The 56339-nt window shown below is 73.4% G+C and carries 51 protein-coding genes and 4 pseudogenes (2 of these 55 running past the window's edge); 28 read left to right on the forward strand and 27 right to left on the reverse strand.

Annotation, left to right across the window (positions count from 1 at the left end; translation table 11 throughout):
* Together QMZ92_RS00745 and QMZ92_RS00750 are read right to left on the reverse strand one after the other, a co-directional pair.
* Positions 1–161 carry the 5' end (the start) of an alpha/beta hydrolase gene (locus tag QMZ92_RS00745; RefSeq protein WP_283295238.1) on the reverse strand. It extends 1429 nt beyond the left edge of the window, so the window shows 161 of its 1590 coding nt (coding positions 1–161); the start codon lies at positions 159–161; the stop codon falls past the left edge of the window.
* Positions 162–365: 204 nt separating this feature from the next.
* Positions 366–785: pseudogene (locus QMZ92_RS00750) on the reverse strand (radical SAM family protein); the annotation flags it as partial.
* 206 nt (positions 786–991) lie between these two features.
* Between QMZ92_RS00750 and tpg the strand changes: the two are divergent.
* Positions 992–1339: pseudogene (tpg, locus tag QMZ92_RS00755) on the forward strand (telomere-protecting terminal protein Tpg); the annotation flags it as partial.
* Positions 1340–1355: 16 nt separating this feature from the next.
* Here the strand turns inward: tpg and rbsD are convergent.
* From rbsD to QMZ92_RS00795, 8 genes and pseudogenes are all read right to left on the reverse strand, one after another.
* Entirely contained in the window at positions 1356–1751 is a 396-nt protein-coding gene (rbsD, locus tag QMZ92_RS00760; RefSeq protein ID WP_283295239.1) for a D-ribose pyranase, read from the reverse strand.
* The gene (locus QMZ92_RS00765) at positions 1709–2752 is read right to left on the reverse strand and encodes a ribokinase (protein WP_283295240.1); all 1044 of its coding nucleotides are present in this window, start codon (positions 2750–2752) and stop codon (positions 1709–1711) included. The genes rbsD and QMZ92_RS00765 overlap by 43 nt, the downstream gene beginning before the upstream one ends.
* Positions 2745–3581, reverse strand: coding sequence for an ATP-binding cassette domain-containing protein (locus QMZ92_RS00770; RefSeq protein WP_283295241.1), 837 nt, complete (start codon positions 3579–3581; stop codon positions 2745–2747). The genes QMZ92_RS00765 and QMZ92_RS00770 overlap by 8 nt, the downstream gene beginning before the upstream one ends.
* Before the next feature lie 12 nt (positions 3582–3593).
* Entirely contained in the window at positions 3594–4553 is a 960-nt protein-coding gene (locus QMZ92_RS00775) for an ABC transporter permease (RefSeq protein ID WP_283295242.1), read from the reverse strand.
* A 7-nt stretch (positions 4554–4560) separates the two neighbouring features.
* The gene (locus QMZ92_RS00780; protein ID WP_283295243.1) at positions 4561–5637 is read right to left on the reverse strand and encodes a sugar ABC transporter substrate-binding protein; all 1077 of its coding nucleotides are present in this window, start codon (positions 5635–5637) and stop codon (positions 4561–4563) included.
* Between the two features lie 306 nt (positions 5638–5943).
* Positions 5944–6987 (reverse strand): LacI family DNA-binding transcriptional regulator, encoded by a 1044-nt coding sequence (locus QMZ92_RS00785; protein WP_283295244.1) that lies wholly within the window; start codon positions 6985–6987, stop codon positions 5944–5946.
* 663 nt (positions 6988–7650) lie between these two features.
* Positions 7651–8352, reverse strand: a complete 702-nt coding sequence (locus QMZ92_RS00790) for an IS3 family transposase (RefSeq protein ID WP_283295245.1) — start codon at positions 8350–8352, stop codon at positions 7651–7653.
* 417 nt (positions 8353–8769) lie between these two features.
* Positions 8770–9021 (reverse strand): annotated as a pseudogene (locus QMZ92_RS00795) (Rv2578c family radical SAM protein); the annotation flags it as partial.
* Between the two features lie 136 nt (positions 9022–9157).
* Between QMZ92_RS00795 and QMZ92_RS00800 the strand changes: the two are divergent.
* Positions 9158–9601 (forward strand): SRPBCC family protein, encoded by a 444-nt coding sequence (locus QMZ92_RS00800; RefSeq protein ID WP_283295246.1) that lies wholly within the window; start codon positions 9158–9160, stop codon positions 9599–9601.
* Between the two features lie 377 nt (positions 9602–9978).
* Positions 9979–12399 (forward strand): MFS transporter, encoded by a 2421-nt coding sequence (locus tag QMZ92_RS00805; protein WP_283295247.1) that lies wholly within the window; start codon positions 9979–9981, stop codon positions 12397–12399.
* A gap of 118 nt (positions 12400–12517) precedes the next feature.
* Here the strand turns inward: QMZ92_RS00805 and map are convergent, their stop codons facing one another.
* The gene (map, locus tag QMZ92_RS00810; RefSeq protein ID WP_283295248.1) at positions 12518–13285 is read right to left on the reverse strand and encodes a type I methionyl aminopeptidase; all 768 of its coding nucleotides are present in this window, start codon (positions 13283–13285) and stop codon (positions 12518–12520) included.
* A 527-nt stretch (positions 13286–13812) separates the two neighbouring features.
* Here map and QMZ92_RS00815 point away from each other — a divergent pair.
* The 5 genes from QMZ92_RS00815 (at position 13813) to QMZ92_RS00835 (ending at position 19936) form a co-directional block, all read left to right on the forward strand.
* Positions 13813–14562, forward strand: coding sequence for a hypothetical protein (locus QMZ92_RS00815; protein ID WP_283295249.1), 750 nt, complete (start codon positions 13813–13815; stop codon positions 14560–14562).
* A 158-nt stretch (positions 14563–14720) separates the two neighbouring features.
* Entirely contained in the window at positions 14721–15554 is an 834-nt protein-coding gene (locus tag QMZ92_RS00820; protein WP_283295250.1) for a M55 family metallopeptidase, read from the forward strand.
* 76 nt (positions 15555–15630) lie between these two features.
* On the forward strand, positions 15631–16962 hold the full coding sequence (locus QMZ92_RS00825; RefSeq protein ID WP_283295317.1) for a M20/M25/M40 family metallo-hydrolase: 1332 nt from the start codon (positions 15631–15633) through the stop codon (positions 16960–16962).
* Between the two features lie 11 nt (positions 16963–16973).
* The gene (locus QMZ92_RS00830) at positions 16974–18974 is read left to right on the forward strand and encodes an LpqB family beta-propeller domain-containing protein (protein WP_283295251.1); all 2001 of its coding nucleotides are present in this window, start codon (positions 16974–16976) and stop codon (positions 18972–18974) included.
* A 5-nt stretch (positions 18975–18979) separates the two neighbouring features.
* On the forward strand, positions 18980–19936 hold the full coding sequence (locus tag QMZ92_RS00835) for a S66 peptidase family protein (protein ID WP_283295252.1): 957 nt from the start codon (positions 18980–18982) through the stop codon (positions 19934–19936).
* A 125-nt stretch (positions 19937–20061) separates the two neighbouring features.
* On the opposite strand, the gene QMZ92_RS00840 is transcribed toward QMZ92_RS00835, so the two are convergent.
* Together QMZ92_RS00840 and QMZ92_RS00845 are read right to left on the reverse strand one after the other, a co-directional pair.
* A complete protein-coding gene (locus tag QMZ92_RS00840; protein ID WP_283295253.1) occupies positions 20062–21180 on the reverse strand; it encodes an adenosine deaminase in 1119 nt (372 codons plus the stop codon).
* A gap of 145 nt (positions 21181–21325) precedes the next feature.
* Complete coding sequence (locus QMZ92_RS00845) at positions 21326–22078, reverse strand: GntR family transcriptional regulator (protein ID WP_283295254.1); 753 nt, start codon at positions 22076–22078, stop codon at positions 21326–21328.
* 320 nt (positions 22079–22398) lie between these two features.
* Between QMZ92_RS00845 and QMZ92_RS00850 the strand changes: the two genes are divergently transcribed.
* The 3 genes from QMZ92_RS00850 to QMZ92_RS00860 all read left to right on the forward strand — a co-directional run bounded on the left by QMZ92_RS00850 (position 22399) and on the right by QMZ92_RS00860 (position 24940).
* Complete coding sequence (locus QMZ92_RS00850; protein WP_283295255.1) at positions 22399–23874, forward strand: MFS transporter; 1476 nt, start codon at positions 22399–22401, stop codon at positions 23872–23874.
* An 84-nt stretch (positions 23875–23958) separates the two neighbouring features.
* Positions 23959–24222, forward strand: coding sequence for a LapA family protein (locus tag QMZ92_RS00855; RefSeq protein WP_283295256.1), 264 nt, complete (start codon positions 23959–23961; stop codon positions 24220–24222).
* A gap of 25 nt (positions 24223–24247) precedes the next feature.
* Entirely contained in the window at positions 24248–24940 is a 693-nt protein-coding gene (locus QMZ92_RS00860) for a GNAT family N-acetyltransferase (protein WP_283295257.1), read from the forward strand.
* Positions 24941–25584: 644 nt separating this feature from the next.
* On the opposite strand, the gene QMZ92_RS00865 is transcribed toward QMZ92_RS00860, so the two are convergent.
* The 4 genes from QMZ92_RS00865 to QMZ92_RS00880 form a co-directional block, all read right to left on the reverse strand.
* Positions 25585–26067: a DUF4232 domain-containing protein gene (locus QMZ92_RS00865; RefSeq protein ID WP_283295258.1), complete on the reverse strand. Its 483-nt coding sequence runs from the start codon at positions 26065–26067 to the stop codon at positions 25585–25587.
* A gap of 785 nt (positions 26068–26852) precedes the next feature.
* Positions 26853–27230 carry a VOC family protein gene (locus tag QMZ92_RS00870; protein WP_283295259.1) on the reverse strand — a complete coding sequence of 126 codons (378 nt, stop codon included), beginning with the start codon at positions 27228–27230 and terminating at the stop codon, positions 26853–26855.
* A 228-nt stretch (positions 27231–27458) separates the two neighbouring features.
* The gene (locus QMZ92_RS00875; protein ID WP_283295260.1) at positions 27459–28271 is read right to left on the reverse strand and encodes a class I SAM-dependent methyltransferase; all 813 of its coding nucleotides are present in this window, start codon (positions 28269–28271) and stop codon (positions 27459–27461) included.
* Between the two features lie 199 nt (positions 28272–28470).
* On the reverse strand, positions 28471–30102 hold the full coding sequence (locus QMZ92_RS00880; RefSeq protein ID WP_283295261.1) for a bifunctional phosphatase PAP2/diacylglycerol kinase family protein: 1632 nt from the start codon (positions 30100–30102) through the stop codon (positions 28471–28473).
* Positions 30103–30311: 209 nt separating this feature from the next.
* Here QMZ92_RS00880 and QMZ92_RS00885 point away from each other — a divergent pair, with 209 nt between their 5' ends.
* The 3 genes from QMZ92_RS00885 to QMZ92_RS00895 all read left to right on the forward strand — a co-directional run bounded on the left by QMZ92_RS00885 (position 30312) and on the right by QMZ92_RS00895 (position 33959).
* The gene (locus QMZ92_RS00885; protein ID WP_283295262.1) at positions 30312–30884 is read left to right on the forward strand and encodes a TIGR03086 family metal-binding protein; all 573 of its coding nucleotides are present in this window, start codon (positions 30312–30314) and stop codon (positions 30882–30884) included.
* 453 nt (positions 30885–31337) lie between these two features.
* Positions 31338–32555 (forward strand): aminotransferase class I/II-fold pyridoxal phosphate-dependent enzyme, encoded by a 1218-nt coding sequence (locus QMZ92_RS00890; RefSeq protein ID WP_283295263.1) that lies wholly within the window; start codon positions 31338–31340, stop codon positions 32553–32555.
* Between the two features lie 420 nt (positions 32556–32975).
* On the forward strand, positions 32976–33959 hold the full coding sequence (locus QMZ92_RS00895; RefSeq protein ID WP_349307697.1) for an MBL fold metallo-hydrolase: 984 nt from the start codon (positions 32976–32978) through the stop codon (positions 33957–33959).
* Here the strand turns inward: QMZ92_RS00895 and QMZ92_RS00900 are convergent.
* A complete protein-coding gene (locus tag QMZ92_RS00900; protein ID WP_283295265.1) occupies positions 33939–34583 on the reverse strand; it encodes a DedA family protein in 645 nt (214 codons plus the stop codon). The genes QMZ92_RS00895 and QMZ92_RS00900 overlap by 21 nt on opposite strands.
* Positions 34580–35353: an MBL fold metallo-hydrolase gene (locus QMZ92_RS00905; protein WP_283295266.1), complete on the reverse strand. Its 774-nt coding sequence runs from the start codon at positions 35351–35353 to the stop codon at positions 34580–34582. The genes QMZ92_RS00900 and QMZ92_RS00905 overlap by 4 nt, the downstream gene beginning before the upstream one ends.
* A gap of 181 nt (positions 35354–35534) precedes the next feature.
* Here QMZ92_RS00905 and QMZ92_RS00910 point away from each other — a divergent pair, with 181 nt between their 5' ends.
* The 6 genes from QMZ92_RS00910 to QMZ92_RS00935 all read left to right on the forward strand — a co-directional run bounded on the left by QMZ92_RS00910 (position 35535) and on the right by QMZ92_RS00935 (position 40873).
* Entirely contained in the window at positions 35535–35951 is a 417-nt protein-coding gene (locus QMZ92_RS00910; protein WP_283295267.1) for a recombinase family protein, read from the forward strand.
* 413 nt (positions 35952–36364) lie between these two features.
* Positions 36365–38593, forward strand: a complete 2229-nt coding sequence (locus QMZ92_RS00915; RefSeq protein ID WP_283295318.1) for a phage holin family protein — start codon at positions 36365–36367, stop codon at positions 38591–38593.
* A 389-nt stretch (positions 38594–38982) separates the two neighbouring features.
* Entirely contained in the window at positions 38983–39327 is a 345-nt protein-coding gene (locus tag QMZ92_RS00920) for a hypothetical protein (protein WP_283295268.1), read from the forward strand.
* Between the two features lie 98 nt (positions 39328–39425).
* On the forward strand, positions 39426–39590 hold the full coding sequence (locus QMZ92_RS00925) for a hypothetical protein (protein WP_283295269.1): 165 nt from the start codon (positions 39426–39428) through the stop codon (positions 39588–39590).
* Between the two features lie 139 nt (positions 39591–39729).
* Complete coding sequence (locus QMZ92_RS00930) at positions 39730–40188, forward strand: DUF3093 family protein (RefSeq protein WP_283295270.1); 459 nt, start codon at positions 39730–39732, stop codon at positions 40186–40188.
* 256 nt (positions 40189–40444) lie between these two features.
* The gene (locus QMZ92_RS00935) at positions 40445–40873 is read left to right on the forward strand and encodes a hypothetical protein (RefSeq protein WP_349307695.1); all 429 of its coding nucleotides are present in this window, start codon (positions 40445–40447) and stop codon (positions 40871–40873) included.
* Between the two features lie 66 nt (positions 40874–40939).
* Here the strand turns inward: QMZ92_RS00935 and QMZ92_RS00940 are convergent, their stop codons facing one another.
* Positions 40940–41785, reverse strand: coding sequence for a helix-turn-helix domain-containing protein (locus tag QMZ92_RS00940; protein WP_283295271.1), 846 nt, complete (start codon positions 41783–41785; stop codon positions 40940–40942).
* A gap of 48 nt (positions 41786–41833) precedes the next feature.
* Here QMZ92_RS00940 and QMZ92_RS00945 point away from each other — a divergent pair, with 48 nt between their 5' ends.
* The 3 genes from QMZ92_RS00945 to QMZ92_RS00955 all read left to right on the forward strand — a co-directional run bounded on the left by QMZ92_RS00945 (position 41834) and on the right by QMZ92_RS00955 (position 44321).
* Positions 41834–42139 carry a 4a-hydroxytetrahydrobiopterin dehydratase gene (locus QMZ92_RS00945; RefSeq protein ID WP_283295272.1) on the forward strand — a complete coding sequence of 102 codons (306 nt, stop codon included), beginning with the start codon at positions 41834–41836 and terminating at the stop codon, positions 42137–42139.
* A gap of 62 nt (positions 42140–42201) precedes the next feature.
* Entirely contained in the window at positions 42202–42936 is a 735-nt protein-coding gene (locus QMZ92_RS00950; RefSeq protein WP_283295319.1) for a class I SAM-dependent methyltransferase, read from the forward strand.
* A 443-nt stretch (positions 42937–43379) separates the two neighbouring features.
* Entirely contained in the window at positions 43380–44321 is a 942-nt protein-coding gene (locus QMZ92_RS00955) for a class I SAM-dependent methyltransferase (RefSeq protein ID WP_283295273.1), read from the forward strand.
* Between the two features lie 165 nt (positions 44322–44486).
* On the opposite strand, the gene QMZ92_RS00960 is transcribed toward QMZ92_RS00955, so the two are convergent.
* The 6 genes from QMZ92_RS00960 to QMZ92_RS00985 form a co-directional block, all read right to left on the reverse strand.
* Positions 44487–45524 (reverse strand): YeiH family protein, encoded by a 1038-nt coding sequence (locus QMZ92_RS00960; protein ID WP_283295274.1) that lies wholly within the window; start codon positions 45522–45524, stop codon positions 44487–44489.
* Positions 45521–46087 carry a cysteine dioxygenase family protein gene (locus QMZ92_RS00965; RefSeq protein ID WP_283295275.1) on the reverse strand — a complete coding sequence of 189 codons (567 nt, stop codon included), beginning with the start codon at positions 46085–46087 and terminating at the stop codon, positions 45521–45523. The genes QMZ92_RS00960 and QMZ92_RS00965 overlap by 4 nt, the downstream gene beginning before the upstream one ends.
* Before the next feature lie 128 nt (positions 46088–46215).
* On the reverse strand, positions 46216–47121 hold the full coding sequence (locus QMZ92_RS00970; RefSeq protein WP_283295276.1) for a LysR family transcriptional regulator: 906 nt from the start codon (positions 47119–47121) through the stop codon (positions 46216–46218).
* Between the two features lie 269 nt (positions 47122–47390).
* Entirely contained in the window at positions 47391–48227 is an 837-nt protein-coding gene (locus QMZ92_RS00975; RefSeq protein WP_283295277.1) for an aldo/keto reductase, read from the reverse strand.
* A 305-nt stretch (positions 48228–48532) separates the two neighbouring features.
* Positions 48533–50356 (reverse strand): AMP-dependent synthetase/ligase, encoded by a 1824-nt coding sequence (locus QMZ92_RS00980; protein ID WP_283295278.1) that lies wholly within the window; start codon positions 50354–50356, stop codon positions 48533–48535.
* Between the two features lie 376 nt (positions 50357–50732).
* Positions 50733–51629, reverse strand: a complete 897-nt coding sequence (locus tag QMZ92_RS00985) for a LysR substrate-binding domain-containing protein (protein ID WP_283295279.1) — start codon at positions 51627–51629, stop codon at positions 50733–50735.
* 116 nt (positions 51630–51745) lie between these two features.
* Here QMZ92_RS00985 and QMZ92_RS00990 point away from each other — a divergent pair, with 116 nt between their 5' ends.
* Positions 51746–52774 carry a bile acid:sodium symporter family protein gene (locus QMZ92_RS00990; protein WP_283295280.1) on the forward strand — a complete coding sequence of 343 codons (1029 nt, stop codon included), beginning with the start codon at positions 51746–51748 and terminating at the stop codon, positions 52772–52774.
* Between the two features lie 59 nt (positions 52775–52833).
* On the opposite strand, the gene fdhD is transcribed toward QMZ92_RS00990, so the two are convergent.
* Complete coding sequence (fdhD, locus tag QMZ92_RS00995; protein ID WP_283295281.1) at positions 52834–53673, reverse strand: formate dehydrogenase accessory sulfurtransferase FdhD; 840 nt, start codon at positions 53671–53673, stop codon at positions 52834–52836.
* A 306-nt stretch (positions 53674–53979) separates the two neighbouring features.
* On the opposite strand from fdhD, the gene QMZ92_RS01000 reads away from it, so the two are divergent.
* The 4 genes and pseudogenes from QMZ92_RS01000 to QMZ92_RS01015 all read left to right on the forward strand — a co-directional run.
* Positions 53980–54408: a VOC family protein gene (locus tag QMZ92_RS01000; protein WP_283295282.1), complete on the forward strand. Its 429-nt coding sequence runs from the start codon at positions 53980–53982 to the stop codon at positions 54406–54408.
* A gap of 88 nt (positions 54409–54496) precedes the next feature.
* Positions 54497–55441, forward strand: a complete 945-nt coding sequence (locus QMZ92_RS01005; protein ID WP_283295283.1) for a beta-ketoacyl-ACP synthase III — start codon at positions 54497–54499, stop codon at positions 55439–55441.
* 71 nt (positions 55442–55512) lie between these two features.
* A pseudogene (locus tag QMZ92_RS01010) lies at positions 55513–56178 on the forward strand (GntR family transcriptional regulator); the annotation flags it as partial.
* A gap of 137 nt (positions 56179–56315) precedes the next feature.
* A protein-coding gene (locus QMZ92_RS01015) for a SpoIIE family protein phosphatase (protein WP_283295284.1) crosses the window boundary here: on the forward strand, positions 56316–56339 show its 5' portion. Its footprint extends 2565 nt past the window's final position; only the first 24 of its 2589 coding nucleotides appear in the window; it begins with the start codon at positions 56316–56318; its stop codon lies beyond the right edge, outside the window.

Below are 56339 nucleotides of genomic sequence, written 5' to 3' on the forward strand. Positions count from 1 at the left end.
GCGCATTCGAGCCTCGGGTGCTCCTCGGTCGCGCAGCCGGCCCATTTCAGCGCCGCGGCGTGCGGGGCCACGGGGCCCGCGGTCGCGGCGGACGGCGCACCGGTCACCAGTCCGGCCACCGTCGCCCCCATGGCGACCAGCACTCCTGCCCGTCTCTTCACATGTCCTCCCGGGATGGCGGGGCGCGCCCGGGCGGCAGAGCCCCGGGGCAGATTTCCCCGATATCAACCGGTGAGGCATTATTCGCTGGGAAACGACCCGTTTGGTGAGTATCTGCTCGGCTCTGGGTGGACCGGACGGGCGTCGGGTCGGGCACGCTGCGGGCGTCGGGTGTGTCCCGGGCGGTGTTCAGAGCAGGGTGAGCTGGGTGGCGCGGGCTCGGCGAGGGAGGGCTCCGCCGGGGGCGGGATGCGCCTCGGCCCGCCCCGCCGTGCCGGTCCGATGCCGAACTCCGCCGCCGGCTCGTGCACATGACGGGTGATGCGCCGCTGGTACCACTTGGGGGCGTAGGCGCCCTCCGCGTAGAGCCGTTCGCAGCGGCGCACCAGGTGCGGGTGGTCCCGTGCCAGCCAGGCCGTGAACCACTCGCGCGCGCCGGGCCGCAGATGCAGCACCAGCGGGGTCACGGACGTCGCCCCCGCCGCGGCGACCGCCCGTACGGTCGCGCGCAGCTGGTCCGGGTGGTCGCCGAGGAAGGGGATCACCGGTGCCATCAGCACCGCGCAGTCGACGCCGTGGTCCGCGAGCGTCCGGACCGCATCGAGCCGCCGCTCCGGTGCCGGTGTTGTCGTTCCTGCAGGGGGAGACCTGGGCGCGGCTGGAGTGTCGCTCGTCATCTGCGGCACCTACGGCTACCCACGCATCCACCAGGTGATCCCGGCGGCTCCGTGGACCTCGATTCCCTGGACGAGCTGACCGACACTGAGGAACCAGAGCCGTGGGACGCACCACGGGCGCCGATGCGCTGGCCGCCCGCACTTCGTGGCTGTGAGGCAGCGCGAAGGCCGTCGCGCAGGAACTCGGCGTCACCGCCGATTCCGTGAACCGCTACTGGCGCGGCGCCCGCAAGCACGCCCGCGCCGACATCGCCGCGGGGATCGACGAAGCGGTGCGGGCCCGCTGGCAGCCGCAGGTGCGCAGGCGCCGACAGCGCCAGGCCGCAACCACCGGCGGGATCACGGTGGAGACGAGGGCCCGTTTCGGGTACACCGGGCCGGTCGGCACGACCGACGACGGACGCTTCCGGCGGCTCGCCGGGCACCTTCCCTCTGCGTACGCGCAACGCCTGTTCGACGCCCGCAACACAGGCGCCAGCGACCAGGAGACGCGGGGGCTCATCGTCACGCAGGCGGCAGTCACGGGGTGAAGGGGACCCCCGCGCGGCAGATCACGTTGGCGTAGAAGGTGTCCTCACCCGTCCGTACGGCGAACTTGACGTCCCGGACCCTGGCCTTGAACTCGTCGTGGTCGACGAGTTCGGGGTCGAGCCCGAAGGAGCGCAGGCCGGTGTGGACGGTGAGGTTGACCTCGCGGACCTTGTCGGTCACCCAACTGTGCTCGACAACGATCTCGTGGAGCACGGTCTGGACGACGTCCAGGAACGGGGAGCGGCCGTACCGGTAGCCGAGATCCACGACGGGGGTGTCGGGTGCCAGGGGGAGCCCGGCGTCGCTGATCACGAAGGTGTCGGTGTGGCGGAGACCGGCGATCAGCCCGGCCAGCTCGCGGTGGATGATGCCGCTGCGTTGCACGGGTTCAGTCCTCTTCGGTAGGGGGAGTGGTGGGGGTGAGGGCGCGCAGCGTGGCCAGGTCGGCGTGCTGTTGGGGCGCGCCGGAGACGTACGGCCAGGGAGCCCGCGGCGATGCCCAGGCGGGCGGCGTCCAGGAGCGAGTCACCGGCGGCGAGCCGGGCGGCGAGCACCCCGGCGAAGGCGTCACCGGCGCCCGTGGTGTCCACGACGGTCGCGGGGACGGCCGGGAGCGCGGTGGAGAGGCCGTCGGCGTCGGTGACGACCGCGCCCGCCTCGCCCAGGGTGGTGACCACGGCCTTGGCACCACGGGCGCGCAGCGCGTCGTGAGCCTTCCGCGCGGCCGCGGCCTCCGGCGTACCCTCCGCCCCCTCCGTCTCCAACTGCCCTGACACCACCGCCTGTTCGTGCTCGTTCACGATGAGCACGTCACAGCGGGCGATCAGGTCGTCGGGGAGTTCGGCGGCAGGCGCGGCGTTGAGGAGGAACCGGCCCCGGCAGGTGTCCGCCGCGCGTCGTACGATGTCCAGCGGGATCTCCAACTGGGCCAGTACGACGGCCGCTTGAGCCCCGAGGCCCTCGGTGGGGTCGCCCTCGGACGGCCACTGGTGGTTGGCTCCGGCGACCACCACGATGGTGTTGTCCCCGGCCGCCGTGGTGATCCACGCGGTACCGGTCTCGGCGCCGGGCACCGTGGTCACCGCCTCGACGTCCACTCCGCCGGCGACCAGCCGGGCACGGGCCCGGTCCGCCTCGGCGTCCTCGCCCACCCGGGCGATCATCGCCGTACGAACGCCTCCGGAGGCCGCCGCAGCCGCCTGGTTGGCGCCCTTGCCGCCGAGGGTGACGTACGCGGTACGGCCGAGGAGGGTCTCGCCGGGGGAGGGGAAGGCGTCGGCGACGACGACGTGGTCGATGTTCACCGAGCCGATCACCACGACGAGGGGTGACGTACCCGTCAGGGGCTCGGGTGCGGGGGCGGATGAGGGACCGGCCTCAGGCATGCGCGTCCCCATGCACGGCCCCGGTGATCAGCCCGACCAGCTCGTCACCCGTGGTGGCAGAGACGGCCCGCCGCGCGGCAGTCTGGCCTCGGCGCAGTACGTACGCGGTGTCGGCGACCCGGAGCACCTGCGCCATGTCGTGGCTGATCAGCAGCACGGTCACCGACGCCTCGCGGAGCCGGTCGATGAGCTCCTCCACGGCCGCCGTCTCCCGGACGCCCAGCGCAGCGGTCGGCTCGTCCATGATGACCAGGGTGCGGCCCCAGTTGGCCGCGCGGGCGATGGCGATGCACTGCCGCTGACCGCCCGACATCCGCCGTACGGTGGCCCGTACGTTCGGGACGTTCACGTCCAGCCGGGACAGGATGGCGCGGCTCTGGGCGATCATGGACTTCTTGTCCAGCACCCGGAACGGGCCGAAGCCTCTGGTCAGCTCGTGGTTGAGGTAGAGGTTCTGCCAGACCGGGAGGTCCTCGATGAGGCCGAGGGTCTGGTACACCGTCTCGATGCCCAACTGCCGGGCGTCGTCGGGGGAGTGGAACCGGATATGCTCGCCCCGGAAGCGGATCTCGCCGGCGTCCGGCGGGTGCACACCGGTCAGACAGCGCACCAGCGTGGACTTGCCCGCGCCGTTGTCGCCGAGCAGCGCGGTGACCTCGCCGGGAGCCAGCTTCAGGTTCACGCCCTGGAGCGCGTGGACCGCGCCGAAGGACTTGCGCAGCCCGGTGATCTCCACGAGCGGGGAGATGACTTGACTGGCCGAGGCGGCGTTCTGGCTGGCCGGGGCGGCGGCGGATGTGCCCGTCGCACGGGCCGGAGTGTCCGTCATGGCTGGCTTCTCCTACTTCTGGAACCGGGAGATGAAGGCCGCGCCGAGTACGACGGAGCCGACCGCGACGGGCTGGTAGTACTGCGAGATGCCGACCAGGGTGAAACCGTTGATGAGGCTCTGGAGCAGCAACGCGCCGGTCACCGTGCCGAGCACGGAGGCCTTCCCGCCGAACAGGCTGGACCCGCCGAGGACCACCGCCGCGATGGAGCTGAGCAGCAGGTCGGTCTGGAGGCTGGGGTCGGCGCCGCCCGTGCGGGCCACGAACAGCACGGCCGCGACCCCGCAGGCCAGCCCGGAACTCGCGTACGCGATCAGCCGGATACGGTCGACGTGGATGCCCACACCCCGCGCGGCCTCGATGTTGCCGCCGGTCGACAGCAGATAGGTGCCGGTACGGGTGCGGTAGAGAAGGAAGCCCACCAGCGCGGCCACCGCGAAGGCCAGTACCCAGAACCAGCGCAGCGGGCCGATGCCGTTGATCGCCAGACCGCGCAGGAAGTCCGAGTTCACGGGGACGGTGTTGCCGCTGGTCAACAGCAGGGTGAGACCGCTGACCACGGAGAGCGAGCCGAGGGTGACGATGAAGTCGGTCATGTTCAGCCGGGCCACCAGCAGACCGTTCACCACGCCTGCCGCCAGCCCGGCCAGCAGGGCCAGGCCGACGGAGACGGTCAGTCCCCAGCCACTGGTGTAGGCGTACCCGAGGACCGCCGCCGACCAGGGCAGGTTGGAGCCCACCGAGAGGTCGATACCGGCGACGGTGACCACCAGCTGCTGGCCCATGGCGAGGACCAGCAGGATCGAGGCGGACACCAGCAGGTCGCTGATGTTGGACGTGGTGAGGAAGTCGGGCGTGGCGATGAAGAAGACGAGGAACACCACGCCCAGCCCGATCGGGGCGGCGAACCGTGCCGCCGCCGCGAACGAGAAGTCCAGGCCGAGCCGTCCCGGCGCCAGGGTGTCAGCCATGATCAGCTCACTTCCCGGCCGAGGTGAGCGGGTTGTCGAACGGGACGAACGGCTGAGGGAAGGAGCTGATCGCCTTGTCCACGTTGCTGGAGTCGATCAGGGCGATCGGGGCGACGATCCGGGTGGGCACCTTCTTCTTGGCGACCAGGTTGATGCAGGCCTGCACGGCCAACTGGCCCTCGGCGTAAGGGTACTGGGAGATCGTGCCGCTGAGGGTGCCCGCCTTGACCGCCTTCAGTGCGGCGGTGATGCCGTCCACCGAGATGATGGAGACCTTGCCGGTCAGACCGGCGTTGCGGACCGCCTGCGCGGCGCCCAGACCCATGGTGTCGTTGGCGGCGAATATACCGGTGATCTTCGGGTGGGCCTTGAGGATGGCCTCGGTGACCGTCTGCGCCTTGGCCTGGTCGTAGTCGGCGGGTTGGGTGGCGACGATGTCCAGCTTGCCCGCGACCTTCTCCGAGAAGCCCTTCTGACGGTTGATGCCGTTCTGCTCACCGGCGATGCCCTGGAGGAGGGCCACCTCGCCCTTGCCGCCCATGAGCTTCAGCAGGGCCTCGCCCGCCTGCTCACCCGCCGCCAGGTTGTCCGAGCCGATGAACGAGGCGTACGACACCCCGGCCTGCTTGGAGGCCTTCGCGTCGATCTGGGTGTCCAGGTTGAGGATCGGGATCTTCTTCTGGGCGACCGGGACGAGCGGGGTGATCACGTTGGTGGCGTTGACCGGTACGACGCCGAAGCAATTGTAGTCCTGGCCCGCGAGGGTGGAGATCTTGGCGTTCTCACCCGTGCTGTCGGTCTCCGACGCGCCCGCCTGGACCTCCACCTTGACGCCCTGCTTCTTGCCCTCGGCTATCGCGCCGTCGCGCAGCGCCGCCCAGTAGGGGTTGGTGAAGTTCCGGGTGACGATGGCGATCTTCGCCTCGCCCGACTTGCTTTCGCTGCCGGAGCTGTCCCCGCCCCGGCCGCAACCGGCCACCACCAGCAGCATCGTCGCGGCGGCGGCGACAGCGGTGGCGGAACGGACTCTGCGTGCGGTGCGGTTGGCGGTGGCGCCGGAGTTGGCGGTGACGTTGGTGCTCATGGGTGTGCCTTTCGTCGCGTCATTGCGTAAAAACGGGGTGGGGGCGGCGCGGGGGGGTGGCCCGGACTCCGAGGCCGGGGGAGGCTGGGTCGGAGTCCGGGAGTCCGGGAGTCCGGGAGTCCGTAAGTCTGGGACCGGGGGCCGAGTTTGGGGTCGGGGCCAGGTGAGCCGGGGCCCACGGTGAGTTCGTAGTCCGTCGTACGGGTCAGGCGGTCGTACGAGTCGTACGCGGCGTACTTGTCGGGCATTTCGCCCCGAGCCGGGCGCCATGACCGGTCGCCCGCTCTAACCGCTCGCCCGCCGTCGCTATAAGCGCTTACCGATCATCGAATCGCCCCCGGCGGGGTCCGGGCAGCCGCAGGAGCCGCGGGCGATCAGGGTGGTGGGGTGGGTGATGCGCTGTACCGGGAGGGCCGGGTCGGCGATCTTGGCCAGGAGCCACTCGACGGCCGAGCGGCCCAGCTCGTCGAAGGGCTGCCGCATGGTGGTGAGCGCGGGCACCGTGTACTCGCTGCCGTCGATACCGTCGAAGGCGCAGACCGCCACGTCGTCGGGGACACGCAGCCCCAGTTCGGCGGCGGCGCGCAGGACGCCGATGGCCTGCTCGTCACTCGCCACGAAGAGCGCGTCCGGATGTGCCGCGTCCGCGAGCATCCGCCGGCCGGCCCGGTACCCGTCGGCCCGTCCGAACGGCACATGCGTCAGCGGCGCGTTCCCTGGATCCCGCCCGGCCTCGACGAGGGCCCGGCGCCAGCCCGCGACCCGGTCGACCGTCGGGTGCACGCCCTCCAGCCCGGCGATGCACCCGATCCGCTCCCGGCCGTGACCGAGCAGATGGGAGGTGGCCTGGTACGCGCCGCCCTCGTTGTCGGTGAGCACCCGGGTCGCCCCCGGCAGCTCCAACTCGCGGTCGAGCACCAGCCGGGGCACGGTCGTCTGGTCGGACAGCCCCGCGACCCAGCTGTGCGGGCCGTGGATCGGGACCACGATGAGCCCGTCCACCCGCCGGTCGAGCAGGGTCCGGATGTACGTCGCCTCACGGGCGTCGTCACCCATCGCGTTGCCCAGCAGCATCGTGTAGCCGGAGGCGAAGCCGACATCCTCGATGACGCGGGCCAGCTCGGCGAAGAAGGGGTTGGAATTGTCGGGCACGACCAGCCCGAAGGTCATGGTCCGCGAGGTCTTCAGGGACCGGGCCACCGCGTTGGGGCGGTAGCCGAGCTCGTCTATCGCCGCGAGGATCCGCTCACGGGTGGCGGGGGCGACCTTGCGGGGGCCGTTGTTGAGGACGTAGCTGACCAGGGCCTCGGAGGTGCCTGCCAGGCGCGCCACGTCGCGGCGAGTTGCCATCAGACCCTCCTTGGGCTCGGGCTGCGCTTTGTAAGTATCAACTCGTGTTGTCAACACGAGTTGATCCGGTTGCGTTGGATGAATATCGACCCCTGGCCCGCCGATGCGCAAGAGGTTGTTCGAAATCCTTTGGTAACGAGTTCGAAACCTTCCTTTGCAGGTGAAACCCGGGCGGGACCTTGATCATCACCTCGGTGATCACCTGATCATCGCGGCGGGATGAAATCCGCCGCCCCCGCGTTGGTGGCTTCCTGAGGACCACAACCAGGAGGTCACCGGCGTAGCAGCGCAACAAGGGGAGGCGCCCATAGCGGGCGGGACGGGCTGGGCGCGCAGGCTCGGCGGTGGACGTCCGCGTCGAGCACGAGATCCACGAGGCGTTGAGGCAGGTCATGGAGGGCCGCACCACCCTCCGCATCGCCCACCGCCGCTCCGCCCTGTACCGGCGCGGACTCCGGGGCCCGGGCCACCGGCTCGCGCGCCTTGGGTCCTTGAAGGCGGCCTTCTTCACCAGCACGTACGGTGGAGGGCTTCGTGCAGCGGGACGACCCACTCCCGCATCAGCTCCCGCCTCTCACGGGTCAGCCACCCGTAGGCGAGCCGGCTGGAAGGGGTTCGCCGCTCATCTGACGGAGACGTGTGCTGCCGACGGCCTCGACATGATCACGGATGAGGTTGGCGAGGAGGTTCCTCGAGGGCTGGGTGGCCCAGGCTGCGGTCGGGTGGGCGGTGACGCCGAGGATGTGCACGGTGCGGGGTGCCGACCTCCATGACCACGAAGGCGTACAGCCTGGTCAGCGTGGCGGTGCCCGCGTGGAAGAAGTCGGCGGCGAGCAGGCCGGAGGCCTGGGTGCGTACGAACTCGCGCCAGGTCGGGGCGCCGCGGCTTCGTCTGGGTGCGGGGCCGAGGCCCGCGCTGCGCAGGATGCGTCGGATGGTGGAGGCGCCGACGCGGTGGCCCAGGCGTCGCAGCTCGCCCTGGATACGGGTTGAGCCCCAGGTCGGGTTCTCGCGGGCCAGGCGCAGGATCAGGGTGGTGAGTTTCTCGGAGGTCGGCGGGCGGCCGGTCCGTGCTGGTTCCTGCTTCCACTTCCAGCGCAGTAGTCGCCGGTGCCAGGTGAGCAGGGTGGCGGGTGTGAACAGGCGGTGTCGGCGCAGCCGGGAGGGTAGGTGTCGGGCGAGGGCGGCGAGCACTGCGCGGTCCGGCCAGGTGAGGTGTGGCCGGGCGCCGAGCCGGCGGCGCAGCAGCGCGTTCTCGTGGCGCAGCGCGAGCAGCTCGGCGTCCTTGGTCTGCTGCGAGCGGGAGAGCAGCAGGAGCAGTCCGACGAGTCGGAGGAAGACCAGGTAGAGCATGCGCAATGCCATGGGGTCCGGGCTTGCCGTGATCGCCCGGGTTTCAGGCTACCGGTGGGGTGTGGAGTTCGTACTCCGCCGCGCTGAGCATGCCCAGCGCGGTCTGTACGGGCCGGTGCAGGACTACCTCGACGGCGTCCTGGGCGACTGACGCGTTCCTGAAGTGTGGCTGCTGCTGGTGCGTCGGTTACAGGCGCTTCGCTGTGCGGTCGCGCAGTAGCAGCCACTGACTCGCGTCGGCGCCGCCTGAGCGCGCGGACGGTGCATGCAGCAGCACGGCGTAAGCCGTCCTCTCCGCCTTGTTCGGCGCTGCATACCGGCCTGGCGCCTCCGGGGTCGGGAAGGACCTCGTCATGCCTTTCCAGGCCTTGTCCGCGTTCGGAGTGCTGAGCATCGGCCCTCCCGGGCTCAATAGGATCATGCAGTGAAGTACACGCATGCGTGTGTGCACCCGCGGTAGGGGTTCACCGTCCACTCGAACGGCATTCGGGAGGCTCCGGGCACCCGGTTCAGGACGGAGCGGGCCCGCACCTCGTGGAAGGTCATCCCCCGGAACTCCGGTGTGTCGAAGGTCCGGGTGGTCACGGCGTCCGTACCGAAAAGCGCGCTGCTCCCGGGCAGGGCGGGACCGTCAGGGTCCGTGGCGTTCAGGGCGTTCTCGGCGAGATTGTCCCAGCGCATGGGCGCCTCCTCGGTAGCGCTGACCATAGAATAGAACACGCGTTCCCTTAATTGCCGCAACCCCGAATTTGGGCGGCCGGGGCGGAGGTGGTTGGCTTGGTGCCACTGCAAGGGAACGAGCGCTGAAGGAGAAGCGATGGCGCAGGTCGAGGCCACGACGGAACGGATCGTCGCGGGGGGCGCGGAGGCCGTGTTCGACGCCCTGGCCGACTACAAGGACACCCGTGCGAAGCTCCTGCCCGGGCACTTCAGCGAGTACCAGGTGCGCGAGGGAGGTGACGGCGAGGGCACCCTCGTCCACTGGAAGCTCCAGGCCACCAGCAAGCGCGTCCGTGACTGCCTCCTCGAGGTGACCGAACCGACCGACGGCCAGCTCGTCGAGAAGGACCGCAACTCCTCGATGGTCACCACCTGGACCGTGACGCCGGCCGGGGAGGGCCGCTCGCGGGTCGTGGTCACCACCGTTTGGAACGGCGCGGGTGGCATCGGCGGATTCTTCGAGCGCACCTTCGCGCCCAAGGGTCTGGCCCGGATCTACGACGAGGTGCTCGCGAACCTCGCCGCCGAAGTCGGGAAGTGAGCATCTGGATCGCCGCTCGACTTGAGCGCTGATCCTCTCGGGCGGTGATCCTCTCGGGCGGAGGGCGGCGTCGCGCTCGGGGCGGAGCCTCTCCCCCGAAGAGGTGGATCCGGACGGCCCTTCACCCGGTCCGGAGGTGAACTCCCTTCCGCCGCGCCCCCGTAAGGGTCACCGTTTCGAGTGGTTTTCCCCGTGGTTCCGTGAGGCCCCCGGCGTACCAGGTGCACAGAGAAGCGCCTGATGGGCGACTGCTGTGCGCCCCCGGTTCCCCGTCCGCCCGCCCTGCGCCCCCTCCTCGTTGCAAGCGCCCCGCTTGATCCGTCTTGGCGTGCAATGCGAAGAATGACGCCGCGCAGCCGCGACGAGGGGAGCAGTACGTGGGCGGGACCACTCTGGTGAAGGACGGGCAGACCACCGGGACGACCGGTCGTCCCGGACCCCCCGCCGCCGGAGCCGGGGACGCTGCCGCGCTCAGCCCCCGGCGGGTCCGGCTCGTGTTCTTCGGTCTGCTGCTCGCCCTGCTGCTCGCCGCTCTGGAGCAGATGATCGTCGCCACGGCACTGCCGAAGATCGTGGGTGAACTCCAGGGTCTGGAGCGCATGTCCTGGGCGATCACCGCCTACCTGCTCACGGCCACCATCGGACTGCCGGTCTACGGAAAACTCGGTGACCTCTACGGCCGCAAGGGCGTCTTCCAGTTCGCCATCGTCGTGTTCGTCGCCGGCTCCGCCCTCGCGGGCTGGTCCCGGACGATGGACGAACTCATCGCCTTCCGGGCCGTCCAGGGCGCCGGCGCCGGCGGGCTGATCATCGGCGTCCAGGCGATCATCGCCGACATCGTCCCCGCCAGGGAACGCGGCCGGTTCATGGGCCTCATCGGCGCCGCCTTCGGGCTCGCCTCGGTCGCCGGGCCGCTGCTCGGCGGCTTCTTCACCGATCACGTGTCCTGGCGCTGGTGCTTCTACTTCAACGTTCCGTTCGGCCTCGTCACCCTCGTCGTGGTGGCCGTCGTGCTGAAGCTCCCCAAGCCGCAGGCGAGGGGCCGTTTCGATGTCCTCGGCGCCGTGTGCCTGGCCGCGGCGTCCACCTGCCTCGTCCTGCTGACCAGTTGGGGAGGGACCGAGTACGCCTGGGACTCGCGCGTCATCCTCGCCCTGGCCGCGGGCGCCGCCGGAACGACCCTGCTCTTCCTCGCCGTCGAGCACCATGCTCCCGAACCCGTGATCCCTCTGCGGCTGTTCCGCGACCCGGTCTTCAACGTCACCGGTCTCGTGGGGGCCGTGGTCGGCGTCGCCCTCTTCGGCGCGGCCGGATATCTGCCCACGTTCCTGCAGATGGTCGACGGTGCCAGCGCCACCGAGTCCGGCCTGCTGATGCTGCCCATGATGGGCGGCATCGTCGTCGCCTCGATCGTGTCGGGCCACCTCATCAGCCGCACCGGTCACTACAAGTCCCATCCCGTGGCCGGTACCGCCCTCGCGGCCGTCGGCATGTGGCTGCTGTCCGGACTGGGGACCGAAACCTCCCGGTTCACGTACTCGGTGTGGCAGGCGGTCCTCGGCGTCGGTGTGGGACTGGTGCTGCCGGTGCTGGTCCTGGCGGTGCAGAACTCCGTGCCGCCCGCCGACCTCGGTACCGCCACCAGCGCCAGCAACTACTTCCGCCAGATCGGCGGCAGCGTCGGCGCGGCCGTCTTCGGCACCCTCTTCGCCGACCGGCTCGCCGCCGCCCTCGCCGGCCGCATCCCCACGCCCCCCGAGGGCATGCCCGAGGTACAGGTCATCACCCCGCAGCTCGTGCACGCGATGCCGCCCGCCCTGAGGGACGGCTACGTCCAGGCGTACGCCGACGCGATGCCGCGGATCTTCCTCTACCTCGTGCCGGTGCTCGTCCTCGGTCTGATCCTCGCCTTCTTCCTCAAGGAGAAACCGTTGGTGACCCACAACGCCCCCACGGCCGCCGAACCCATGTCCGTGCCCCACGCCCGCACGGCGCCCGCCGCCCCGGCACCCGCGCCGGCGGCCCCCAGCGCGGGAGTTCCCGTCTGCGGCACGGTCCAGCACCTCGACGGCAGCACCGTGCCCCGCGCCGCGCTCACCCTCATCGACGTCCGGGGGCAGCAGATCGGACGCGGGGCGAGCGGCGAGGACGGACGGTACGCCCTCAGCGTCCCCGGACCCGGCTCGTACGTCCTCATCGCCGCGGCCGGCGGGCATCAGCCGCAGGCCGTGTCCGTCACCGTCGGCGAGCGGCCGGTCGACCTGGACGTCGTCCTCGGCGGTGCCGGACGGCTCGCCGGAAGTGTGGTCACCGCCGACGGAAGCCCCGTGCGCGACGCGGCGGTGACGCTGACCGATGTGCGCGGCGAGGTCGTCGCGTCCACCCGCAGCGGCCGGGAGGGCGGCTATGTGATCGGCGACCTGGTGGCGGGGGAGTACACCCTCGCGGCGAGCGCACCGGCCTTCCGCCCGGCCGCACTGCCCGTGAGCGTCCAGGCGTCCCGGGAGACCCGCCAGGACATCGAACTCGCCGGCGGCGCGGTCCTGCGCGGCACGGTGCGCGCGGGCGGCGGGCGGCCCGTGGAGGACGCGCGGGTGACCCTGCTCGACGCGGCGGGGAACGTCGTCGACACGCTCACCACGGGTCCCGAGGGGAGCTTCCGCTTCGTCGATCTGTCGTCCGGCGAGTACACCGTCATCGCCGCGGGCTATCCGCCCGTGGCGACGGTGCTGCAGGTCGCGGCCGGGGGACGCACGGAGCGCGAACTCCAGCTGGGGCACGAGGACCCGCACTCCTGACCGGAGGTCGCCGGTCCACTCCTGACCGGAGCCGGCGGAGGGGAACGGCCGTGCCGTGGCGTTGTGGCGCTCGTCGAGTGTCGGGAGCCGTTCCCGAGGAGTGTCGGCGGATCGGAGGTCACGGCAGGGTGAGGATGCGCGGGCCGTCCTCGGTGATGGCGATGGTGTGCTCGATGTGGGCGGCCCGGCTGCCGTCGATCGTGCGCAGGGTCCATCCGTCGGGGTCGGTGCAGTAGGCGTTGTGTCCTCCGGCCATGAGCATGGGTTCGACGGCGAGGGTGAGGCCGTGGCGCAGGGGGAAGCCGCGGCCGGGTCGTCCGTGGTTGGGGACGTGGGGGTCTTCGTGCATCCGGCGGCCGATGCCGTGGCCGCCGAAGTCGGCCGGCATGCCGCAGCCTGCCTTGCGGGCGACCGTGCTGATGGCATGGGAGATGTCTCCGATCCGGTGGCCGACGGTGGCGGCGGCGATGCCGGCGTCCAGGGCCTGCCGGGTGGCGGCGATGAGTTCGAGGTCGGAGGGGCGGGGGGTGCCGACGGTGAAGCTGATCGCGGCGTCGCCGGTCCAGCCGTCGAGTTCGGCTCCGCAGTCGATGCCGACCAGGTCGCCGTCGCGCAGGCGGTAGCCGCCGGGGATGCCGTGCGAGACGGCGTCGTTGACGGACGCGCAGATCACGGCGGGGAAGGGGGTCGGGGCGAAGGAGGGCTGGTAGCCCAGGAACGGAGAACGTGCACCGGCCTCGCCGAGGACGGTGCGGGCGGCTTCGTCGAGCTCGCACAGGCGGACCCCCACGGCTGCCGCGCCGCGGGCGGCCGCAAGCGCGTGGGCCACGACGCGTCCGGCTTCTCTCATCGCCTCCAGCGCCGTGTCCGTCTTGATCTCCACCATGTGTGCGTCTCCCTGCCGTCCGAGCTGTCCAATACTTATACCGGTATTAGTATCATGGCATGGTGGGAGTCCTTCCGGTCCGCGGGAGCGGTGGGCGCGGAGAGCGCTTCGGGGTCCTGCTTCGACAGGCCACGGATGGCCGCCGCAGCACGGTCGACGTGGCGGCCAACGCCGGGGCGTCCCCCGGAACGCCGGGAACCGGATGTTCCCGACGCGGCCCGATGCGGACTCCTGCGTCAACCCTCGAAGGGCTTCGCATGCCGACCGCTCGGGTCCGGGGCCGGAAGCGGCGGACGGCCGGGGTCGTTGGGGGCCCGGAACCGCCCGGGCGCCCGGAAACGGCGGAGTTCCGGGCCCCGTGCGGACGCGGCGGAACCGGTTCGGGCGGAGGTGTGGATCGCGCTGTCCCGGCTCGCGGCGCGCGGGTGCCCGGCCGATTCGCGCGATGACCGGCGGGCCGCACTCGCGGGGGCCTACTGTTGAGTCACTTGTCGTGGATCCCGCGTCCGGGAAGGAGCCTGTCAGCCATGGACGGTGGCGTTCCGCCGGCCCTGGGGCGGCGGTCGGCGGCGGTCGGCCCGGCCGGCCTGGCCGTGGTCCTCGTCGACGGCGCCGGCCGTGTCTCGCACTGGTCCGAGGGCGCGCGGGCGCTGTTCGGCCACGACGAGGGGACGGCCGTCGGCCGGTCCGCCGCGGACCTGCTGCCCGTCAGCGGCGCCCTGACGGCGGCCGACGCCGCGCCGTCCTCGTTGTCCCCGGGGGCTTCGGCGTTCGCGCCCTCCCTGCCGTCCCTTTCATCCCCTTCGCCCCTGCCGTGGGGCCGCGGCGGTCGCCGCGCCGAACCGGGCGCCCCGTCCGGGACGCACGTCTTCTGTCCGGTGGCGGGGCGTGCCCGGCTCGGCGCGGGCGGAGCCCGGCCTCGGGAGGAGCGGATCGACGTGCTGTGGTGGGCCTACCCCCTCCCGGACCCGGGACCGGAGCGGCTCCTCGTCCTGGCGGCGGACGCCGGGCGGTTCGGCTCCGGCGACGCGCCCGGCGGGGGACGCGTCGCGCCCGGGTTCGCCCCGCACGCCGAACTTCCCGGCTCCGGCGAACTGGTCCGCCGGCTCGCCGCGGTCCTGCCCGGCGCGGGCGTCCGGGATCCCGGTGGGATCGTCGGCCGGGTACGGGAACTGGGCTGCCCCGTCATCGAGTTCGACCGCCCCGACCGGATGCCGGCGACGCCCGAACGGGGCGTGCCCAGGTGCCGGTCCTTCGTACCCGGCGGCGCCGGGTGAATGCCCTCCCGGGAAGGCGCGACGAGGCGGCCCGAGCCGGCCGTGCAGACGGTGAAGAGGCTGGTCGGAGGCCGGAACGAGGGACTTCATCGGCCTGAACCGCCGGGAGTTATCCACAGGGGTGGTCGACGCGGCGGGCGGCGCGTACGGTTCCTGGCATGAAGATCCTCATCAGTGCCGACATGGAGGGCGCCACTGGTGTCACCTGGCCGGCCGACGTGCTGCCGGGCACGCCCCAGTGGGAGCGCTGCCGGTCCCTCTTCACCTCGGACGTGAACGCGGCGGTGCTCGGCTTCCTCGACGGCGGCGCCGATGAGGTGCTCATCAACGAAGCGCACTGGAGCATGCGGAACCTTCTGCTGGAGCGCCTGGACGACCGTGCCGAGATGCTGACAGGGCGGCACAAGTCGCTGTCCATGGTGGAAGGCGTTCAGCACGGCGACGTGGACGGTGTCGCCTTCGTCGGTTATCACACGGGCGCCGGTGCCGAGGGCGTCCTCGCGCACACCTATCTGGCGAACTCGATCACAGGCGTGTGGCTGAACGGCACCCGGGCGAGCGAGGGCCTGCTCAACGCGCACGTGGTCGCGGAGTACGGGGTCCCGGTGATCCTCGTCACCGGCGACGACCTCACCTGTGAGGACGCCCTGGGATATGCGCCGGAGGCCCGGAAGGTCGCGGTCAAGGACCATGTCTCGCGGTACGCCGCGGTGTGCCGCACGCCCACCCGCACGGCCGCGGACATCCGCGCCGCCGCCAAGGAGGCCACGGCCCTCGCCGTCCGCCACGAGCCGGTCCGGGGCGGACCGTTCACCGTGGAGCTGGAGTTCGACGCGGAGCACCTCGCCGCGGCCGCCACCGTCGTGCCGGGGACGGCCCGCAGTGGCGAGCGCCGCACCGTCTACACCAGCGAGACCATGTATGAGGCCATTCGCACGTTCAAGGCCGTCACGACGATCGTCTCCGCCGCGGTGGAGGAGCAGTATGGCTGACGTGACCCGCTGCCCCACCCGGACCACCGAGCCCACCGCACCATCCGACACACCGCACAGGGACAGGTCCCTCGACATGACAAAGGCCGCACCCGTCGACGACACCGCCCTCGACGAGGTGGTGAGCTTCACGTCCGAGCTCATCCGCATCGACACCACCAACCGCGGCGGCGGCGACTGCCGTGAGCGCCCCGCCGGGGAGTACGTGGCGGAGCGGCTCGCAGCCGCCGGCCTCGAGCCCGTCATGCTGGAGCGCACTCCCGGCCGTACGAACGTGGTCGCCAGGATCGAGGGCACCGACCCCTCCGCCGACGCCCTCCTCGTCCACGGGCATCTCGACGTGGTCCCGGCCGAGCCGGCCGACTGGACCGTCCACCCGTTCTCCGGCGAGGTCCGCGACGGCGTCGTCTGGGGGCGCGGCGCGGTCGACATGAAGAACATGGACGCGATGGTCCTGTCCGTCGTGCGGGCCTGGCACCGCGCGGGCATCCGGCCGCGCCGGGACATCGTCATCGCCTACACGGCCGACGAGGAGGCCAGCGCGGAGGACGGGGCGGGCTTCCTCGCCGACCAGCACGCCGGACTCTTCGAGGGCTGCACGGAAGGCATCAGCGAATCCGGCGCGTTCACCTTCCACGCCGGTCCCGGAATGGCGCTGTACCCGGTCGGCGCCGGTGAGCGCGGCACCGCCTGGCTGCAGCTCACCGCACACGGCAGGGCGGGCCACGGCTCCAAGGTCAACCGCTCCAACGCCGTCACGCGGCTGGCCGCGGCGATCGGCAGGATCGGTGCGTACGAGTGGCCGGTCAGGCTCACCCCGACCGTGCGCGCGGCCCTGTCGGAGCTGGCGGCCCTGCAGGGGATCACCGCCGACCTCGACGCGCCGGACTTCGACGTGGACGCCCTGATGGCCAAGCTCGGCCGCGCCGCCGCGCTGGTCGAACCGGTCGTGCGCAACAGCAGCAACCCGACGATGCTGGACGCCGGTTACAAGGTCAACGTGATCCCCGGCCGCGCACGCGCCTTCGTCGACGGGCGGATGGTGCCCGGCGGCGAGGAGGAGTTCCGGGAGACACTCGACCGGCTCACCGGACCCGACGTCGACTGGGAGTTCCACCACCGGGAGGTCGCCCTGCAGGCGCCCGTCGACTCCCCGACCTTCGCCAAGCTGCGCGCGGCGATCGAGCGCTTCGATCCCGAGGGGCACGTCGTCCCGTTCTGCATGTCCGGCGGCACCGACGCCAAGCAGTTCTCGCGCCTCGGCATCACCGGCTACGGCTTCTCACCGCTGAAGCTGCCCGAGGGCTACGACTACGCGGCGATGTTCCACGGAGTCGACGAGCGGGTCCCCGTCGAAGCCCTGCACTTCGGCGTCCGCGTCCTCGACCACTATCTGAAGTCCGCATAAGGGGGGTTGGCATGGTACCCATGGGGGCCTACGGCACTTGGCCGTCGCCGATCGACGCCGCGCTCGCGGCCTCGCACGACGGCCGTCCCGATTTCGCCGGCGTCGTCGGGGAGGAGGTGTGGTGGACCGCGCCGCGCCCCGCCGAGGGCGGGCGCCGGGCACTGATGCGCCGGAGAGCGGGCGGCGCCGAGGAGTCCGTCCTGCCCGCCCCCTGGAACGTGCGCAGCAGGGTCATCGAGTACGGTGGCCGGCCATGGGCAGCCGCCGCCCGGTCCGGGGACGGCCCGCTCGTCGTCTTCGTCCACCACTCCGATCAGCGGCTGTACGTGTTCGAACCGGATGGCGGAGGTGAGCCGCGGCCGCTCACTCCGGTGTCCGGGGTCGGAGGCGGACTGCGCTGGGTCGACCCGGTGGTGCTGCTGGACCGGGGTGAGGTCTGGTGTGTGCTGGAGGAGTTCACCGGCGACGCCCCCACCGACGTGCGGCGCGTCGTCGCGGCCGTGCCGCTGGACGGTTCCGCGGCGGAGGACCGTGCGGTCGTACGGGAACTGACCGACGACCGGCACCGGTTCGTGACCGGCCCCCGGCTCTCCCCGGACGGGAGCCGGGTGGCGTGGATCGCCTGGAACCATCCGCGCATGCCGTGGGACGGCACCGAGGCCATGGTCGGCGAGGTCTCCCGTACGGGACCGTTCACCGCGGTGCGCTGCGTCGCCGGCGGCCCCGACGAGTCGGTCGCCCAGGTCGACTGGGCCCCGGACGGTTCGCTGCTGCTCGTCTCCGACCCGGGCAACTGGTGGGAGCTGCGCCGTATCCGGCCGGACGCCCTCACCGGTGCCGAGCCCACCGCGACCGGACTGTGCGAGGGCCGGAACGAGGAGTTCGGCGGTCCGCTGTGGAAGATCGGCCTGCAGTGGTTCCAGCCGCTCGACAGCGGACTGATCGCGGTCATCCACGGCAAGGGGTCCACGGCTCTCGGGATACTCGACCCGGAGACCGGCGAACTGGTCGACGCGGCGGGGCCCTGGACGGAGTGGGCTCCGACGCTCGCGGCGCACGGCACCAGGGTCGTCGGCGTGGCGGCCAGCCCCCGCACCGGCTACGAGGTCGTAGAGCTCGACACCCGTACCGGCCGGACCCGTGTCATCGGCGCGGCGCACGCCGACGCCGTGGACCCCGCGTACTACCCCGAACCCCAGATCCGCACTTTCACCGGTCCGGACAACCGCGAGATCCACGCACACATCTACCCGCCCCACAACCCGGACCGGGTCGCCCCCGATGACGAACTGCCCCCGTTCGTGGTCTGGGCGCACGGCGGACCGACCGGACACGCGCCGCCCGTCCTCGACCTGGAGATCGCCTACTTCACCTCGCGCGGCATCGGCGTCGCCGAGGTCAACTACGGCGGCTCCACCGGATACGGCCGCGAGTACCGCGACCGGCTGCGCGAGCAGTGGGGCGTCGTCGACGTGGAGGACTGCGCGGCGGTCGCCGAGGCCCTCGCATCGGAGGGCACCGCCGACCCGGACCGGCTCGCCATCCGCGGCGGCAGCGCCGGAGGCTGGACCACCGCGGCATCGCTCACCGGCACGGATGTGTACGCCTGTGGCACGATCATCTATCCCATCCTGGACCTGATGGGCTGGGCCACCGACGAGACCCACGACTTCGAGTCGCAGTACCTGGAGTCACTGGTCGGTCCGCTCGCCGAGGTGCCCGGGCGCTATCGGGAGCGGTCGCCGATCGAGCACGTCGACCGGATCTCCGTGCCTTTCCTGCTGCTCCAGGGGCTGGACGACCCGATCTGCCCGCCCGTCCAGAGCGAGCGTTTCCTCGCCCAGATGGCGGGACGCGGCATACCGCACGCATACATCGCCTTCGAAGGAGAGGGCCACGGCTTCCGCCGCGCGGAGACCATGATCCGAGCTCTGGAAGCCGAACTCTCGCTGTACGCCCAGACCTTCGGCATCCGGCGCACCGACGTCCCCCCGCTCGAGCTGAAGAAGTGAACGTCATGCACCGGCACTCCGGCGCGGTGGGCCCGACCGCCCTCACCCGGCCCGCTCGCCTCACCCCCGGGGCCAGGGTCGCCGTCGTCGCCACGAGCGGTCCCGTCCCTGCCGACACCCTTGAAACGGGCCTGGACATCCTGCGCGACTGGGACCTGGACCCGGTCGTCATGCCCCATGTCCTCGACGAGAGCCCGGATCTCGGGTATCTCGCGGGCAGGGACGAGGACCGTGCCCGGGACCTGGAGCAGGCATGGTGCGATCCGTCCGTCTCCGCCGTGATCTGCGCCCGCGGCGGCTACGGCGCACAGCGCATGGTGGACCTCGTCGACTGGGCCGCGATACGCGCGGCCGGGCCGAAGGTCTTCGTCGGCTACAGCGACGTGACCGCGCTCCACGAGGCCTTCGCGGTCCGCACCGGGCTGTCCACCCTGCACGGTCCCATGCCGGCCACGGCGAACTTCCCCAAGGACACCGCCGGCCAGGAGTCGCTGCGCGCCACGCTGTTCGAGCCCGAGTCGGTGATGGCCCTCGGCCCGGGCACGGGCGGGGCTGCGCTTGTCCCGGGACGCGCGCGCGGCATCACCCTCGGTGGCTGCGTCAGCGTGCTCGCCGCCGACCTCGGCACCCCGCACGCACGGCCATCGGCACGCGGCGGCCTGCTGCTGATCGAGGACGTGGGGGAGGAGGCGTACCGCCTGGACCGGATCCTCACCCAGCTGCTGCGCTCCGGCTGGCTGGACGGAGTGGCGGGTGTCGTCCTCGGCTCCTGGGAGGACTGCGGACCCTACGAGGAGGTCCGGGCGCTCCTGCTGGACCGGCTGTCCGGACTCGGTGTACCGGTCGTCGAGGAACTGGGCTTCGGGCACGGCCCGGGCAACCTCACCGTGCCCCTCGGGCTGCCGGCGCTACTCGACGCCGACGCGGGGACGCTGACGCTGGAGGTGCCGGCGCTGAGCTGACGGAGGAGGACGTCGCCGGGCCGCGCCGGACCCGGGGGAGCCCGGACCGATGCCTGCGCGGCCCCGTGACGGACGCGCAGACACCTCGCGGACACCTCCCGGACCGGATGCGCACCGACGGCGCGTCACGGTCGGCCGAGCGCCGAGTAACCCGGCCGGATCACCTCGTCGATGATGCGGCGGCGCTCCGGGAGGGGCAGGAAAGCGGACTCGACGGCCGCGACGGTGAACCGCTCGAAGACCTCGGGACCATAGCCGAACGCGTCGGCCATGTGCTGGAACTCGCGGCTCATGGTGGTGCCGGAGACCAGACGGTTGTCGGTGTTGAGCGTCACCCGGAAGCCCAGACGGCGCAGCAGGTCGATCGGATGCGTCGCGTAGTCCTTCGCGGCACCGGTCTGCAGATTCGACGTCGGGCAGACCTCCAGCGCGATGCGGTTGTCGCGGACGTAGGCGGCGAGATGGCCGAGTGTCGCCGTGCCGTCGTCGTGGAGCTGGATGTCGTCGGTGATCCGCACACCGTGGCCGATGCGCTCGGCACCGCAGACCTGGACCGCCTCGTGGATGGACTCCGCGCCGACGGCCTCGCCGGCGTGGATGGTGAAGTGGCAGTTGTGCCGCTTCAGGTGCTGGAACGCGGCCAGGTGGTTCGCGGGCGGGTTGCCGATCTCACCGCCCGCTATGTCGAAACCGGCGACACCGCGGTCCCGGTGGGCGACCGTCAGCTCGGCTATCTCCAGCGAACGCCGAGTGTGCCGCATGCCGGTGAGCAGGGCCCGGACGGTGATACGGCCGCCCGCCCGCCGCTCGCCCTCACGGAGACCCTCGTTGACCGCGTCCACGACCTCGTCGAGGCTCAGCCCGCGCACCTGGTGCTGCTCGGGGGCGTAGCGCACCTCGGCGTACACGACGCCGTCCGCGGCCAGGTCCTCGGCGCACTCCGCAGCGACCCGGAAGAGGGCGTCGCGGGTCTGCATCACCGCGCAGGTGTGGGCGAAGGTCTCGAGGTAGCGCTCCAGCGAACCCGAGTCCGCGGCATCGCGGAACCAGACGGCGAGTGCGTCGGGGTCGTCGGTGGGAAGATCGCCGTAGCCGCACTCCCTGGCCAGCTCGATGATCGTGGCGGGGCGCAGACCGCCGTCCAGATGGTCGTGGAGAACGGCCTTCGGCGCGCGGCGGATCCAGCCGGCGACGGGGGCGGGGGCGGCGGGCGACTCTGCGGCGGAGTTGTCAGACAAGTGCATGCAGCGGGAGTGTACGCCACGCCGCGACCGGATGCGTCCGGCCCCCGCGCTCGCCGCCCGGGTCGGGGACGTCCGCCTGCGGTGCGGGCTCGCCGGTCGTGTCCGGCGCGGGAAGCCGGGAGTGGCGGTCGCCGGCCGACCGCTGTCAGTTCGACTGGAGGACGGGGAGTGCCGGGGCGCCCGTCGGCAGCATGTGCTTGGCGGCCAGGATCGGGACGTCGGCGGAACGTACGACCTGGGTGACCAGTACGGCGGGGGTGTCGGCCGGGCGGTTCAGCTGGGCCCCCCGGCGCCGGCCGAGGAGCGTCGCCGTGATGCCCGAGTGCGCGGTCAGCGTCACTCCCCGGGAGGCCCCGGTCAGTACCGCGAGCATCGACGTTCCGATGGCGTCCCCCGCCTCCCCCAGGGCCCGGGCGAATGCCGGATGCGCCCGCTCCAGGACGTCGTCGGCCGCCGCCCACTCCTGGCTGAGCGCTGCCGCGCTGCCCTCGCCCGACAGCAGCGACTCCCAGAACCGCAGCTCGGCCCGGGCGGGGGCGAGCAGGTGCTGGGTGGTGAAGTCGGTCGGTTCCTCGACCGTGCGCAGCAGCGCTCTCACCCGCAGGGGCGGCGTACCCGCCGAGAGTTGTTCCTCCAGCGGCCGGACGTGCTCGAAGCCCCGGCGCGGTGGGCTGTCGTTGACGGTCCTGCCCACTCCGCGCCGTACCGTCAGCAGTCCGTCCTCCTGCAGGAGCAGGAGGGCCTCGCGCAGGGCGGGCCTGCTCACGCCGAGCTCGGCGGCCAGCCGCGGCTCGGAGGGCAGGGTGCATCCCGGCGGATAGGTTCCCTCGTGGATGGCGTCCGCGATCCGCTCGTACAGGACGACGACCGGCCTCCGCTGCTCTCCGCTGACCGCCACGGCCCCTCCTCGGCTCACTTGTCAGGCTGCGAATCCGGGCCCGCTCGTCCCGTCGCGGCCGGGGCCGTGACGGGGCCGCCGGCGGATGTCGCCGGGCCGGCCCGTGTTTCACCTGGTGTGCCAGGGTCCTGGCCCACCCCGCATCCTGCCGACCACCGTAGTTCACAGCCAGCGGGCCTTGACGTTCTACGCCCGTAGATTCCAATCTGTTCCAGCGGCACTTGTCAGACAAGATCTGCAAGGCCCTGTTTGGGCTGCCGTCGTATCGATGAGCACATCGGTGGATCTCGAGAACTGACCTCCATGGCGAAGGGGCCGACATGTCATCCACGCCCGGCCGGACGCGATCCGGGTCCGACTCCAACCTGGCGGGCCGCCGCGCCATGCTGGCGGCCATGGTGCTGGCTGTGCTCGGCTACCAGATCAACGCCACGATGCTGAGTCCCGCCCTCCCGGACGTCATCGAGCGTCTCGGCACCACGACGGCCGCCGCGGGCCTCTCCCAGACGCTGTTCTTCCTGATGGCCGCGATCGGTCAGGTCACCCTGGCGCGTCTCAGCGACCGCCGGGGCCGCAAGCCGATGATGATCCTCTGCGCGATCGTGCTGATCGTCGGCGATGTGCTCTGCGTCCTCGCCCCGAACATCGAGGTATTCATCGCGGGGAGGATCCTGCAGGGTGTCTCGGCCGCCATGTTCACCCTCGCGTTCCTCACCCTGAACCAGTTGCTCAGCCCTGCCGGCTTCGGCAAGGCGGCCGGCATCATCACCGCAGTCAACGGCGGCCTCGCGGGCGTCGACGCCGTCGCCGGCGGCCAGATCGCCGACACCATCGGATTCCGCGGCATCTTCGTCTGCTCCGCGCTGATCGCCGTCGCGGGCCTGCTCGGCGTCCACCGCTACGTGCCCGAGACTCCGCCCGCGAGCACCGTCGGCAGCTTCGACTCGCGCGGCATCGCGGCTCTCTCCCTCGGCCTCACCGGCGTGCTCGTCGGCCTCGCCCAGGGCAGCGCCTGGGGCTGGAACTCGCCGCTCACCCTCGGCTTCCTGCTCGGCGGTGTCGCCTCTCTCGTCTTCTTCGTCGTCTCGCAGAGGTCCGCCGCCGACCCGGTGATCGACATCGAGGTCCTGGCCTCCCGCCGCGCCTGGCCGCTGCTGATCACCACGATCTGCACGCTCGGAGGTGCCTTCGGCGCGATCGCCCTCACCATCCCGCTCTTCGCCCAGGACCCCGGGGTCGGCCTCGGGCTGTCGGCGGTCACCGCCGCCGTGCTCTTCCTCACTCCGATCCAGCTGATCGGTGTCGTCTCCGCCCCGCTGACCGGCCGCATCGGTCCGAGGCTCGGCTGGCGGAGGGTCGTCGTCACCGGCGCGATCGCCAACTTCACGATCTTCGTCTTCGCCACCGTCTTCCTGCACAACGAATGGTTCCTGGTCGCCGCGCTGGCCGCGCTCGGGGTGACGTACGGCGGTTTCATGCTCACCGGCCTCAACGGCCTCGCCGTCACCACCGCTCCCAGGGACAAGCCCGGCTCACTCTCCGGCCTCAACGGCGCCTGCTTCGGGATCGGGGCCTCGCTCGGCATCGCCCTCGCCTCCGCCATGATCACCGCGGGGAGCGACGCGAACGGGGTCACGGAGGCGGGCTACCGCAACGCCATGTTCGCCGCGCTCGCCCTCCTCGCCGTCGGCGTGGTCACCGCCCTGCTGATCCGGCGCCCGGAACCGGCGGACGCGGTGGGGGAGCGCGGCGAGCGGTTCGAAGAGCGGCCCCGGCCGGTGCTCAGCCACCACTGAGGACGCTGCCCGGGCGCCGGACGGTTCACCCGTACGGCCCACTCCGCGCGCCTCATGGGACCGGGATCCGTCCATCCTGGTCCCATGAGCCGCAAGAACGCGACGACCGGGGCCAGGGGCAGCGGCGGGCACGGCGGTGAGGGCCTCCGCGGCAGACTCACCCCTGGAAGGATCGCCGCCCTGGTGGTCGCGGTCCTCACCCTGGTCTTCATCTTCGAGAACACCAAGGAAGTCGAGATCAGGCTGCTGATCCCCGAGGTCACGATCCCCCTGTTCCTGGCCCTGCTGGGGACATGGGTCGTCGGCGGTCTCTGCGGTGCCTACCTCTTCCACCGCCGCAGGCGATGACCGGGGACTTGGTTAGCCTGGCGCCATGTCCCCGGCACCAAGTCCCCCTCCGGACGCACGCGACACCACCACCGCCTCCGGCCCCGGGGCCACGGCGGGCCCCCGGGCACTCTCGGGCTCCGAGGTCCCCGGTGGTTCCGATGCTCCCGCCGAGGCGGTCGCCGTCGGCCCGAGGACGTTCATACGCCACTACCGCCTCGACGACGCGGCGCAGTACACCGCGCTCGCCGGGGAGAGCACCCTGCTCCACCGGCCCTGGCTCTTCCCGCCCCGGACGGAGGCCGACTACCTCGCCTACGCCCGCAGGCTCCTCGAGGACCCGACCAGGGCCGGCTACCTCGTGTGCGATCGAGCGGACGGCCGGATCGCCGGATTCATCAACATCAACAACATCGTGGAGGGCGCCTTCCTCAGCGGCGCTCTCGGTTACGGCGCGTTCGCCCACGCCGCGGGCCGCGGACTGATGACGGAGGGCCTCGGGCTCGTCGTCCGCCGTGCCTTCGGGCCGCTCGGACTGCACCGGCTCGAAGCCAACATCCAGCCCCGCAACCAGGCATCCATCGCCCTGGTGCGGCGGCTGGGCTTCCGGCTGGAGGGCTTCTCCCCGGACTTCCTGTTCATCGACGGTGCCTGGCGCGACCACGAGCGCTGGGCCATCACCGCCGAGACGGAACTCCGTGTTCCACGAGCGGTCACCGGCGCCGGGAAGAGGTACTGACTGCCGGAAGGAGCATGCACGACGGCCTGCCGGTCCCGAACGGGCCGGGCCCGCACGCCGCCCGGCCCGCCGATCCCGATCGGCCCCGGCCGACACGCACCTCCCGGCCCGCACCCCACCGGCCCGCCAGGACGCGGAATCCGGTGCGGACGCACCGGATTCCGGTCACGATCCCGTCAAGTCCGGTGTGAGAGCGTTCTCCTCACCCTCATCGGCGCGTTCGCGTCCGGGGACCTGCGCGACACGGGCCGTGGGCTTCCGGCCGTCGCCTCCCGCGGGTCGCCGAACGCCTCGGTGCCGCTCCGATCGAGAACGGCCCGGTGGGCGCCCCGTTCACGGTACGGGTGGCCGCGGTGCGCGACGTCATGCCGACGGCGGACGAGGGTGATTTCCTTGTGGTGGAGGGGGCGGCTTTGGCGCCGGACCGGTGCCCACCACGCTGCCGGTGTCCGGCCCCTCCGTCACGGCGGCGGGGCCGGGAAGGCCGTCCGCGGCCGAGGGCGCCGCCCCCGGTGCCCGGGTGACGCCGCGCTCGGCGGAGCGCGCCGCATTCTGGTCGGTGCCTGGAGAACGGTGGGCTGGCGCAGGGCGGACCTGAGCCCCCGTACCCCCGTGGCGACGGGGGCTCAGGGGCTGAGGGGGACTCAGGCGGCCACCACGGGACCCACGAAGTTGCGCGGCGGGTTGGCCGACTCCTGCTCGGCGACCGGACCCCAGCGCCAGCGCATGTTCGTGGACGCCGTGTTGTTCGGCGGGGTCACGATCGCGGTGACCGGTTCGACCACCCCGTCCTCGCCGGACTGACCCTGCTGGAACGTGAGGGTGAACCGGGCGCTCGCCCCGGGAGCGAGGGTGACGGTCGAGTGGGACAGCGACCGCTGGTCCACGAGGTTCTCCGTCGTGGCTCCCTGGGCGAGCGTCACCTTCGGAAACCCGTCCAGCAGACAGGTGGCGCCCCCCGCGTTCCGCAGGGCGACGACGGCGGTCCGGCTGCTGCCGGGCTCCGCGCCGCCGGAGACGGCCGTGCCGCCGGGTGCCCAGGACAGCGACAGGTCCGAGGTCAGGCACGGCGGGGGCGGCGCCGCCGCGGCGGGGGTGGCCGACACCACCGGCGCGGCGAGGGCCACCACGGCCAGGGTACCCAGAGCCCGTGCCCGGGCACGGGCCGCGGTACGGGCACGGACGGCCGTACGGACACGTGCCGCACCGGCGCGCACCGCAGGGTCAGGGTCGGGACGACCCCGACCTGCGCGGTTGCCGCCCGTGCGGGTGCGTATCGGCCATGACATGCGGTACCTCCGTGATTGGTTGCGGGGGACTGCGCTCGCGGCGCCCAGGGGCCCGCCCGCTCGGGAGGGCACGTCCTTCGGGCGGACCGCCCGGACCGGACCGTTCCGGCGAAGCGCCGAGCCCCGGCGCCTGACTGCCCCGGGCGTACGGCCCGGACACACGGCTCGCGCCGCGGCGCCTACGGCGGGGCGCGAATCGCTTGCTCACGAGCACAGGCGTTTTCACCCTAAACCAGCCATTCGGGTGATGCATCCGGACAATATGTCGGACGCGTCGTGCGCGGGCTGGAACGGGCCCGTGCATGACGCGGCAGCCTGCGCGCGCTCAGCGCTCGAACGGTGTCGGAGCCGGAACGCCGGGGCCGCGCGGGCCGGCCGCACGCGGAACACCGTCGTGATCGACCCTCCCTCCCGTTCCTCGGGTCCGTCCCGGCCTGCGCCCGCCTGCGCCCGGCACCGTGCCCGGCCGCCACCAACTCGCGTGGCCCGGGCCGGCGGCAATGGGGAGGCCGTGGCGGCGCCGGACGCCAGCCCCGCCGCCGGCGGTGCGGACCGTGGCACGGCAGGCGGGGGTGCCGGGGCCTCGGCATCCCGCGCCGGGTCCTGCCGGACCTGGCAGGACCTCAGTGGCCCGGCGCGCCGGCGTCCTCGACGGCGGGCTTCCGGTCGGCGTACTCGAACACCGACCCGTCCGGGTGGACCGCGATGAGATTGCGGCCCACCGGCGTCGGTACCGGCCCCGCCACCACCTTGGCGCCGACCTCGCTGAGCGTTGCGTACGCCGTGCCCACGTCCTCGACCGCGATGGTCGCGGACACCTTGCGGAGGATCTCCAGCTCCGACTCGGGACCGCTCATCAGCAGGAAGCAGCCCACCGCCGCCACCGACACCCCGCCGCGCTCGAAGCGGAGCGCAGGCGTGCCGGTGAGGCGTTCGTAGAAGCCGGTCGCGGCCTCCAGGTCGTCGACGCAGATACGCAGCGTGGTTCCGAGGATCTCCATACCGGCGAGGGTAGTTGGCGCCCGTAGGCCACGAGATCGATTCCCGCCGCGCGGCAGTGGTCGTGTGTACCGCCGCGGGGCACGGCCGTCGCGCGAGGCGTGGACGGCGGGTGGTGGCAGCACTCCGGCAGCGCTGGGTACGAACGGCCGTCGCGCGAGGCGCGGACGGCGGTCGAGGGCCGCGCTGCCGCCGTTCGGACGGTTCGGCGGGCCGCTGTTGAGTACGCGTCAGGGCGCCCGGCAGATCAGCTCGCCGTGCGGGACCATGAACCAGCCGTCGTCCGCCCGGCCCCACGCGCGCCAGGCCGCGGCGATGTCGTCGAGTTCGTCCGGGCGGGCGTGGCCGCCCTCGACGGCGAGCGCCGCATAGGCCGAGGCCGTCGTACGGTCCGCCCACAGACCGCTCCACCACGCCCGTTCGTCCGGGGTGGCGAAGCACCAGGCGGAGGCGGTCGTCGTGACGTCGGTGAAGCCGGCGGTGCGTGCCCACGAGCAGAGCCTGCGACCGGCGTCCGGTTCCCCGCCGTTGGCCCGGGCCACGCGGCGGTACAGCCCCAGCCAGGTGTCCAGCGCCGGGACTTCGGGGAACCAGGCGAAAGCGCCGTAGTCGCTGTCGCGGACGGCGACGGCTCCGCCCGGCCTGCACACCCGCCGCATCTCGCGGAGCGCCGCCACCGGGTCGCCCACGTGCTGCAGCACCTGGTGGGCGTGGACGACGTCGAAGGAGCCGTCGGGGAAGTCCAGTGCGTGGACGTCGGCGGCCGTGAAGCGGACATTGTCCAGCCCGCGTGCCCGTGCCTCCCCTCGAGCCCGCTCCAGGACGTCCGGCGCGGCGTCGACCGCGGTGACCGTGCCGGGGGAGACCAGGGCCGCCAGATCGGCCGTGATCGTGCCGGGGCCGCAGCCGACGTCCAGCACGTCGGCACCGGGCCGCAGTTCGGGGATGAGGTACGCGGCCGAGTTGGCCGCCGTGCGCCAGCGGTGCGAGCGCAGCACCGACTCGTGGTGGCCGTGTGTGTAGACGGCGGTCTCCTTCGGCATGCGGCCGCACCTCTCTCGGGACGTGGTAAGCCCACCGTACGCCGACTATCCGGATGATGAGACATGCGTCTTGCTATATGGACGGATGCGAACGGCCCGACGGTCGCGGCGAACCTGAGCTGAACGGGCGCCGGGCCCCCGGACGGGCCGGGGCCCGGGAGCCGTCGGCGCAGAAGTGCAGATCCGGGCCCGGAACCGATCAGAGCAGCGGTGAGGCCGGCGAGGGACGGTAGACGACCAGTGCCTCCGTCAGCTTGTCCACCGTCAGGTTCGTCGGTGCCCCGGCGATCTCGCCGTCGTACGCGAGCAGCGATCCCGGCGCCAGGCCGGAGATGCGCAGCTTCCGCAGCCGGCCGGCCGCGTGGAACGGGGACCGGCTCAGCGGACCCGCGAGCGCCGCGGCGAGCAGCCGCATGCCCGGGAACCGGCCGCCGTGCACCGCCCGGACGTCGAGCAGTCCGTCGGCGAGGTCGTAGCGGCGCCCGGGTGTCGGGCCGACGCGCTGGTAGCTCCCGTTTCCGGCGAACAGCAGCCACAGCGGCCTCCTGCGCCCGGCGATCTCCGCCTCCAGCGGGTGCTCGCCGCGCAGGGTCCGCAGCGCGGCCAGCACACCGGCGGGCCAGCCGCCGATCCGGGGCGACCACCGCTCCCGGATGCGCACCATCTCCGGGTACACGCCGAGGGAGAAGGTGTTGACGAAGTGTCCCTCGCACGCGCCGTCGGGCCCCGGGGTGAACCGGCCCAGGTCGACGCGTACGGCATCACCCGACGTCAGCGCCTCGCACGTGTCGTGCACGGTCTCCAGACCGAGGTCGTACGCGAAGTGGTTCAGGGTCCCTCCGGGGAAGACGGCGAGCGGCAGCCCGTGCCGGACCGCGGTGCTCGCGGCGCGGTTCACGGTGCCGTCGCCGCCCAGCACGCCGAGGGCCCGGCAGCCGCTCCTGGCCGCCTCCTCCAGGGCGCTCTCGATCTCCTCCGGAGCGCACTCGACGATCCGCGCCAGCGGCAGCGCGTCGCGGACCAGGGCCGTGGCGTCGTCCCCGGCGGCCAGCGCGCCCAGCGGTCCGGTCCCGGAGCCGGAGGAGCGGTTGGCGACCACGACGAGGTCCTTGCCGGCCGGCAGCCGGGGCGCCCGGGTGTGCGGCCGTCCCGGCGGCGGCAGCTGGTCCCGGGTCGGTACCAGCCCGCGCACCGCGAACGCCGCTCCGACCCCGAGCGCAGCCCCCACGAGGACGTCGCTCGGGTAGTGGACCCCGGTGTAGACGCGGGACAGGGCGACCGCGGCCGCGACCGGCGCCACCACGGCACCCCAGCCCTTCGACTCCATCGCCACTCCCGTGGCGAACGCCGCCGCCGACGCCGAGTGCCCGGAGGGGAAGGACGTGGTGAACGGCTGCCGCTTCAGCTGCCTGACGAGCGGCACGGCGTCGAGCAGCGGGCGTGACCTGCGCACCGACCGCTTGGCCACGGTGTTGATCGTCGCGGAGGCGAGCGCCAGCGAGGCCGCACCGCGCACAGCGGCCCGCCGCGACCGTGCGCCGCGCCCGAGGACGGCCATCCCGACGGCCGTGCCGAACCACAGGAGCCCGTGGTCGGCGGCCCTGCTGAGCCTCGGTAGCACCGGGTCGGCCCCCGGCCAGTGGCGGGCCGCGACCGCGTGGAGGACCCCGCGGTCCCACCCGGTGAGGGTCGAGGCGACCCGCCGGGCGCGCGGTGTGCGCTGCGGCAACCCCTCGGGGACGGACACGACGCGGGACACGGCACGCGCGAACGACTGCGGGAGCGAGTGCGCGGCGGACCGCGGTGCTCCGTCTCGGTGGAAGGCCGGCATGGAACGCGGGTACCCCGAGTCCTCGCGATCCAAGCGGGCCCCCTCCACATGCCACCCGCGCCGCGCAGGGGGCGTGGTCGCGGCCCGTGCACCCGGGAGTCCCACCGCCCCGGCGACGGTCCACCGCCCCGGCGACGGCCCGGCGTCCCGAGGCCCGGCAGCGCGGTGAGCGCTCGCGGGAGCCGGACGGCCGGAGCACAGTGGACCCCATGGACACTCGCCTGCTGGACCGGCACGCCGAGGCCCTCGCGCTCTTCACGGACCGGGTGCACGCCGTCCGCCCGGAGCAGTGGGACGCCCCGACCCCCTGCACCGGCTGGTCCGTGCGGGACCTCGTCAACCATGTGACCGCCGAGCAGCTGTGGGTACCGCCCCTCGTCGGCGAGGGCCGTTCGGTCTCCGACGTCGGCGACGCCTACGACGGCGACGTGCTCGGCGGGCATCCCGCCGTCACCTGGGACCGGGCCGCCTCCGCGGCCAAGGCTGCCTTCCGTGAACCGGGAGCCCTGGACCGGGGCGTCGGTCTGTCGTACGGCGACACCACGGTCGCCGCCTACTGCTCGCAGATGACGGCCGACGTGATCGTGCACGCGTGGGACCTCTCGCGGGCCATCGGCGCGGACGACACCCTCCCGGACTCACTGGTCGGCTTCGCCGCGGAGGAAGTCGCGCCGTACGCCGCCGAACTGTCCGGAAGCGGCCTGTTCGCGCCTGCCGTGGAACCGCCGGAGGGCGCGGACCGGCAGACGGAGCTGCTGTGCCTGCTGGGGCGCCGTCCCTGACGCCGGTTCCGTGAACCGGCGGCCCGGTGCACGGGGGACCGGCACGGTGGTGTGCCCGTGCGCCGCGTCGAGATGCCCGGTGTCGGCCCGCCGGCCTGCGGGACACCCCACGCCGCAACTGCTGGGCGCGCTGGGTGGCGTCCTGGCGCCCGGGCCGCACCGGAGACGTGGTGCTGACGGCCCGTAGGACGGACGCAGCCGGCAACGCCCAGCGGGTCCGCAGCGTCCACAACACCGGGGGCCGCCTGTTCGACGCAGTCGTCCGCCATCCCGTGACCCAGTCCTGAGCGGGCCACGCGCCGGCGGCGCGCACGGCCGCGGTCCCGGACGGCGCCGAGCCCGAGGACTTCCGAACGGTCCGCCCGGAGCGGCGGGCGGGCCCGAACCTCCGTATAAAGGGCTCGTGGCCGGGCAGCCGAATCCCGGGCAATGGCGACGGAGGGAGGTGGGCGCATGCGGCTGACGGATCCGGAAGGCCGCGGCCCGGTCCGCTACGGACCGCCCGCCCCGGACCCGGGCCTGCCCGTGCTGCCCGAACTCGCCGGCGTGCTCGCGTCCGCCGCCGGACGCACCTCCCCGGAACCGCCGGGCGGGGGGCCGATCCTGCGCGAGTCCGCCGCCGGCTACTGGTGGCGGCGCGGACTGCGCAGCCGTCCCGAGGACATCGCCGCCGCGCCCGGCGCCCAGCCCCTGCTGCTCGCGCTGCTCGCCGCGCACGGCGGCGACGTCCTCATGCCGCGGCCCTGCCCCGCGTGGTGGACACCGCAGGCCCGGCTCCTGGGCCGGCCCGCGTTCCACGTGCCCACGTCCGCGGAGAGCGGCGGCGTGCCCGATCCGTACGCCCTGCTGGAGACCGTGCGAAGGATCCGGGCGGAGGGCGGCAGCCCGCACGTGATGCTGCTGTCCGTCGCGGACGACCCCACCGCCACCGTGGCCCCGCCCGAACTCGTCCGCGAGGCCTGTGAGGCCGCCGTCGACGAAGGGCTGCACATCATCAGCGACGAGACCTGGCGCGACACGGTGCACGAGCCGCTCGACCGCCCCCTGCTCAGCCCCGCCGAGATGTGCCCGGACGACGTGACCGTCATCAGCGATCTGTCGGGTGCCCTGCTCCCGCCCGCGTGGCCCGTCGCCGTGGCCCGGTTCCCGACGACGGGGCCCGCCGCCGGGCGGCGGGCCCGGGTGCTCGACATCCTCACGGCCCTCGGGGGTTTCGTCGCCGGTCCGGTGGCGGCGGCCGCCGCACACGCGCTGGAGGAGCCGGGACCGGTCACCGCCCGGCGCGCCCGGGCGAACGCCCTGCACGCCGCCGTCGCCGACGCGGTCCACCATCTGGTCCTCACCTCCGGCGCGCTCGCCGGGCCGCCCCAGGCGGGCCGCCATCTCTACGTGGACCTCGGCCCGTTGCGCGCCCGGCTCGCCGGTCTCGGCGTCACCGACTCGATGGAGCTGGAGGACTACCTCAGCGAACGCCTGCACACACCGGTCCCCGGCGGTCACCGCTTCGGCGACGAGCTCGGCGCACTGCGCGCCCGTGTCGACACCGGCCCCTTCCTGGGCACGAGCCCGGAAGAACGCCTCGAAGCCCTCGAGTCCGACGACCCCCTCGCACTGCCGCATGTCGCCAAGGCGCTGAAGTCCCTCGGATCGGCCTTCCGGGATCTGCGATGACGCAGATCCCGGGGACCGCGACCCGCGAGCCCCCACCCGCGATGAACGGAGCCGCAGATGACGGAACAGACGGAGCAGCCGCCCCCCACCTCCCCGGCGGCCCCCACCCGCCGCACCACGGGAAGCGCCCCGGCCCTGGCCCGTGCCCACCGGTCCGGGACGACCCCCACCCGCGCGACGGACGACGCGCAGGCCGGAGCGGACCCGGAGGACCGGTGCCCGGCCGCCGCGGTGGCGCGTGCGGGCGGCGGGAGCGGTGGGTCCACCGCCCACCCGGCCGCGCACGCGGATCGCCCCGCTTCGGGAGGCGGTTCCTACGCCGGGACCGGCGCGGCCGCCCCGGCGGAGTCGCAGCTCGGGCCGGCGGGCGAGCCGGGGCCCCGGCCCGGGAACGACGAGGCCGGGCCCGGAACGGCGGCCGTGACCGGGCTGCGGCCGCTGGGGCTCGTCCGGCGGTGGCCGCGGTCCTTCGCCGACCGGCTCACCGCGCCGCTGCCCGGGGTGCGGGCCATGGCGCGGCTGGCGAGGGAGGGCGCGCTGCGGCCTGCGGCGGCCGGACTCAAGGACATTCCCCAGCTGCCCTTCGCCCCCGGTGCCCTGCCGGAGGCCGAACCGGGCACCGTCGCCGTCACCTGGGCGGGCCACGCGAGCTGGGTCGTCGCGATCGGTGAACTCACGGTGCTCACGGACCCCGTCTGGTCCCGCAGGATCCTCGGCACACCGGCCAGGCTCACTCCCGTCGGCGTCCGCTGGGAGGACCTGCCGGCCGTCGACGCCGTCGTCATCAGCCACAACCACTACGACCACCTGGACGCGCCCACCATCGCCCGGCTGCCGAGGCGCACCCCGATGTTCGTGCCGGCGGGGCTCGGCGGCTGGTTCCGGCGCAGGCGCTTCACCCGCGTCACCGAACTCGACTGGTGGGAGACGGCGGAACTGCCCGCCGGCAGCGGGGTCGGGTCGGTCCGGTTCGAGTTCGTGCCCGCGCACCACTGGTCAAAGCGCACACTCACGGACACCTGCCGCTCGCTCTGGGGCGGCTGGATCCTCACCGACCAGCGCGGCCGCCAGGTGTACTTCTCGGGCGACACCGGATACGGCCACTGGTTCAAGGAGATCGGCCGCCGCCACCCGGACATCGACCTGGCGATGCTGCCGATCGGTGCCTACGCGCCGCGCTGGTGGCTCAGCTCGGTGCACACCGACCCGGAGGAGGCGGTCCAGGCGTTCGAGGACCTCGGCGCCCGCAACATGGCGCCGATGCACTGGGCCACCTTCGTGCTCTCGTCCGAGCCGGTGATGGAGCCCCTCCGCCGGCTGCTGACCGCCTGGAAGCACACGGGCCGGCCCCGTGAGCAGCTGTGGGACCTGCCCGTCGGCGGCTCACGCGTGCTGACCGCCTGACGGCGGTCGCGGTCGCCGCCGCAGACGTCGCCACAGCGCGGGCACCCCGCTCAGCAGCAGCGTCAGCCCCACGGCGGCCAGCACGCCCTCCCAGGGCTCGTCGAACAGCGAGCCGCCGAGGATCCCGATCACCCCGTACGTGGCGGCCCACGCCAGACAGGCGGGCGCGTCGCCGCGGGCGAAGCGGGCCGGCGGCATCCTCGACATCAGGCACGCGAGCATCACCGGAATCCGTCCGGCGGGTACTAGCCGGGACACGACGAGCACGGTCGAGCTGTGGTCGTCGAGTCTGCGCTGTGCCTGCTCCAGCCGGTCCGGGGCCGCCCGCGCCCGCAGCGCCTCCAGCCATTTCGAGCCGTTCCTCGACCCGACGCCGCGCCGGCCGAGCCAGTACAGCGTGATGTCCCCGAGGAACGCAGCCGACGCGGCGACCACGAACACGAAGAACACCGAGAGCGGCGCGGTCTGATGGAGCGCCACCACCGCGGCCGTGCTCACCACCGCCCCCGTCGGCACCACCGGTACCAAGGCGCCCAGCGCCACCAGCAGGAACAGCGTCGGATAGCCGACGGCCTGCTGGGTCGACTCCGGTGGCAGCTGCCCGACCACGTCCTGGAGCGTCACCGGGAGACCTCCGGCCGGACGCTCTCGCAGTGCCCCAGCCGGTGCACCGCCACCTCCGGCGCCAGGCGTGCCGCCTTGCGGACGAACTCGTCACCCGGGGAGTGGAACTCGTGCGGTCTGACTGCGTCCATCCCGATCGGCCAGTACGTGCCGTAGTGCACGGGCACCGCGGAGCGGGGCGCGAGCGCGGCGAGCGCGCGGGCCGCGCGGTCCGGGTCCAGGTGGCCGTGCCCCAGGAACGGCCCCCAGCCGCCGACCGGCAGCAGCGCCACGTCCACCGGACCGACCGCGGCCGCCATGCCGTCGAACAGGCCGGTGTCCCCGGCGAAGTAGGTGCGCGCGGTGCCGTGGACGACGAAGCCCAGCGCGGGGGAGCTGTGCGGTCCCACCGGCAGCCGCCGCCCGTCGTGCGCGGCCGGCACGGCTCGTACGCGCACGTCCGCCACGGCCACCTCGTCGCCCGGTGCGACCTCCACGATCCGCAGACCGTCCAGTCTGCGCAGTCCCGGGACGGCCCGTGGGGCGCCGCGGGGCACGATCAGCCGGGTGCCGGGGGCGAGCCGGGCCAGTGAGGGCAGGTGCAGATGGTCGGAGTGCAGGTGGGAGACGACCACGGCGTCGGCGACGGCGGCCTCGGGCGGCGGCAGTTGGCCCCGCCGCCGGCGCAGATGCGCGAGCCTGCCGACGAACAGCGGATCGGTGAGCACCCGGACCCCCGAGTCCTCGACCGTGCAGCTGGCGTGACCCCACCAGGTGACCTCGACCGCCACGCACCGCCTCCTCGCCGGCGACCCGGCCCCGTCCGCACCTCGGCGGGCCGGCCATCGTCTCCGGTACGAGCGTAGGCGCTCGGGGGCCCGGCGGTCTCCCGCGCGCCCCGAAGTGCGCCTCCCCCGCGCGGGCCTGGCCGAGTAGGGTCGGGCCACGGCAGCCGACGCAGGGGGAAGGTCCATGACAGGCGCAGGGGACGGCGTGCGGGTCGCGGCCATCGCGAGCCTGACCCCGCTGGAGGAGCTCGACGTCGACCCCTTCCTCGTCGACACCCGCAGCCAGCACGCGATGTGCGCCCGCTGGGCGGCGGCCAAGGGGTACGTGGTCGCTCGCGAGCTCCTCTTCTACGGTCTGCGACCCGACCACTGCGGCCTCTGGGCCGATGTCGAGGCCGGCCTCGTCGACCTCTTCGTCGCCCCGAACGAGCGTGTCCTGGCGCGTGCCCTGACCTCCGTCCCCGAGTTCTCCGCCGAATGCCGGCGCCGCGGTGTCCGGCTGGCCACGGCCGGTCTGGACGAGCCCGCGTACGACTCCGCCATGAAGGCGAGCGTCCACCGCCGGCTCTCGATGCCGACCGCGGGCTACAACGGTTGCTGACCGGGCCGCGCCCGGGCGGCCCGCTCCCGGGCCAGGGCCCGGTCCGCCGCCGGTTCGGCGGTGCGGTCCGCGCGTCCCGCTCCGTTCCGGCTCGCGGTCCGGTGCGTACCGGTTCCGCTCCCGTCCCCGTCCCGGCTCGCGGATCCCGGCCGCGGGCCCGGGCCTTCGGGCTCCCGGTCCGCGGTCCCGCCCCGGTCCGCGGTCCCGACTCCGGCCGGCCCGCGACCCGAGCCGACGCGCCGTCCCCGTGCCGGGCCACTGCCGGTTCTCGCCGCCCGGGCCCCGGGCGGTACCGGCCCGGCCGCTCGCCGGGAATCGGGGGATCGGGGGTGCGGAATCCGGACTGCCGGGCCGCGTGACAGGCTGGACGCAGGCGAGTCGAGAGGGCGGTGGCGCGGGTGGGCGGACCGCGGATCGGTGAGGGGCGGTGGCGGACAGCCGGCGGAGCGCTGCTCCGGGTGATCGTGGTGTGGGCGGTGTCCACCCTGACGCTGCTCGCGCTCGCCGGGATCCTGCCCGACTTCCAGCTACGGTCCGACGACGGCGAGAGCATCACGAGGACGGCCGTCACCGCGGCCTGGGGCGCGGGCGCGTTCGGCCTGCTCAGCGCGCTGGTCTGGCCGCTGGTCGTACGCGCCTTCCTGCTGGTGCCCGCGCTGGTACTGGGACTGCTGGTGTTCTTCCTGAACGGTTCGCTGCTGCTGCTCGCCCTGAGGCTGATCCCCGACGGGGGCGGCGCCGCCGCGCCCGAGACCGCCGTGGTGGTCGCCGCCGTCATGTCGGCCGTCGCCTCGGCCACCTCCACCGCCCTGGCCGTCCGCGACGACAACGCCTACCGCCGGCGGCTGTCCCGCCTCGCCACCCGCCGGCGCCGCAGACGCGGCGGCCCGGCGGACGGCGGCGACGCGCCCCCCGGGACGGTGTTCCTGCAACTCGACGGCGTCGGCCACGCCGTGCTCGTCCAGGCCGTGAAGGACGGGCTGATGCCCACCGTCGCGCGATGGCTCGACACCTCGCACCGGCTCACCCGCTGGCGCACCGACTGGTCCAGCCAGACGGGCGCCAGTCAGCTCGGCATCCTGCACGGCTCGAACCACGACGTGCCCGGCTTCCGCTGGTACGAGAAGGACACCGGCCGGATCATGGTCAGCAACCGGCCCGCGAGCGCCGCCGAACTCCAGCGCCGCGCCTTCCTGCGGACCGGGGACGCCGGGCTGCTCAGCCTCGACGGCGCCAGCCGCGGGAACCTCTTCACCGGCGGCGCCGACCAGCTCGCGCTGGTCCTGTCGGTGACGGCCCGCCGCGGTCGCGCCAACCGCTCCCGGGCCGGCTACTTCGCCTACTTCTCGGATCCCGCCAACGCCGTGCGGACCGCGGTGTCGTTCTTGGCGGAGGTGGGCCGCGAGATCGGGCAGTCCGTTCGCTCACGTATACGGGGCGACCGGCCGCGCACCGGCCGCGGCGGGCTCTACCCCTTCATCCGGGCCTTCGCGACCGTCGTCGAACGGGACGTGGTGGTCGCCGCCGTGATGGGCGACATGCTCGCCGGGCGCACCGCCGTCTACGCCGACCTCGTCGCGTACGACGAGGTGGCCCACCACTCCGGACCGCACAGCCGTGACGCCGCCAAGGTCCTCGAGCGGATCGACCGTGCCGTCGCCCTGATCGCCAAGGTTGCCGACCACGCGCCCCGCACCTACCGGATCGTGCTGCTGTCCGACCACGGCCAGAGCCCCGGCGAGACCTTCGAGGGTGTCTACGGGCTGACCCTGAAGGACCTCGTCCGGGCCGGCTGCGGGCTGCCCGTGTCCCGTCGCGCGGGACGCACCAGGAGCGGCGCGGAGGCGAGGGACGCGGCCCGGCACGCGCTGTTCGGCGCGCTGCACCGGCCGACGGGCGAGGACGCGGCGGGGGAGCGGCCCGCGGCCGGTCCGGATCCGATCGTCCTCGCCTCGGGGAACCTGGGCCTGATCTCCTTCCCGGACCTTCCTGGCCGGGCCGTCCGGGAGGAGATCGACCGCCGCCACCCGGCGCTCCTGCACACCCTCGCCGGGCACCCCGGCATCGGCTTCCTCCTGGTGCGCAGTGAGCGGCACGGCTCCGTCGTGCTCGCCCGGGACGGCGCGGGCACGGTCGAACTGCCCGTCGCCGGACTCGACGGTTCCGGCCCGCTCGCCGTGTTCGGGCCGGGGGCCGCCGACGCCGTCCGCCGCACCGACTCGTTCCCGCACGCCGCCGACATCATGGTGAACTCGATGTACGACCCGGCGACGGGCCGGGTGCACGCCTTCGAGCCGCAGATCGGTTCGCACGGCGGCCTCGGCGGAGAGCAGTCCCACCCCTTCCTCCTCTCCCCGCTCGAACTGTCGGAACCCGTCCCGGACGGGGGCGAGCCGGCCGGGGCGGAACAGGTGCACACAGTGCTGCAGCGGTGGCTGGACGAGTGCCGGGGCGGGCCGTTCGGACCGCAGGTGCCGCTGGGGCACGCGGAGGATCCCGACCCTCGGGTACCGCCGGGGCCCGCAGGGGATCGGCGTTCGCAGGAGTCGCCGGGCCCTGCGGAGGCCCCTCGCCGGCAGTCGCCGCCGGGGCCCCAGGAGGATCGCCGGTCGCGGGGGGCCCGGACGAAGCGTTTCCCGTGACCGGTCCGGTGCCGCAGGACGAATCCGATTGATCCGGCGGGGTGCCGAACCGTCCCGGAACACGTTCGGGTCTGCACGGAGGGAAGCTCGACGGTTGGACCCTGTTCGCGGCCGTCCGCGACGGAGTTCGCCGCGGTCGCCGCCGCCTCTCCCGCCGGCTCGTCGCGGGTTCCGGTGACGCCGCCGTCCACCAGGGCACGCTGTTCCTGGGTTCGCCGGAGTGGCCGTGTACGCGTGGATGTCGGCAGGGAACCGCCGGACGGTGCCGGACGCCGAGGATTCGGCCGGTCGGGCGTAGTCCGGCAGGTCCGATAGAGCGGATTCCGGGCACGGACGGCGCGGCGGGGCCGGTTCGGGGGCACAGCTGGCATGTCCAGGAGGTTGTGCCCGTGAACCGACCCGTGCGCTGTGCCGACCGTGTCGTGCTCGCCGTCCTGATGGCGCTCGTCGCCGTACTGGGGACCAGGGCGGGCGCCACGGCCGTCACCCCGCCCGGCGCCGATCGCCCGCCGGCCTCCGTACCCGCCGACCCGGCGGGAGAGGCACCGCAGGACACCTCCGTCACGGAACAGCCACCGCCCGCGCGGGCGGAGGGGCGGACCGCACGGGCCTGCGCGCCGACCGGGGACGGGACGGCAGGCGACGGGGCCCCCGGCCCGTATCCCCGCGGAGTCGCCGTCTCCGCGGCTCCGCCCCCGCCCCCGGCCACGAGGTCCGTGGTCCTGCGCTGCTGAGGACCGGTACGGGACCGGCGTCTCGTCGTGCCGTCTCCCGTAGGGACGTCCACCTTCATCCGCCATCCGAGCACCTCGTGAAGCGCAAGGAGACAGCCGTGCCCATCGACCCCCTCGCCGCCGTGAACGCCCTCATCCGCGCCGAGGTCGTCCGCACCGGTCCGGACGACCACCAGACCCACGGAGCGGCCGAACGAGAACCCGAACCCCCCGAGCCGTCCGAATCCAGGGGCCGTGACGCCGGGCCGCACGACGCCCACTGACCCCGCCGCGGCCGGGCACGCGGGCGCACCCGCCCCGCGCCCGGCTCCGGGGCCCGTCGGCGCACCCGGCCGTCCCGGCCACCCGGGCGCGGCCGTGCCCGGCGCGCCGAGCCGACGCGGGCATGGCACCATCGGCCGCATGACCGCCTATCAGGAGCGCCTCGCCGTACCGGTGCGCTGGTGGCTGCTGGCGGGCGCGGCCTGCGGCGCTGTCGCACTGGCCGTGGCCCCCCTCGGCACCGGCCCCGCGCTGGGCGCCGCCTCGGTCACTGCCGTGCTCCTGGCCGCGTGCCTCCTCGCGTACGGCGCCGCCCGCCTGCGCGTCCAGGACGGCGTGCTCATCACCGACGGCCTGGCCGTACGGGTCGAACGCCTCGGCTGGGCCGAGATCCTGGACGAGGACGAGGCGTTGGAATGGCGCACGTTCCGCGCCGGTCCGCACGACCGTTTCGCCCTGCGCGCGTACATCCCCACGGCGGTCCGGGTCGAGATCGCCGACCCCGGCCTCCCGTACCGCTATCTGTACGTGTCCACCCGGCACCCCGTGCGGGTGGTGCGGGCCATCAACGCCGCGAAAGCGGAACAGACGCCGGTCTGAGCCCCCGATGTCAAGGGCGGTGGCTCAGACCGGCTCCCGGCTCCCGGCGCCGCGACGTCGGTCGACCGTCCGCCGTTCGGTCACCGCGTGCCGGCGCGCATCAGCGCCCTCCGGCCCGGGCGGATCCCCGTCCTCGGCAGCCGGTCGGTGAGGCGGCGCATCCCCGTGCCGTAGCGGGAAGCAGGCCCGCCGGCCCCCTGCCGGCCGCCCGCCATGACCTCCGGGGTAATCGACCCCGTACCGCCGCCCCGGCATCGTGAAGGCACCGGGTCCCGGGCGGCGCACTCCTCCCGGGCCCCGTACCCGACGTTCTGCCACGACCTCGGCGGAGGCTGATCCGCCGTGCCCCGAACCCTGCTCGCCGGCCTCTCCCGCACCGCCGACCCGCGGGGGGACGCTGCGCCGGTTCCTCGCCCTCGACGCCGTCGTCACGGGTCTCAACGGAGCGGCCCACCTCGCCGCCCCGGACCCCCTCGGACGGCTGCTCGGCATCGACGGGTCCCTTCTCGCGGAGCTGGGCGCCCTGCTCGTCGCCGTCGCCGCGGGCATCGGCTTCCTGGCCTCACGTCCGGAGCCGCCCGCAGCCGCAGTCAAGCTCGTCGTCGACGTCAACGCGGCCTGGGCGCTGCTCAGCCTCGGCGCGGTCGTGCTCTGGCTGGAGCCCACGACCGCGGGCGCCGTCTGACTCCGGCCCAGGCGCTGACCGTCGCCGGCTTCGCCGGCCTGCAGTGGGCGGCGCTGCGCGCCACGGCTACGGCGTGAGGGACTGAAGGTACGTCACCGTCGCGGGGTCGGCCGGGAGCAGCGTCTCGATGGCCAGCTCCGCGACGGTCACGTCCATCGGCGTGTTGAACGTCGAGATCGACGAGACGAACGACAGCACCCTGCCGTCGTGCTCGATCCGCAGTGGCAGCGCGAGGTACGCATGGGGCGCGCCGTCCTGCGAGCACTCCCCGCCGGCCCCGTCCTCCGCCCTGTCCCGCGCCGGGGTCTCGGCGCCGCTTCCCACGAGCGGATACGCGGCGGCCTCCTCGTACAGCTCCCGCAGGGCCTGCGAGCGGACCAGGGCGATCTGGTGTTCCATCCGGGCCAGCAGATGGCCGCGCCACTCGCGCAGATTTCGGATCCGGGGGGCGAGTCCCTCCGGGTGCAGGGTGATCCGCATCGCGTTCACCGGGGGCGCGAGCAGGTGCTCCGGTAGGCCCTCCAGCAGCATCGCGATGCCACGGTTCGCGGCCATGACCGTGTACGTGCCGTCGACCACGAGTGCCGGATACGGTTCGTAGCCCCGCAGCAGCCGCTCCACGCCGGCCCGCAGGGAGTCCATCGCCGGGTCGTCGAGCGGCGTCTGCGCGAACCGCGGCGCGTAACCGGCCGCCAGCAGCAGCGCGTTCCGGTCCCGCACCGGCACGTCCAACTGCTCCGCCAGCCGCAGGACCATCCCCTCACTGGGCCGCGACCTGCCCGTTTCGACGAAGCTGAGGTGACGGGCGGAGGAACCGGCACGCAGCGCCAGCTCCAGCTGGCTCAGCCTGCGCCGCTCACGCCAGCCGCGCAGTAGTGGTCCTACTCCCGTGTCGGGCGCGACAGTTGTCATGAGGGAACCGTAACGTCGCCGACAGACACTTCCGGAGGGAGCTCGCCCATGCCCACAGAGCCGCTGTCCCAGAAGGAGATCGAGGACCGGCTGCGCGAACTGCCAGGCTGGTCCCAGGAAGGCGACCGGATCGCCCGCACCTACCGGCTCGGCAGTCACTTCGCCGCCACCGCGCTGGTCGTCCACATCGCCCAGATCCAGGAGGAGCTGAACCACCACTCCGATCTGCTCCTCGGGTACAACACGGTCAACCTCACGGTGAACACGCACGCCGCCGGTGGCGCGATCACCGAACGCGACTTCGAGCTCGCCCATCGGGTCGAGGGCGCCGCCCCCGGTCACGGTGCGAGCTGACCGTGCTGCACGACGACGAGCCGCGCGACACGGCCGGATCCCCCGGCGCCGGCCGCGACGCGCTGCTCGACCACGACGTGGAGGCGGCCCTGTACGACGCCGTGCGTGGCGGGGTGCACCGGGCGGCCGCGGCCGCCGCGGCCGTGCTCTCCCTCGTCCCCCACCCGGCCCGGTCGCTCCTCGACGTCGGCTGCGGCACCGGCCTCGTGACCGAACGGCTCGCCCGGCCCGGACTGCGGCTGCTGGGCGCGGACTCCGCGCCCGGCATGGTCAGGGCCGCCGCCGGCCGGATCCCGCGCGTCGTCCTCGCGGACGCGCGCCGGCTGCCGCTGCCCGACGCGTCCGTGGACGCGGTCAGCTCGGTGTGGCTGCTGCATCTCGTGCGTGACGCCCGGGCGGTGGTGGCGGAGGCCGCACGGGTACTGCGCCCCGGCGGGGTGTTCGTCACCACCGTGGACATGGACGCGGCACACGGCCCCGGCGACGACATCGAGGCCGTGCTCGCTCCGCACCGGGCGGCCGCACCGCACGACCGGGCCGAGCGGATCGAGGCGTTCGGCGCGGCGCACGGCCTCGCCCCGGCCGGGGAGACCCGCTTCACCGGGCACGGCCAGGGCAGATCGCCCCGGCGCACCGCCCAGGCGTTGCTCCGGGGCGAGTACGCCTCCCGGCTGACGGCCCGCGGTCCGGTCGCCGAGAAGCTCGCTGCCGAACTCCGCGCGCTGCCCGCACCGGACGAACACCGCCCCGAGCCGCGCTATCGCGTCATCGCCCTGCGCCGCGCCGTCGACCCCTGAGCGCGCCGCGCACCCGGACCGCTCAGCCCGGGGCACCGCTCTCCGACCGCCCCAGGCCGGGTCGCCGCCCCCGCCGACCGGGTGCTTCGCCGGGTGGGCCCGCCGCCCGACCGCCTCGCCGCGGCCCCGGTGGGCGCCGCGGCAACGGGCGCGCCGCGTGGCCCGTGCCGGATGCCGGCGGTACTCCGCTCGGTCGGCACACGCCCGGGGCACACCGGCCGGGGCCTCGTCGGTCCACCCGCGGTCCGTGCCGACGTCCTGCACGCCGTGCTCGAGCACCGCACCCTCTGCCAACCCGGACACGAACAGACAGCCTGACCAAGCCCACAGACCTTGACCGAACAGACAGAAGCCCCCCGCGCCGGTGCCGCGATCCCCGCACCGTTTTGCCGAAATGGCAAGAAGACTCGCCAGGGCGGCTCCTCCGCGCGCACCCTGACGCCATGAGCCCTCACGACCACGAAACCCCCGCCGGCCACGGGTCCGCCGGCCACGGGCCCGTCGGCCACGCGCACCACGGCCACGGCGACGGCCACGACACGACGCACATCGACTGGGAGGAGTTCGCCGCGCTGCTCGAACGCGAGGCCGCACTGAACCTCCCGCTGTACGAGCAGGTCGCACACTGGGTACGGGACATGCTCCCCGCCGGTTCGGTGCGCCGCGTCCTCGACGTCGGAAGCGGCCCCGGAGCGGTCAGCGTTCTGCTGGCCGAGGTCTTCCCGCAGGCGGAGGTGGTCGCCGTCGACGCCACCCCCGGCCTTCTCGAGCTGGCCCGGGCCCGCGCCGACCGCGCCGGCCTCGGCGACCGATTCGGCACGAGTGTCGCCGAACTCCCCGACGGCATCGCCGAGCTGGGGCCGGCGGATCTCGTCTGGGCGAGCGGTTCCCTGCACCACGTCGGCGACCAGCGTGCCGCCCTCACCGGACTCGCCGGTCTGCTCCGGCCGGGCGGGCTGCTCGCGCTCCTCGAGGGCGGACTGCCGGCACGCCATCTGCCGCGTGACATCGGCATCGGACGGCCCGGCCTGGAGAGCCGCATCGAGGCCGCCGCGGCCACCTGGTTCGCCGACATGCGCGCCGCCCTGCCCGGCGCGAAGCCGGAAATCGAGAACTGGCGTGCCCTGCTCGCCGCCGCCGGGCTCACGCCCGCCGTGACCCGTTCCTTCCTCCTCGACCTGCCGGCTCCGGTGACCGACGCCGTGCGCGAGGGGTTGGTCTCCGGCCTCTCGTGGCAGCGCAAGGCCCTGGAGGGGCGGCTGGACGCCGACGACGCCGCAGTGCTGGACCGGCTGCTGGACGCGGACGACGAGGAGGGCCTGATGCGCCGCCCGGACTGCTTCATGCTGGCGGCCCGCACCGTGCACACGGCCCGGCGCGGATAGCTGCCGGGGGACGGGCACGGGGGCGGCCGGGCACCGGGTGACCCTTTCGGAACCGGCGCGGGCAGGGACCCGGGCGGTTCCGGTACCGGGCGGCCGGCCCACCGGGGCGCACGGAGCCGCCGGCCGGGGCGGGGGCGCGGCGGCGTTCCGGGAGCGGCCACGGGGTCAGGCGGTGAGCAGCACCCCCGCGTACGCCGTCGTCGCGATCAGCACCCAGGCGGTCAGCCCGAGCAGGGCGACCCTCGGGCCGGTGCGGGACAGGGACGGCAGATGCACCGCGCTGCCGAGGCCGAACAGCGCGGCGGCCAGCAGCAGTTCCTGGAGCGCAGCGGCCGTGGACAGGACCTGCGCGGGCAGCAGGCCGGTGCTGCGCAGGGCCACCATGGCGAGGAATCCCACGACGAACAGCGGGACGAGCGGCGGCCTCCCGGATCCGGGGCCGCCCCGGCCCCGGTGGCGGGCCGCGACGACGAGCACGGCGACCAGTGGGGCCAGCAGTGCCACCCGCAGGAGTTTCACCAGGACGGCCTCGCCCAGCGCCGCCGGCCCGGCCGTCCCGGCGGTGGCCACCACCTGGCCCACGTCGTGGACGCCGGCACCCACCCACCGCCCGAACTCGGCGTCGGTGAGTCCCAGCGGTCCGTGCAGCAGGGGCAGGACGGCGATGGCGAGGGTGCCACAGAGCGTCACGAGCGCGACGGACGTGACCATGTCCTCGTCGTCGCTGTCGTGCACGGAGCCCACAGCCCCGATCGCGGAGGCCCCGCAGATGGAGTAGCCCGCGGCGATCAGCAGCGGCTGGTCGCCCGGCAGCCCCATTCGCCGCCCGAGCCACCACGTGCCGCAGAAGCTGGCAGCCACCACGGCCGGCACCATCGCCACCGTCGCCCATCCCAGCCCCAGCACGTCCGCCAGGCCCAGCTTGAGCCCGAGCAGGACGATCCCGGCGCGCATCAGGCGTTTCGCGGCCAGTGTCAGGCCCCCACGGCAGCGGCCACGGACCTGCGTGGACAGCCACGGAGTGTGTGCGGCGGCGGCGCCCAGGACGACGGCCGCGGTGAGCATCGGCAGAGCGGGCACGGCCCGGTGTGCCAGCCATGCCGCCGCCACTCCGGCGGCGGCGAGCGCCAGCCCCGGCACCGGCCCGGTGGGCCGCTCCCGGGGGGTGACGCGCCGGGCGCGGGGGCCCGTGAGGGCCGTCACCGGTCGGCTGGCAGGTCGTAGACGCGCCGAATGCTGGTGCCGAGGCGGGCGATGTCGGCGCCGTACACATGCAGGGAAAGGGCCGGACCCGTCCCGGAGTTGCGGACGAGATGGATGTCGCCGGGCGGGGCGAACGCGGCGACCGTCCCGGCCGGGTTGACCACATCCCCGGTGGCGACGAGCCGGGCGCTCGTGCCGTGCGGAACCAGCCGGTAGCGCCGCTCGTGCTCCTCGCCCCGGTGGACCCCCGTCACGCACCACGACACATGGTCGTGGACGGGCGTGCACTGTCCGGGCAGCCAGACCAGGGCGACCACGGAGAAGCTGCCGTCGCGCTCGGCGTGCAGCACGTGCTGGCGGTAGTGCCGCGGGTCGCCCTCGCACTGCTCCGCCGTGAGGAGGTCGGGCCGGCCGAGGTGCGGCAGTAGCCTCTCCGCCACCATGTAGGCCGTGGGTTCGGGAGGGAGGCCGCGGTTCACGGTCTCCCGTATCTCCGTCACCAGGGAGCGGAGCCGGGCGGTCGTGGCGGGAGGGGCGACGGTGGCCGGGTTCGCAGTCGTCATGCCCGCAGCGTCCGCCCGGCCGTCCGGAGACGTCCAGGAGCGATCGCTTGCAGGGTCCTCAACTTCCGCTTATGGATGGAGAGAAGGGGTCCGGCCGCGGGGCGGGCACCGGGCGGCGTCCCGGCGGCTCAGCAGCCGGTCTTGCGCTCGGCCACCGCGACGAGACGGTCCAGCACCAGCGCGGTGGCGGGGATGCGCAGTTGCTCCCGCAGCGCGTACGCGCCGACCCGGCGGCGGGTGTGCGGTTCCACGATCCTTCCCGTCACCTTGGAGTGGCAGAGGAACGAGAGCACGAGCTGCGGGACCACGGCGATGCCCACACCCGACGCCACGAGGCTCTGCAACACCAGGTTGTCGTCCGTGGTGCAGGCGATGTCGGGTGCGAACCCCTCCTCGGCGCAGGCGTGCAGGAAGTTGGCGCGACAGCGCAGGCAGCCCGCTATCCACCGTTCGCAGGCGAGGTCCGCCAGCCGTACGGCCCGCCGCCTGGCCAGTGGGTGGCCGGTGGGCAGCAGCACCGTCAGAGGGTCTTCCAGCAGCGGCACTTCGGCCAGCTCCTCGGGGACCTCGGCGGTGTGGCCGGGGTAGCTGAAGGCCAGGGCGATGTCGCAGTCGCCGCGGGCCACCAGCCGCAGGGACTCAGGAGGCTCGCTCTCGGTCAACTCGATGCGGATGCCGGGGTGTTCGGCCGCGATGGCGGCCATGGTCTCCGGGATGAGGGTCGCACAGGCGCTGGGGAACGCGCACACCCGCACGCGTCCCGAGCGCAGTCGGGCGATGGCGTCGATCTGCTGTTGTGCCGCCGAGAGGCTGTCGAGGATCGTCCCGGCGTGCCGGGTCAGCGCCTCCCCGGCCTCGGTGAGCCTGATGCCGCGCCCGACCCGGGTGAACAGGGGGGTGCCGATATCCCGCTCCAGCGCCTTCATCTGCTGGCTGACCGCGGGCTGGGTGTAGCCGAGCGAACGGGCAGCTGCCGAGTAGGAGCCAGTCCTGACCACCTCATGGAAAGTCCTGATGTACCGGGAATCGAACACGGCAGAAGCATAAGCAGAATTTGGGTGGCCGCAGGTGACGAATGCCGGTCGTCCGTGGCGGGTTCGGGCCCGCGGGGTGGCCGCGCGTCCATGCCCGCGGGCGAACGGGGCGCGCCGGACGGGACGCGCCGGACGGGACGCGCCGGACGGGCATTCCCACGGCACCGGGACGCCCCCCGCCCTGACGGTCGTTGCCTGGACGTCGGAGGAACGGGCGTGGCGCGGCCCCCTCCGTGGCGGCCGCGCCGGCTCCGGTGCGCGCCGGTGCGTCAGGCGCCCATGCTGAACGTCGCCGGGTCGGGTCCGAGGCGCCGGCCCTCGTCGAGGGCGGCGAACGCCGCGAGGTCGTCGTCGTCCAGCTCGAAGCCGAAGACGTCGATGTTCTCCCGGATCCGCGACGGCGTCACGGACTTGGGGATCACGACGTTCCCGAGCTGCAGATGCCAGCGGAGCACGACCTGCGCCGGGGTTCTTCCGTGCTTCTGGGCGACCGCGACGATCGTGGGGACCTCCAGCAGTCCGCGGCCCGAGCCCAGCGGCGACCACGCTTCGGTGGCGATGCCGTGCTTGGCGTGGAAGGCCCGTGACTCGGCCTGCTGGAACTGCGGGTGCAACTCGATCTGGTTCACGGCCGGGACGACGGAGGTCTCGCCGAGCAGCCGTTCCAGGTGCTCGGGACGGAAGTTGGAGACACCGACGGCCCGGGCGCGGCCCTCGGCGAGGATGGTCTCGAACGCCTTGTACGTGTCCACGTACGCGTTCTTGGACGGCACCGGCCAGTGGATCAGGTACAGGTCCACGTAGTCGAGGCCGAGCCGGGAGAGGGAGGCGTCGAAGGCGCGGAGCGTCGAGTCGCGGCCCTGGTCGGCGTTCCAGAGCTTGGTGGTGACGAACAGTTCCTCGCGGGGGATCCCGGAGGCCGCGACGGCCTTGCCGGTACCCTTCTCGTTCTCGTAGACGGCAGCCGTGTCGATGCTGCGGTAACCGGCCTCCAGGGCCGCGCCGACGGCCTTCGCCGCCTCGTCGTCCGGCACCTGCCACACGCCGTAGCCGAGCTGCGGCATGGCGACGCCGTTGTTGAGGGTGATGGAGGGGACCTTGCTCACGAGCGGTCGATCCTTACGTCGGTCGGTGTCTTGCTGCCATGGTCAACGATCATTCGGGCGGACGCATTCCCGAGGGACCTCCGGCGTTCCGGGCAGCCCCTCGCAGCGGGACCGGTCCAAACCATCGACCGGAGATCCACCTGCCGCGACCCTAATGCACATCGCTGAACGTGGTGCATGAATGTGAACGCCGCGCTCGATCCGTCCCCTTGTGACCGGATGACCCGGGGCAGGCACCGTCGGGCACCCCCGAGCATGCAGGCCCTTCCCCCCCCCGCCACGGACGTCCTCGTGCCCGGCGCGTCTCAGCGGTACAGCGCGTCCACCTCGGTCGCGTACGCCGTCTCGATCGCCTTGCGCTTCAGCTTCAGCGACGGCGTCAGCAGCCCGTGCTCCTCGCTGAACGGATGCGCCAGTATCCGGAAGGTGCGGATGGACTCGGCCTGCGACACGAGCGTGTTGGCCGCCACCACCGCCCGCCGGATCTCCGTTTCCAGGTCCGGGTCGCGCACCAGGTCCGCCGGTTTCATCGGCGGCCGGCTGCGCATCGCCAGCCAGTGCTCGACGGCCTCGTGGTCCACGGTGACCAGCGCCGCGATGTAGGGGCGGTCGTTTCCGACGACGATGCACTGGGCCACCAGCGGGTGCGCCCGCACTCGCTCCTCCAGGCCGATCGGCGACACGCTCTTGCCGCCGGACGTCACCAGGATCTCCTTCTTCCGCCCGGTGATCGTCAGATAGCCGTCCTCGTCCAGGGCCCCGAGATCCCCGGTGGCCAGCCAGCCGTCCTTGAGGACGGCGTCCGTGGCCTTGGGGTCGTTGAGGTAGCCGGAGAAGACCTGCGGTCCGTGCAACCACACCTCGCCGTCCTCGGCGATGTGCACCGTCGTGCCGGGGATCGGCTGCCCGACCGTGCCGTACTTGGTGCGCTCGGGGGGGTTCGCGGTGGCCGCGGCGGAGGACTCCGTCAGGCCGAAGCCCTCGAAGACGGTGACTCCGGCGCCCGCGAAGAACAGTCCGAGGCCGCGGTTCATGGCCGAGCCGCCGGACATCGCGTGCCGCACCCGGCCGCCCATGGCCTCGCGGACCTTGGCGTAGACGACCTTCTCGAAGAACTGGTGCCGCAGGCGCAGGCTCGCCGACGGCCCGGGGCCGAGGCCGAACGCGCGGTGCTCCACGGCCTCCGCGTACCGCACCGCCACGTCGACGGCCTTGTCGAACGGTCCGGCCCTGCCCGCTGCCTCCGCCCTGCGCCGCGCGGCGTTGAAGACCTTCTCGAAGATGTACGGGACGGCCAGGATGAACGTCGGCCGGAACGAGGCGAGGTCGGCGATCAGGGCGGTGGCCTGGAGCACCGGCTGGTGGCCCAGCTTGACCCGCCCCAGGATCGCCGCGACCTCCACCATCCGGCCGAAGACGTGTGCGAGCGGAAGGAAGAGGAGCGTCGAGGCCTCGTCTCCCGGCTCGGAGTGGAACACGGGCTCCCAGCGGCCGACGAGCGTCTCGGTCTCGTACATGAAGTTGGCGTGCGTGAGCACGCACCCCTTGGGCCGGCCGGTGGTGCCGGAGGTGTAGATCACCGTGGCGATGGACTCCGGGGTCACGGCCCTGCGGTGCCGGTGCACCACGTCGTCGTCGATGTGCGCGCCCGCCGTGAAGAGTTCGTCGACGGCCCCCTTGTCGAGCTGCCACAGCCGCTTGAGGTGCGGCAGACGGTCGATGACCGAGCCGACCGTCATGGCGTGGTCCTCGTGCTCGACCATGCAGGCCGAGACCTCGGCGTCGTGCATCATCCACAGGACCTGTTCGGCGGACGAGGTGGGGTAGACCGGTACGGACTGGGCGCCCACCGCCCACAGTGCGAAGTCGAACAGCGTCCACTCGTACCGGGTGCGGCACATGATCGCGACGCGGTCACCGAACCTCACCCCGTGGGCGAGCAGCCCCTTGGCCAGCGCGAGCACCTCGTCACGGAACTCGGCGGACGTCACGTCGTGCCATGCGCCGTCGTCGTCCTTGCGGCCGAGGGCCACCCGGCCCGGGTCGGTCCGGGCGTGGTCGAACACGGCATCCGCCAGCCCGCCGACAGGGGGTGCCGTCGCCAAGGGGGGAACCGTGAACTCACGCATTGACCTGCTCCTTGTGGCGCTCCGCACAGCGCCGGTGACGGTACCCCACCGGGCGTTCGCGCGGGAGAGCCTTGAGCAACTCGGTACATTCCGCATCGACGCTGGTCAGCCGCATGGATTCGGCCAACCTCGTTGTGGCCGCGCCGTGTTCTGACCGAAGAGTAAGTGACGCTCGCGCGAATCTGCACCGAATCTGTACGCGGTAAGCACGCCCCGGTCTGCCTTCCGTGTCCGGTTTGGGGGTCCGCGGATGGGGTTCGGAGGTTCCCGCCCGGTGCCGGTGCCGGGCGCCGGGTGCCGGGCGCCGGGTGCCGGGCGCCGGGTGCCGGCGGTGGCTGCCGGCCGTCCCGGGCCTGCCCGGCGACAGGGTCCCGGGTCAGCGCGTGCCGTCCGCCGGGTGGTGCAGCCGGTCGACGCCGGCGAGGATCGCGGCGGCGAGCGCGTCCGCAGCCTCCCGGGTTCCGTGGCGTGCGCCGGCCCGGTGGCCGTGCAGCAGGACGAAGTCCACGCCCCCCAGCTCCGGCAGTCCCGCACGGGCCGGGACCGGGGCCAGACCGGGCGGGATCAGCCCGCGCGTATGGGCCATCACGCCCAGCCCCGCACGCGCCGCCGCGACCAGGCCGCTCAGGCTCCCGCTCGTGCAGGCGATGCGCCACGCCCGGCCGTGCGCCTCCAGCACCTCCAGCGCCCGGGCCCGGGTGATGCCGGGCGGCGGGAACACGATCAGCGGCACCGGACGCTCCGGGTCCAGCCGCAGCTGAGGCGCGCCGATCCAGGTCAGCGCGTCCTGCCATACCAGGTCGCCGTGGGTGCCGCCGGTGCGGCGCTTGGCGAGGACCAGGTCGAGTCGGCCCGCCCCCAGCTGCTCGTGCAGCGTGCCGGACAGCTCGACGGTCAGTTCCAGGTCGACCTCGGGATGGTCGCGGCGGAACGACTCCAGGATCTCGGGGAGGCGCGTCAGTACGAAGTCCTCGGAGGCGCCGAAGCGGAGCCGGCCCCGCAGCCGGGTGCCCGTGAAGAAGGCGGCCGCCCGTTCGTGCGCCTCCAGGATGGTCCGGGCGAAGCCCAGCATCGCCTCGCCGTCCTCGGTGAGCTCCACGCTGTGGGTGTCCCGGGTGAACAGTTGCCGCCCCGCCGCCTCCTCGAGCCGGCGCACGTGCTGGCTGACGGTCGACTGCCGCACGCCCAGCCGGCGCGCCGCCCGGGTGAAGCTCAGGGTTTGCGCCACGGCGAGGAACGTCCGCAGCAGGCCGGGGTCGTACACGCCCCCCATGCTAGCCGCTCATCGCGAAACGTGATGACAGTCAGAGCGGTATACGGGATTCCCGATCGCCCGGGTGGTGTGGACCATGGAGAGGGCGTGATCCGTACCGAGAGCAAGTGGAGCACATGAGCCGCCGCACCTCCCTCCGGTCGCCGTACCGGCTGCCGGTCGATCCGTACGTGCTCATGCTGCTCGGCACCGTGCTCCTCGCGGCGCTGCTCCCCGCCTCCGGAACCGCGGCCACCGTCGCGGGCGGGGCCTCCACCGGGGCCGTCGCCCTGCTCTTCTTCCTCTACGGAGCCCGGCTGTCGGCCAGGGAGGCCCTGGAAGGGCTGCGGCACTGGCGGCTCCACGCGACGGTGCTGGCCGCCACCTTCGTCGTCTTCCCGCTGCTGGGCCTCGCCGCGGGCGGTCTCGTCCCCGCGGTGCTGACCCCGTCGCTCCACGACGGGCTGCTCTTCCTGTGCCTGGTGCCGTCGACGATCCAGTCCTCCATCGCCTTCACCTCGATGGCCCGCGGCAACGTCCCCGCGGCGATCTGCGCGGGGTCCTTCTCCAGCCTCGCCGGAATCGTGCTCACCCCGCTGCTGGCCGCTCTGCTGCTCGACAGCGGCGCCGGCGGCCTCTCGGCGGACGGGCTGCTGAGGATCGTGCTCCAGCTGCTGGTGCCGTTCCTGGCGGGGCAGTTGCTGCGCCGCCGGATCGCGGGCCTCCTCGCGCGCCGGCGCCGGCTCCTGGGCATCGTCGACCGCGGCTCGATCCTGCTGGTCGTCTACACCGCGTTCAGCCAGGGCATGGTCTCCGGCATCTGGCACCAGGTCACCCCGGTGCGGCTGGGCGCGCTGCTGCTCGTCGAGGCGGTGCTCCTCGCGGTGATGCTCACACTCACCTGGTACGGGCCGAAGCGCCTCGGCTTCGGCCGCGCGGACCGGGTCGCCATCCAGTTCGCCGGCTCCGAGAAGAGCCTGGCCGCGGGGCTTCCGATGGCGAGCGTCCTCTTCGGCGCACAGGCAAGCCTGGCCGTGCTGCCGCTGATGCTGTTCCACCAGGCGCAGCTGATGGTCTGCGCGGTCATCGCCCGGCGGCGGGCGGCGGACCCGCTGCCGGAGGAGGCCGCGACCGGGCCCGGTCCGGGGCGGGTCTCCGCGCGCTGAGCCCCGTCCCGCGGACAAGCCCCCGGCCGGCCTGGGGCGCTCCCCGGGGGCCGGTTCCGTCACACCCCCGAGTGAAGGGCGATGCGTTCCGCGCCCGCGTACACGTTCATGTCCGGCCCGCGCAGGAAGCCGACCAGGGTCAGCCCGGTCTCCGTCGCCAGGTCGACGGCCAGCGAGGACGGTGCGGAGACCGCCGCGAGCACCGGAATCCCCGCCATGACCGCCTTCTGCGCCAGCTCGAACGACGCCCTGCCCGACACCAGCAGGATCACCCGCGACAGCGGCAGCAGGTCCTCACGCACCGCGCGGCCGATCAGCTTGTCCACGGCGTTGTGCCGGCCGACGTCCTCGCGGACGTCGAGCAGTTCGCCCTCCTCGGAGAAGAGCGCGGCGGCGTGCAGGCCCCCGGTCCGGTCGAAGACACGTTGCGCCGCTCGCAGCCGGTCGGGGAGGACGGAGAGCAGTCCGGGCTCGATCCGGACGGGGGGAGCGTCGGCGACGGGGAACCGGGCGATGGTGCGCACCGCGTCGAGGCTGGCCTTGCCGCACAGCCCGCACGAGGACGTGGTGTAGACGTTGCGTTCGAGCGTGATGTCGGGGACGGGGACGCCGGGCGAGAGCTGTACGTCGACGACGTTGTAGGTGTTGGTGCCGTCGTCCTCGGCACCGGCGCAGTACACGATCGACCGCAGTTCCGAGGCGGAGCCGATCACGCCCTCGCTGACCAGAAAGCCGGCCGCGAGGGCGAAGTCGTCGCCCGGGGTGCGCATGGTGATCGCCAGCGGGCGGCCGTTCAGCCGGATCTCCAGTGGTTCCTCGGCGACGAGGGTGTCCGGCCGGGTGGTCACCGCCCCGTTCCTGATCCGGATGGTGCGGCGGCGCTCGGTGACCCGTCCCATGGTGATCAGTCCCGACTCTGTGCGTTGGAGCGTGCGCGGTGCGCCGCGCGGTCTCGTGCGGGTGCGCGAGGCGTTCGGCGACGATCTCATTGTCCTGCACGGTCCGCCGCGTCCGGCACGGGCGGTGGCCGCCCGTGCCTGACTCATGCCGTCGCCGTCGCCGTCGCCGTCGCCGTCGCCGTCGCCGTCGCCGTCGCCGTCGCGCAGGCGTGTGGCAGCGTGGCAGCGTGGACGGCGACATNGCAGGCGTGTGGCAGCGTGGCAGCGTGGACGGCGACATCCCTCGTCCGACGACAGGAGCCGGTGATGGCCGGGGAGATCTCGTTCTTCGAACTCGGCGTCGAGGACCCCAGGAAGGCCCGCACCTTCTACGGCGGCCTCTTCGGCTGGACCTTCGAGGACGTGCCGGGCGGCACCGGCTTCGCGGTCACCACGCCCACCGTCCCCGGCGGGGTGCACGGAGCCGACGCCGAAGCCGTGCCGTACGTCTTCTTCAAGGTCGACGACCTGGCGTCGGCGCTCGAACGGATCGTCGAGCTTGGCGGCACGGTCGAGGGCCCCGACGCCGAGGCGGCGGACAGCGTCACGCGCTTCGGCCGCTTCCGGTTCTGCCGCGACGACCAGGGCTCGCCCTTCGGGATCCACGAACCGCCCGGGCGCCGAGCACGCAGCACGGGATCCGCGCCGGCCGCGGGGCGCCGCCGACTGGGCGGAGCCTCCAACCCGCGCGGGTGAATCCTGTCGGTTCGGCCGCCCCCCTACCCGCCGGTCGCTGACGAGACTGGATGGTTCCTGACCTCGACACAAAGGGGGTGCCCGGGCAATGACCGGCACTCGTATCGCCGCGCTCGGGCACCACCGGCCCGCCCGGGTACTCACCAACGAGGACCTGGCGCGGACGGTCGACACCAGCGACGAATGGATCACCAGCCGGGTCGGCATCAGGACGCGCCACATCGCGGGCCCCGAAGAGCCGGTGGACGAACTCGCCGCCCACGCCGCCGCGAAGGCCCTCGCCGCCGCCGGGCTCGCCCCCGCCGACATCGACCTCGTCCTCGTCGCCACCTCGACCGCGACCGACCGCTCCCCGAACACCGCGGCCCGCGTCGCCGCCAGGCTCGGGATGGGTTCCCCGGCGGTCATGGACCTCAACGTCGTCTGCGCCGGCTTCACCCACGCCCTCGCCACCGCCGACCACGCGATCCGGGCCGGCTCCGCCGTCCGGGCCCTCGTCATCGGCGCCGACAAGATGTCCGCCGTCACCGACTGGACCGACCGCACCACCTGCGTCCTCGTCGGCGACGGGGCCGGCGCCGCGGTGGTGGAGGCCTGTGACGAGAGCGAAGCGGGCATCGGTCCCGTGCTGTGGGGCTCGGTCCCCGGGATGGGGCACGCGGTGCGGATCGAGGGCACTCCGCCCCGCTTCGCGCAGGAGGGCCAGTCCGTCTACCGCTGGGCCACCACCCAGCTCCCGCCGATCGCCCGCCGGGTCTGCGAACGGGCCTCGGTGGCGCCCGAGGACCTCGCCGCCGTCGTACTGCACCAGGCCAACCTGCGGATCATCGAGCCCGTCGCCGAGCGGATCGGCGCGGTGAACGCCGTCGTGGCCCGTGACGTCGTCGAGTCAGGCAACACCTCGGCCGCCTCGATCCCGATGGCCCTGGCCCGGCTGCTCGAACGCGGCGACATCCCTTCGGGAGCGCCCGCGCTCCTCTTCGGGTTCGGCGGAAACCTGTCGTACGCGGGCCAGGTCGTCCGCTGCCCCTGAGAGACCCGCTCGGTAGACCGTAGACGATAGCCAATCGCCGTCCCGCAGCGCCGAGGACCGAGGGGAGGCCGATGTCGTCCGCAGGACTGCCGCGGGGAACCGTGCCCCGGCTGGAGCGGCCGGGCCCGCTGCGCGAGGGGGTGTACGAGGCACTGCTCGAGCTCATCGTCACCCGCGTACCGGAGCCCGGCCGGCATCTCGTCGAGAGCGAGCTCGCGGGTCACCTGGGGGTGTCGCGCCAGCCCGTACGGGAGGCACTGCAGCGGCTCAACGCCGAGGGACGGGTCGACCTGCGCCCCGCCCAGGGGGGGGCGTTCGTCCACGAGCCCGCCGAGGAGGAGGCCGACCAGCTGCTGTCGGTCCGTACGCTGCTGGAGGCCGAGGCCGCCCGGCTGGCCGCCGCGAACGCGGGGACGTCCGGCGTCACCGCGCTGGAGGAGCTCTGCGACCGGGGCGAGCGGGCGGTGGCGGCCGGCGACCTGGACTTGGCGGTCGCCGCCGCCTTCCACGCCAAGGTGATGGAGCTCGCCGGCAACGCGGTGCTCGCCGAACTGGCCGGCCGGGTCGACCGGCGCGTGCGCTGGTACCGCACCCCCGTCGCCTGGCAGCGCGGCGAGCAGTCGTGGATCGAGCACCGCGAACTGATCGCGGCAGTCTCGGCACGCGACGAGCACCGGGCGACCGAGGTCATGCGCGCCCACACGGAACGCACCCGCCGCACCCATCACGAGCGCGAGCCCTGCACCCGCCGTACCCACCACGAGCGCGAGCCCCGAAGCCGGAGACCGATGCGCGAGGGTGAGGACCGGCGGCCGGCGCTCGGCCCACGCGCACGAGGCCGGAGTCCACGCGCCCACTCCGCCCGCGGCCTGAGGTGCGCGCCCCCGCGGCCCTGGCG

Origin of the sequence: Streptomyces sp. HNM0645, assembly GCF_030056615.1 — a bacterium.
Classification (GTDB): domain Bacteria; phylum Actinomycetota; class Actinomycetes; order Streptomycetales; family Streptomycetaceae; genus Streptomyces; species Streptomyces marianii.

Bases quoted from the DNA above. Each gene is read 5' to 3' on its own strand.
- QMZ92_RS00765 (WP_283295240.1), bottom strand. From the start codon at position 2,752: ATGCCTGAGGCCGGTCCCTCATCCGCCCCCGCACCCGAGCCCCTGACG.
- QMZ92_RS00770 (WP_283295241.1), bottom strand. From the start codon at position 3,581: ATGACGGACACTCCGGCCCGTGCGACGGGCACATCCGCCGCCGCCCCG.
- QMZ92_RS00775 (WP_283295242.1), bottom strand. From the start codon at position 4,553: ATGGCTGACACCCTGGCGCCGGGACGGCTCGGCCTGGACTTCTCGTTC.
- QMZ92_RS00780 (WP_283295243.1), bottom strand. From the start codon at position 5,637: ATGAGCACCAACGTCACCGCCAACTCCGGCGCCACCGCCAACCGCACC.
- QMZ92_RS00785 (WP_283295244.1), bottom strand. From the start codon at position 6,987: ATGGCAACTCGCCGCGACGTGGCGCGCCTGGCAGGCACCTCCGAGGCC.
- QMZ92_RS00790 (WP_283295245.1), bottom strand. From the start codon at position 8,352: ATGGCATTGCGCATGCTCTACCTGGTCTTCCTCCGACTCGTCGGACTG.
- QMZ92_RS00800 (WP_283295246.1), top strand. From the start codon at position 9,158: ATGGCGCAGGTCGAGGCCACGACGGAACGGATCGTCGCGGGGGGCGCG.
- map (WP_283295248.1), bottom strand. From the start codon at position 13,285: ATGGTGGAGATCAAGACGGACACGGCGCTGGAGGCGATGAGAGAAGCC.
- QMZ92_RS00815 (WP_283295249.1), top strand. From the start codon at position 13,813: ATGGACGGTGGCGTTCCGCCGGCCCTGGGGCGGCGGTCGGCGGCGGTC.
- QMZ92_RS00820 (WP_283295250.1), top strand. From the start codon at position 14,721: ATGAAGATCCTCATCAGTGCCGACATGGAGGGCGCCACTGGTGTCACC.
- QMZ92_RS00825 (WP_283295317.1), top strand. From the start codon at position 15,631: ATGACAAAGGCCGCACCCGTCGACGACACCGCCCTCGACGAGGTGGTG.
- QMZ92_RS00830 (WP_283295251.1), top strand. From the start codon at position 16,974: ATGGTACCCATGGGGGCCTACGGCACTTGGCCGTCGCCGATCGACGCC.
- QMZ92_RS00835 (WP_283295252.1), top strand. From the start codon at position 18,980: ATGCACCGGCACTCCGGCGCGGTGGGCCCGACCGCCCTCACCCGGCCC.
- QMZ92_RS00840 (WP_283295253.1), bottom strand. From the start codon at position 21,180: ATGCACTTGTCTGACAACTCCGCCGCAGAGTCGCCCGCCGCCCCCGCC.
- QMZ92_RS00850 (WP_283295255.1), top strand. From the start codon at position 22,399: ATGTCATCCACGCCCGGCCGGACGCGATCCGGGTCCGACTCCAACCTG.
- QMZ92_RS00855 (WP_283295256.1), top strand. From the start codon at position 23,959: ATGAGCCGCAAGAACGCGACGACCGGGGCCAGGGGCAGCGGCGGGCAC.
- QMZ92_RS00860 (WP_283295257.1), top strand. From the start codon at position 24,248: ATGTCCCCGGCACCAAGTCCCCCTCCGGACGCACGCGACACCACCACC.
- QMZ92_RS00870 (WP_283295259.1), bottom strand. From the start codon at position 27,230: ATGGAGATCCTCGGAACCACGCTGCGTATCTGCGTCGACGACCTGGAG.
- QMZ92_RS00875 (WP_283295260.1), bottom strand. From the start codon at position 28,271: ATGCCGAAGGAGACCGCCGTCTACACACACGGCCACCACGAGTCGGTG.
- QMZ92_RS00880 (WP_283295261.1), bottom strand. From the start codon at position 30,102: ATGCCGGCCTTCCACCGAGACGGAGCACCGCGGTCCGCCGCGCACTCG.
- QMZ92_RS00885 (WP_283295262.1), top strand. From the start codon at position 30,312: ATGGACACTCGCCTGCTGGACCGGCACGCCGAGGCCCTCGCGCTCTTC.
- QMZ92_RS00890 (WP_283295263.1), top strand. From the start codon at position 31,338: ATGCGGCTGACGGATCCGGAAGGCCGCGGCCCGGTCCGCTACGGACCG.
- QMZ92_RS00910 (WP_283295267.1), top strand. From the start codon at position 35,535: ATGACAGGCGCAGGGGACGGCGTGCGGGTCGCGGCCATCGCGAGCCTG.
- QMZ92_RS00930 (WP_283295270.1), top strand. From the start codon at position 39,730: ATGACCGCCTATCAGGAGCGCCTCGCCGTACCGGTGCGCTGGTGGCTG.
- QMZ92_RS00940 (WP_283295271.1), bottom strand. From the start codon at position 41,785: ATGACAACTGTCGCGCCCGACACGGGAGTAGGACCACTACTGCGCGGC.
- QMZ92_RS00945 (WP_283295272.1), top strand. From the start codon at position 41,834: ATGCCCACAGAGCCGCTGTCCCAGAAGGAGATCGAGGACCGGCTGCGC.
- QMZ92_RS00955 (WP_283295273.1), top strand. From the start codon at position 43,380: ATGAGCCCTCACGACCACGAAACCCCCGCCGGCCACGGGTCCGCCGGC.
- QMZ92_RS00965 (WP_283295275.1), bottom strand. From the start codon at position 46,087: ATGACGACTGCGAACCCGGCCACCGTCGCCCCTCCCGCCACGACCGCC.
- QMZ92_RS00980 (WP_283295278.1), bottom strand. From the start codon at position 50,356: ATGCGTGAGTTCACGGTTCCCCCCTTGGCGACGGCACCCCCTGTCGGC.
- QMZ92_RS00985 (WP_283295279.1), bottom strand. From the start codon at position 51,629: ATGGGGGGCGTGTACGACCCCGGCCTGCTGCGGACGTTCCTCGCCGTG.
- QMZ92_RS00990 (WP_283295280.1), top strand. From the start codon at position 51,746: ATGAGCCGCCGCACCTCCCTCCGGTCGCCGTACCGGCTGCCGGTCGAT.
- fdhD (WP_283295281.1), bottom strand. From the start codon at position 53,673: ATGGGACGGGTCACCGAGCGCCGCCGCACCATCCGGATCAGGAACGGG.
- QMZ92_RS01000 (WP_283295282.1), top strand. From the start codon at position 53,980: ATGGCCGGGGAGATCTCGTTCTTCGAACTCGGCGTCGAGGACCCCAGG.
- QMZ92_RS01005 (WP_283295283.1), top strand. From the start codon at position 54,497: ATGACCGGCACTCGTATCGCCGCGCTCGGGCACCACCGGCCCGCCCGG.